The organism is Arcicella rosea (genome assembly GCF_040543805.1).
In the GTDB taxonomy this organism is placed as follows: Bacteria; Bacteroidota; Bacteroidia; order Cytophagales; family Spirosomataceae; genus Arcicella; species Arcicella rosea.
Window position 1 is genome coordinate 1 of the sequence record NZ_JBEUMS010000025.1, and the last position, 57440, is coordinate 57440.

The window sequence follows — 57440 nt, forward strand, 5'->3', positions numbered from 1 at the left end:
CCCACCTTAAGAGCCTGAGCGGTTAGATAATGTACAGATATGTAAAAGTAAAGGCATAGCAATGCCCTTACGCAGGTTTTTGCGTTCATGGGTTTAGTTTTTAGATGAATGTATTAAAACATTAAAACAATAGCGTGAAAGCTACCTTATACAGGTGCTTTGATGATGTTCTTGTAGCGCTGTTTAGGGCATGCGCCGACATCAAGGCTGAACATAGCCTTAACATGATTGGGATAAAAAAAGAAATGTTTCATAACTCGCACCTATTTTACGAGTCTCTTGCAGAAGGCTATAAAAGCAATGTAGCACAGGGAAAGCTACCGACCGCACAGCACGCTTCCGACGGCGACAAGGACGGTAAAACCCGTGTGCTACACTGCTAAAATTACGCAAAAGTAGTCACACAGGCATCAAATCTACCGTCTCGCCTTATCAAATTGTCGGAATTTGCTGTCGAGACTCTTTAGTTTAATGCCAAAAAAATAATGAAATAGCTATTAGCTATAACTTATTCAAATATAAAATATATTTTCCAAAAAAGTAAATATATGATAATTATTAGCGTAAATATTTTCATCCTTTTACTGGATGAAAGAAAAAAATACTGAATATTCCGAAAAAATAGCCAATAAATTACGAAGGCTTATGGAAATCATAGATTTGGAAGTTCCGGGTTTTGCAGAATTTTTAGATAAATCTCCCTCACATTTATATGGTATTTTGAATGGCTCTAGATTTCTAAGTGAGTCCTTTGCCAGAGAAATAGGTGATAAATTAGGGTTTGACGGAATGAAAATATTTAACCTAAATTCAAATATTCCCAATTATGTTAATAAATCGGAAGCTCTTATAAGATTCAAAAATGACAACAAAAAGAACGTTGAATATTTTTTAAGTGCTAAATCTAAACGAAGCATTGATTCATTTATTAATGAAGTTTTACTGAATTCAGGTCTTTTTAATGACCGCTATAAATACTTAAAAGAGATTACGAATTATTGTAGAGAAGAATTGAATAGGGAATTTCAGCAAGATGAACTCTCAAAAGGACTCAGATATGCTGTTTCTAAAGGTGTCCTAAAATCAATGAAAAGACCTATTGTATTAAATGATGGAAGTTTAGGGAGTAGGATGGTGGATGTGTATTTTAGATAACGGTATTAATGTGATTTTAACTATAAGATAGGGGTGGGTATAACTTGAGAAAAATACTCAAAGCAATCTAGTTATAAATATAATTTTTTGAAAATAAGTCACTTATGATTTATTAAAAGCCAATAATAGCTTTGTTTATAACAATTACTTATTTTTAGAAAAAACGCTGACATGTGGATATTTACGAGTTAGCTACAAGGCTTCCAGACGCAACAGACTTTCACATCATAACATAAAATGAAAATGACTTATAAAATTTTGTCGCCTGACAAATGCGATTCACAACAACTCAAAAAATTCTATGACATAGTTGTCGAAGGTGGTCAAGTATTGGTTGATGGGCTTGAAAATAGAATTAAAGGGGCTGAGCTCCTTTCATTTTGCGAAAGTGAAAGTGAAGTAGTTGGTGTGGCTTCAATCAAAAAACCTGACAATGCTTACAAAAAGAACATTTTTAGACAGGCGAATGTTGAGGAGCTTTCAGGTAGCTACAATTTTGAAATTGGCTATGCAGTAACAAAAGAAACACATCGCAGAAAAGGAATTAGTGAACAGTTAATTAAATCACTTATGGAGAACAGCAATTCAAAATCCTTTTATGCAACAACAAAGAATGACGGAATGCGACACTTATTGGAAAAAATTGGATTTACTAAACTTGGTAACAACTACTTAAATAGCGACAACGAAACTTTAACCCTTTATCACATCAACACAAAATGGCATTAGATTATCAATCCATTTTACTAACATCTTTTTTAGCACTGACTTCTGCAATTATCGGTGGTTTCATTTCATATTATTTTACATCCAAATCAAAAAAATTAGAGGCTGTTTTGAAGTTTAGAGAAGAAAAATATTCTAATTTACTTATACTTCTTCAAGGTTTTGTTGGTAATACAACCAGCTCTGAAATGAAGAAGAAATTTTTTGAAGAGCAATATAAATCGTGGATATATGGTTCAGACGAAGTCGTAACAGCACTTAACAACTTGGTTGACTTAGTAATCAAGTCGCAGGGGAAAGACCCCAACACAGAAGAAGGGAGAAAAGCTGTTGGCAATATCGTTTTGGCTATGAGGAAAGACCTTCTTGGTAAGACAACTCTTTCTTACAACGATTTTCGCTACACAGACGTTCTAAAATAAATAACCACAAATACAACCGAGTAATTGCCCAGCAGCCAATAACATCGCCTTCGTGGTGGCTGCAAGCCATGCGATGAAGGCGATATTGAACTCAAGCTCTGGTAGCGGTCGCCTTCGGTGGTTTCTTTTATGGAGTTACCGTTCGATTTAAAGATTTTGGAAGAGCAGGTTTTTGCCTGCTTTTTTGTTTTTTTAAGTCTTCAGATGTTACTATTTTGTCATATTAAAAATAGTTTGTAATTTATACAAAGATAGAACTTTGAGAAGCCAAAAGCTACCAGAATTAGTTTAACATCTGTTTGGCAATATGGTGGCTGAAGAGCTTATTTGAAACATTTGTACAAGGTTCAATAAGAAGAATTCTATAGAATTTTTGTACTAACAATACGCCAAGCCGTAAACCCGTTGGCAGTCATTGTAAAAGCGACACCAAGGCACGAAAAATTAAAACAAAAAAGACAAGTAAAATGCTAGAACTAAGGGCAATAAACCAATTATATAATAAACAGTTTTTTATTCCTCATTATCAAAGAGGCTACCGATGGACAGAAACACAGGTAAAGCAACTTCTTGAAGATATTGATTCTTTTATACCAAAAGAAATAGCTGGACGTCCTTCTGAAAAAACGTTTTATTGCTTACAACCTATAGCTATAAAAAAGTTAAGCGAGGAAGATAAGCATAAGCATAACTTAATTGGAGAATGGTATGAAGTAATTGATGGACAACAACGATTAACAAGCATATTTTTAATACTTCAATACATTAATCAAAAATGGCGAGGAGAAGATAAATTAGAGCAGTTTACATTAAATTATGAAACTAGAAAAGGAAGCGCAACATTTCTCAACTCACTAAAGGTAAACAAAGATGATACTGTAACAGAGAATAAAGAATATATTGATTACTACTACTTTTCTAAAGCTCTTCAAACAATTCATCAGTGGAGATTGAATTATGAAAGTGAAAAGTGCAAAAAATTAAATACGGCTCTTTTTCAATCTACGTTTGAAGAGTTTTCAAAAGTTATTTGGTATGAAGTTGCAGAACAAGATGGACGTAGATTATTTGAAAGATTAAATCTTGGAAAGATTCCGCTAACTAATGCTGAACTAGTTAAAGCATTATTCCTATCATCAGAAAGTTTTAAAGATTTATCTGTCGAAGAAAAGAGAATAAAACAATTTGAGATTGCACATCTATGGGACGAAATAGAGCATAAACTGAATGAAAATGACTTAAAGTTTTGGTCATTTATTACTAATAAAAAACGAGAAACTTTTGAGACAAAAATTGAACTTATCCTTGATATGATAACCCAAAAGGATGAGTCTATAAATGACAATTACCATACATTTACAGAACTTGTAAAGAAACAAGCCAAAGATAAAAATGGACTATCTAAAGTATGGGATGAAATAGAACATTTCTACAACACGTTAATTCAATGGTATTCTAATAAGGACTATTATCATAGAATAGGTTATTTAATTGCTTCGAAGCATTTTGGAATATATCGTGGAGTAAATCTAAATGATTTGGTAACAATAGCGATGACTGAAAGCAAGGATGATTTTGGTTTACGGATTAACAAACACATACGGGAGTCAGTAAATATAGAACCTTCTGAATTGAGATATGAAAGTCACCCTAATCAAATATTCAACATATTGCTTCTTTTTAATGTTCAAACCTACATAAAATCTAATTCAATAAGTGAATTTTATCCTTTTAAGCAACATAAAGACAATCATTGGAGTTTAGAACATATTCACGCCAGAAAATCTGAAAACTTTGATAAAACAAAGAAAGAAGCGTGGCTAAAATGGTTATCTATACACAAACAACTGTTAGAAGAATTTGACAAACCAGAAGCAAAGGTACTTATTGAAAAAATAAATAAGTACAATAATGACCGAATCACTTGGGAACGATTTTCAGGCTTATTCATACAAATAAATGATTTTTTTACCGAAGAGGCGCAAAGTATGGATCAAGAAAGTGAGGGTTTAATGAACTTGGCTTTATTAAGCCAACCCGATAATGCGGCTTTGAACAATTCTGTTTTTGAGATAAAACGCAGGGAAATAATCCGATTAGACAAAGACGGATATTTTATTCCAATTTGTACCAAAAGAGTTTTCATGAAATACTATAATGAAAATAGTATTTCGGGTCAGAACTTTTTTTGGTCGTCAGAAGACCGTAAAAACTACTTTGAAATTTTAAAGGAAGTGCTTGCCGATTATTTGCCAGAAGTAACAGAAATAAACGAAACTGAAGATTATGAGTAATCTATTAACCCTTTTGCAAGATTACAAAATTGTAATTCCGCCAATTCAAAGAGATTATGCACAAGGCAGAAACTCTGGAAAAATTCCTACAATAAGAGAAAGATTTATTGATAGTATTTTCAGTGTATTGGCAGACGATAATTTGCCAGTTTTAGAACTAGATTTTATTTACGGCTACACTGAGAATGATACTATTGAAAACAATGCATCAAAAGTATTTAAACCTTTAGATGGACAACAAAGATTAACGACCCTTTTTTTAATTCACTGGTTTGTGGCTAATAAAGAAGGTAAGACAAATGATGCTAAGGCATATCTAAGTAATTTTACATACGCAACAAGACAGACATCTCGTAGTTTTTGTGAAAAACTTATTGACTTTGAAATTGATTTCCGTAATACCAAAAATGTTGATGAACAAATTATAAATCAGCCTTGGTTTTATTCAAATTGGGAAAATGATCCAACAATTCAATCAATGCTTGTAGTATTGAAAGTTATTCATGAAAAATTCATAGAGCTAAACAATATTTGGAATAAACTTTCCAGTGATAATCCAAAAATAACTTTTCAGCTACTTTCAATGAATGACTTAGGGCTTCCTGATGATTTATACATTAAAATGAATGCGAGAGGAAAACCGTTAACAGATTTTGAACATTTCAAATCAAGCTTTTCAGAAATACTTGACGAAACTAATTCAAAGTGTTTTAATGAAAAAATAGATGGAGAATGGGCTGATTTATTTTGGGGTATCTTTAAATATAAAAATAATGATGATGTCGCAAAACTTGTAGATGCTGGTTTTTTGAACTTTTTCTGGTACATCACAGAAATAATCATTAAGCAAAAAGAGATATCGTTTGCAAATGATTTTTGGCTAAATAAAATCAAGACAGTTTATCACAGCCAAGATGAAAACGTAAAATTTTTGTTTGATAGCCTTGACCTTTTTCTTGGAATAAGTAAACAAAATAAAAATCCATTTGAAAAAATATTTTACGTTGAAGACAGCGAATTTGACACCTCAAAAACTAGACTATTTTTTAAAAATGCTAATACAAATCTTTTTCACAAATGCGTTGAATCATATTCACAAGGCAACAACTTTGTGATTAGGGAACAATTACTACTATATGCATTTATTAAAATAAAACTCAACAATTATAATGTTCCTGATAATTTCTACAGAATAACACGAAACCTTCTTGAAAATGCTTCTGACAGAGAGATTAGAAATGAAAATTTAAAGAATCTATATTTAGCGATTGATACTTTAATTAATGGAGAAAGACAACCAGAAAAGCTATTGTTTACTAAAAGACAACTTGCAGAAGAATCTTCAAAAGAAACTTTGTTGGCAACAAATTCAGAACTTAAAGAAATCATTTATAAACTAGAAGACCATACTCTTTTAAGGGGTACGATTGGTATTTTTTCAATTAATGAAACTATTGGAGAATTAGGCAGGGTCTTTTTAAATGTTTTTAATCCTGATTGTAATTACTTTGATATAAGTAAAAGTATGTTAACGTTTGGATTCTATCCTCAAAAAGATGGAGGACGTTACCGTTTTGGAAATAAAAACAATTCCGTTTGGCGTGAAATACTAACTCAAAGTGAGAATAGGTCAGGCTTTGAAAGAACCAAAAACATTTTACGCAATTATCTAAATTTTAAGAAAAGTAATCAATATGTAAGTGATGTTGATATTGCAAATAATTATTTAGCAGAAGTTAAAACTCAAAAAGATTTTTCTTATTACTTCATAAAATATAATTCTTTCATATTTTGGAATAATAATCAAACCGAAGGTTTTTATTGGTGGCAAAATTTTAGTGAAAAACCTTATGAATGCATAATGTTATTTAAAACAAATTTTAGAGGTAGAAGTTGGAATCCTTTTTTACTTGAAGTAAGCAATAAAGTAACGGAATGTTCAATTGAGCATTATAATTCTTCATTACAGTTTACAAAGGACAACTTAATTCTTCTCATAAATCACAATAACACCGGTTTTAAGTTTACGTGCCCAACAGAGGACAATTATTCAACTGAATTTTTAAATCAATTAATAAGAAGCGGGAAACTTAATCAAGATGGTTGCCTCTTAATTGAACAAGACGACAATGGTATTGACAAAGTAGATAGGATAGAAAAAAGTGTTGAGTTTTTAAATGGTTTCAATTCTTTGTTAAAAACATAAAAACTGGATAAAAAAACTATTGGGAAAGTGAAGAACAAAACAATAAGGAAGAAACAACGAACCGTCAAGATCGGTTTTTGCAAAATGGTGGGTGAGGTGATTATAAAACTAGTCGTAGGTTGTTTCCTACGACTCAAAATGTTAAAGAGCGTCCCGCTCGTACAATGTATCAGGGATAAATATTCCTTTTGCCTTGCAACATTTTAATATATTTAATAAGCCCTTTCTGGAGTGAGGCTCTTCCTTGTTTTAGGTCTTAGGAAACTCTAAGACTAGTTTGGGAATAAGACAAAAAGTACGACAAAACTTTCGCATATTAGCTAGTTATGTGCCATTTTAAAAGAAGACACATTTGACACGAAACAACAAAATATTAAGAATTATTCTGCTGACCATATTCGGGACTTGGTTTACATACAAGTTATTTAAATCAGCCGAAGACGATTTTATTTTTGACGGTTTTGTTTTTCCCTTTGTAGGGATCTTTGGACTTTCAATTTTTATTTGGGCAGTTCGTAAAGACCAAAAAGAGTTTTACACTTCAAGAAATTGGACAAGTTATTTGCCTACCACTATTGGACTTTTATTTATTATGGCAAACATTACTTTATTCTATCATCAAGACAGTAGAAAAAATTCACCGACCTTAATAAGTGGATTTTATGACGGAGGTTTTAATGGATTTTCTGTGGACTTTAAGACGAACGGAAATTACGTAATGGCAAACGGAAGTGGACTTGGACAGAGTTATTTTTATGGCACTTATTCAATAAAAGACAGCGTTATTACACTCGACAAATCCAACATTGACAACTGTATCAAGACGAACAAGCTTGTAATTAGAACAGAAAATTATTATCCTAAAGACAGTACTGACCTAATAAAATCAAAGGCAAACTACATTACACAAGTGGACAGAAACGGAAATGAAATTGATAGAGAATTTCGCTTTCGTGTGACAGAGGACAATAGAAACAAAGAAACCAAATAAAAGAAAAAACGGCATATAATAACTAAGCTTTCGTGGTGGCTGCAAGCCAAACCATGAAGGAATGAGGGACGCTTAGTCTTGAATTTAACCTGAGCTGTAGGCTTTTGTGGTTTCTTTTATGTAGTTATCGTTCGATTTGAAGATATTGGAAGAGCAGGTTTTGTCTGCTTTTTTTGTTTTTTGTGGCTTCAGATGTTTCTATTTTGTCCTCTTAAAAATAGTTTGTAATTTATTACAAAGGAATTCTATATAATAGCTTTTAGTTATTAACTTCAACTTCAGTTTTTCAATCGGCTTCAGTTGCTGGGCTTACATAGCAACAATCCCAGCTCTGCGGCATGCCTTGAACGTTGGTGCTCAGGCTATGACAACACTTTAAAATATGTACGACCAAGATAAAGTAGACGAATTTGTTTCCCGTTCTGAAGACCTTGTAAATAGAATTGACAAGAACAAAGCTTTCATAATTATTTCTATAAGAAATCGATAAATGTAATCAGACTTAATTGGGTGGATTTGGCAGTAAGTTCATATTTAGGTTGGAGCAGAGCTGAGAAGTGGCAAATAACTGGGCGACCGTTAAGCTTAGTTCCATTCATTAGACTGAATTATGTTTTGCACGATAGTTGGCGAAAGACTAAATTAATTATTATGAATGCTAAAAATCCAACCAAAACTGATTGACAATCCAAAATAGTGGTCTTTTAAAGCTAATTAGAAAACAGAACCACTACGTTAATTATATCTGTTAATATACTTTCCATAAAGTAATAGAATAAATATTCCCCAACTCTCTGTACATACTTTTAATCGCTCAACCCATTTTGATATTATTTTCATATTCATTACCAATTGATAATTTTCTTCTTCTCCTATTGGCTCAGGAAAAATATAATCCTTAATATTTAACAATGCTTTAAAATATTCCTGCTCTTCCTCACTATCAAGGTAACTATTTTCGTCGAATGGAAACATATTTATCCATTCGACTAATGAATTTAATACTGTTTGAAAAGATTCCTGTAGTTCTAAACCTATTTTTTGTATGTATTGCTGTAATTTCTCTTGGTCTGATTCAGTAAGTTCAATCTCATCAAATAACCTCAAATCGTAGAAGTGGTCAGCCAAAAAAAGTATTTTACCATAGGCTACTGTAGCTTTAGTTATATCACTAAACTCCGGATATAGATTTGACCAGCACTCAATATTGAGATTTCCAATAACTTCTTGGTCTATTGATTGTGGTATGGAATTAACTAACGATAATTCTTCAAACAACGTATCTTTTATATTGTATAGTCCTACTTTATTCCATTGATTGTTTAAGCTTCTTTTCTGAATGGTCTGAATGAAATAAAAACTCGAAAACAAGAACTGTAACATTAAATATTTTAAACTGATATATTCCGGATTATCTATTGACTGTTGTACAACTTGATATGCTTCTTTATAACCTATAAATGCCCAAAAAGGACTTTCTCCATTAATTAAAATAACTGGCTTATCATTCGTTGTTTTATCATTAATATATTTGATTGAATAAGGATTTGATTTTGAAGCCTGTTTAAAGTCCTTGATTATTTTGTTTTCAAAATCTGATTTAAGCTTAAAAATCCGTTTTGATGAACGTTCTCCCTTGCTATTATTATTCAAAAAATCTTTCCAAATTAAAGCTGTAGAAAATAAGCTATTCGTTTTAATTTTTGAATAATGTTCATTATCAATATTCCCTAAAATATTTTTGTACTGAATGTTATAGACTTGAAGCCTTTCTATAGCATTATAAAGATTGATTTGAGATAAACGTTCAGTATTATCATCGTGTAGATGTGCTTTATCAGTTTTTGATTTAGCCTTTGAATATAAAGTGCCAGCAGACTGTTGTATAAAATTTTCTATACTTCCTTTAAAATCAGACAAACTTTTAAATAGCTCTTTATACTTTGATTTTAACTTACTATTTACCAATTCCTTACCCTTCATTTGTTTAATGGTATACTCTTTATTACCAAAGACACCTAATGGATCTGTAATAGATTTTGGCTCTTTGATGCTTTCTAATCTCTCAAAAAGAACATTCTGCATAATCGGAACTACAGGCATATAGTTCACGCTACCTTTAAACAATTTCTCAAACGAGGTATTAAACTCGTTGATTTTATCTTTGATGATTACTTCCCAATGGTTTAGCTGACTTCTGTAATCATTCCAATCTTCAGGTCTTATTGGGTATTCATATAATTTGATAATTGTGGAATTGATATTTACCCATTCCTCCAAAGGCATATTTTCAACAGGCATTGTTTTATGTGTTGCATCAATATCTATTGCAAGTGTTTGTAAGCGATGACCATATCCCTGAGAATTAAACTGTTTTTTATCAGGAAGAGCGGTTCTAATAACATCTAAAACACCTACAATGAAATCATTTGTCGACCTATCGACATCATTTTCTAAAATATCAATGATATAATGTACATTTACTTCGTTGTCATCTACAGATAAATGGATAATATCAAATTCTTTTTTTATTTGCTCTATGAAAATATTAACATACTTTTTTCTTATAGCATCCAGTTCTACCGAATAAGAATACATACCTAACATCAATTTAGATAAGCTTTTGCTATCCATTATCTTGAATGCAGCTACAAACTTACTTTCTTCAAATAGTTGCAATTGTTCTTTTTGATTGGGTATGTTTTTAAGCCAAAACAGGGCTTCTCCAAAAGATTTCCACCCAAATACAGTTGAAGGTCCTTCTTCTGGAAAGTCAAGTTTATTGATGAGTTCAGTTGCTAAATTGAAAACATTTTGATTAGGTAATAATCTCCGATTGATGTCATTTATTTTCTCTCTCCGTTCATCATCAACTTTGAGTATATCAAGCATTCCATTTCGGTCATAATTGCTGCTAAACATAAAACTCATCAATACAATCCATGCATCTCCAAAATTTCCCCTACACTCATCTATAATTTTACGATTATTCTCGACATATTCCTTAATCCCCAACCATATAAAAGATTTTAAGATTGAAGCATATACAGACCAATTTCTTACAATAGTTTTACTGTTCAAATCAGCGATATATTGATTAGGCTTCAGTATTCCAAGATGAAACATTTGTAATAAGAACAAGTATAAATCTTTTTCGTCTATTAGAGGAATACACTCATATGCATACTCTTCCTTGTAAATTGTAAATTCATCAAAAAGTATTTCAACTAACTTCTGTGAACGAATTATATGTAACCCCTGAATGTATTTCCCATTCAATGATTTCTTGACTAAATACTCATTTTCTAACTTTTCTATTATAAATTGATAATCAATATTAGAATCCAATTTAGATACATCAATCTTAGCACCTAAAGAATCAGCAAGGCTCACAATTCTTAAAAACTCAATCTGGGGATTACGACCTTGATGCCCTTCGTTACGCAATTGCTGAATCTGTTGTTTCAGCTTATTTTGTAACGAGCTTCCCTGAGTAATGGAGTACACAAATTCTAACAGTGGGGCATCATCACCAATTTGAATCCAAGCCTGTTCAAAGTCTGTAAAATGTGTAATTTTATTTCGTTCGTTTAATTTAGTGTAAATGATTTCGGCTTCTTCTTTAGATAAGGATAAGTCTATTTCTTTATGCTCAAATTCTACCCCGATTGCCGATGCCCTGTACCAATCTTCATTCCTTATGGCTACTAAAAACCTAATATGATTTAAATGTGCAGATTCTTTTATTATCTGAAGCCAATCTGTTGAATTGGGATTTACATTGATTACAAATACTGTTGGAACTTCCAGTTTCTTACTTATGGAAGCAATAGCTTGAATTGACTGTTGAGTTGTAATGGGATCTTGTTGAATATTCAATTCGTAAGAAAGCCAATCATTGACATAATTATGGACATAGCTATATAATAAAGCTGTCTTTCCTTGACCAGACGCTCCCTTCAATATGATAGTGTTATACTCTTTTAAATCATCATTTATAATTTCGATATATTTTTCTCTATTGACATCAAGACCTAATAAAATGTGTTCATACCTCGTTAAAGTCGCATTGTAGAATTCTTTTTCTAAAAGTGCTTGATTGGCATTCTCTGTAGAAACCTTATGCAATGGTTTTAATACTACACCATATTGATTATGAACAGCAATTCTCTTCGCTATATATTTTGCAAAATCCTGAATCTTGCTATAAAAATCTTTAGTTGTAATAGGATGTTGTTTTTCTGCAATAAACTGTAACCAATTCAACAGAAATCCTATTGTGGGAATAGGGTCAACTTCAGGGAAATTATTTTTAATTAGTTTTTCAATTTCTTCAGCAATCTCTTCCTCGCTAATCTCTATAAATTGAGCTTTACTTTTTACTAATTTCCATTCATCTGCTGTTATCTTATATTTCTTTAGCGTTGTTTTCTCTTTTTCGGAAATGGTATCTTTATGATTTCTCCATTTTTTTAATTCCTGACTTACTTCACCATAAGAAACCAATATTGGAAGTGCGTCTGAATATTTAGCTAAAAACCTCTTAATGAATGAAGTTTTTTGGTCGGATAGAATATCAGATAATGTAATTGGTTTTCCTAAATTCTTTAACTGTATGGCGTATAAAAGTTGACCACTACCATCCAATACATCTAAATCTTCTTCTCCTTCTAATCTAAATACAAGGTCTTTTGACAAGGAGGATAAGATGTAATGTAATGAATATAAAAATTGGGTTCTGTAACCACGTAAGGCTGCTATTGCTGACATTAGAAATTCTTAATTGAAATATTGTTAAGCTATAAATTTACGAATATAGTTTTGCTCCCAATTAAAAAAGTAAGACAGGGTAACATCATTTACGGAAAATGAGTTTTATTATTATTCCGAAGGAACACAAAACTGATTTATCGGAATGAAATGATGTAAAAAGATAAACTATTAAGATTAGTTTGCTCAAACTAGTCGTAGGTTGTTTTCTACGCCCTAAAATGCTAAATAGCGTCCCCCTCGTACAATGTATCATGGATAAATATTCCTTTTGCCTTTAAACATTTTAATATATTCAATAAGCCCTTTCGATCGTTACGCTCTTCTTTGTTTTAGGTCTTAGGAAATCCTAATAAGACTAGTTTGGGTTTGATACGTCAGGATTTAAAAAAGGGATGATTTTAGAACGGAAATAGTGCTAGGTTATAGCCAAGATTAAGGGTCTTTACATAGACAAACGATTCAGAATTTCATGTTGGTTGATGGAATGGAAATAACTTAATGAAACCTACAGCAAACAAATGAGGTTAATTGTTACTACTAATAACTAGAGTAGAAAAGTGTTGCCTAAAACGGGGCTATTTCGATTGAACTTTGTGTTAACCAGAAGATTTATGTTTCTATCTCCACGACTTTGCCAAGCTGTAAACAGGACTAGTTAGCCATTTTGTTTTTGAAGAACCGTATTCTTATAGCCCATCATACAGTATAAGGTATTCGGTGTTGAAAAAACAAATATAATTGTTTGATTTTTAACAACTTATAGATTATTAAAAATTAAAATAGGTTTGTTTGTAGTAATCATTTATTTTAGATAAAAATGTAAACATTCATTGTTTGCAAATTGGTGGTCATGCTAAAGGACAGTACCTGCAAAAAAATTAGAACGACATAATGAATATACCAACAAGACATTTATCAGTAAGAGTTCCTTGGCATGATGTAGGTTGGAATAGGAAGGTTTGCTGCAATCCAAGGGAAAATGGTTCTTGCATGTTTTTACCCCGAATTAACGAAAGTAAAAACCCAGACAATGAAGAGGAATAGCAGAAAAGTGGTTGCATGAATTAATTACCACAGTGTATTGGCGAAAAAGTAAGTTTTATGTCGGCACATAATATTTACAAAAAGGCAAATCATCCGTACAGCCAAAACGAAAACAATAATAATTTTTACGGTCACTATAAAGAAACAACATATTGTTACCCTGGTTACAGTTTTTCTGTTATTCCATATAATTGGATGCTAAAAAATGCTCAAAACAATTCTTCTGAAAAAGCAACTGCATTACAAATTCCATACGAAGTAGAAAAAGAACCAAAGCTAAGCTTTGAAAATTCGTGGGTTCAACAAATAGACAATCAAAAATCCTTATTGGGCACCTTTATAAACCCAATTAAACCTGGAAGTTCGCTTGTATTTGTTTATGCGAAAAATGTTCCCTTTATTGACACCACATCACGAATTTTGATTGGCGTTGGACATATTTCAAAAATCGGAAATCTTACGGAATACGAGTATGACAAAGCTCTTCCGAAAAGTTTTCGTAGTACATTATGGGAAAGACCAGTTCATCATACAATAAGGGAAGATTTTAAAAATGGTTTCTTATTACCTTATCAAGAATTCTTTAAAATATCAGAGAATGACGACTCCATTCATATTCCTGATTAATTGCCCTTGCACCAACTTTTGAAGAGTTTTCTTTCGGTTCAGAATGGGGTAGCAATGATTCAGCAATAGAATCACTACTCATTCTACATGAAAAACTAAAAAAGTTCGGAGAGGTCTTGCCTAATAAAAACTATGAACAACAATTAAAATGGATTGATGCCGAACTTTCAAGACTTTGGAAAATGAGAGGCCCTTTTCCTTGTCTTGGTGCTGTTTTGTCGGGTCTAAAAATATCAGAAGGCAACTTGATTGCTTGGGAATTAGATAAGCTAATCAGAGATGACATAAAAGAGGAAGTAACGAAAAATCCATGGGACTTTGTTGAGCTATTATTTAATGGTGATGCATCTTTTTTATCAAAGAATTTTAAAATAAGCATTAGCGACACACAAAAAGCAACATAGACAAGTTTGAATAAAGAAGAAAAAGAATTTCTTCAATTATTAAGCAGAATGAATGTGAATAATGACCAAGTTAATTCTGTAATTGATTTAAAAGAGAAAGTACAAAAAGAAATTCTAAAAAATCCATACATTCTTTATGAATCAACCCGCTTAGATGCAGTCCAAGTTCCGGTTTCAATTATTGATAAGGCAATTTTTGCAGACTCAAAAATTCTTGAGAATTTTCCTTTACCCGAATTAACTCAAATATCAACTTCATTAGATAAAAACAGAATTAGGCCATACGGTATTCAGTTAATGGAATAAGAAGCAATTAATGGAAATACATTGCTCACAGATAGTCAGCTTGTCACCAAATTAGAAGAACTTCCTATACAACCGCTTTGCACCCTCAATTAGAAACTTGATTGCAATAGAAGGTTTCTTAAAAGAGGAAATTGTTAGACACACATTAGACGAAGAAGAAGAAATATACTATTTCAAACTAAAAAGATTTGATTCAATAAAAAACAATATAAAAAACTTTATTTAAAAAAGAATTAACAGAAGTATTACACCACCCATTGAACAAAATTGGTTACAGCTTATTGAAAATGAGTTTGGTGAAATTGATATAGCAAAACCAACTTGGTATCAAGAAAGAGATAAAAATGCAAGAAATGAAAAGGCAAATGCGTTGAACGTTCTATCCAACAATAGAGTTTCTGTTTTAATTGGTCCCGCTGGTACAGGAAAAACAAAGTTGTTAAACATTTTTTGCGAGCAATCATTTATCAAAACGGGAAGCATTCTAAGACTTGCACCAACAGGAAAAGCAAGAGTAAATATGGGTAAAAATGCTAAAACTCTTGCTACATTCTTGTACAAATTGAAAAGATATAACCCTGATACGCAACAATACTTTATAAATCCTAATGCTGAGCAGGTAAAATATGATACTGTTATTGTTGATGAATCTTCTATGATAACTGAAGAACAATTAGCGGCTTTAATTGATAGCTCCACTGGGGCCACAAAATAAGATTTTTGACTATCAATTAGGACATTTTTCTTGATTCTGAGCAAAAAGAAGGTGTATACAATCTAATACAGATTAGTATACACCTTCTTTTTTTCGTGTACACCTACCGTACCGAAAAGCTGCACCTGTAATTGTTTAATCATCCTAAGTAGAGTTCGGGAGCAGTGAATTAATACTTCTCTGCATCAAATTCTATGTTATCATTTCAAATCCTAAATCACGAGATGCTAAGACGCTCGTACTCTGTTTTATTTTTCTTACGTAAATCGAAAGCTGATGATTCTTCCGCTACTATTTATGCACGCCTTACTTACAATCAAGTTCCCATTACCTTATGCTCTATGAATATCAAAATCAGAATAAAAGACTTTGATACTAAACGACAATTATCAAATGATACAACTGTTAATAATAAATTAACCAATTTTAAAGCAGATGTCAATAGGCTAATCGAGCAACTCTCTGCTGAAAGTACAACGGCTAATTCTATTAAGGACATTATTACAGGTAAAACTAAAGTCCATTACAGCTTATTGGAAATTTTAGATATGTTCATGAAAGGCCATGAAAAAATCTTCAAGCACAACACTTACCGTGACTGGAGAGCAAAACGAGGGAAAATCGAAAAATATCTCACTAAAGAATTAAAAGATAAAAACATTGAGGCAAGATTGTTTAATATAATTGCCTTTTCAAAATTCAAAAATTGGTTGATTGCAAACGAGAACAACACAGTTAATTCAGCAAATAAATACGGAACTAAAATAAGAAAGGCTTTATCCTGGGCCGTAATGAATGGCTATATAACTTCAAGCCCATTGGCAGAATGTAAAATCCCAGTTCATTATCAGGAAAAATTAACTCATTTAGAATGGATATAGGTTGAAAAACTCAGAGCCTATAAATTTGAAAGCAAACTAAAAAAAGCAGTTGATATGTATATCTTTAGCTGTTGTACTGGTATTCGCTATGCAGATATGATTGCTTTGAAAGATGATTGTATTGAAAAAGATAGCGAATTTGGACTAGTAATAACCAATAAAAGACAAAAAGTATCTTCTATTTATTCAACTCCACTTTGGGGATTTGCTTTAGAAATTTATCAAGAATTTGGGAATAGTCTGGAGAAAATACCCATACTTTCTAACCCAAAAGTAAATGATTACATCAAAATTGCCTTAGAAAAAATCAACTATCATAATGCACAACAAATAACCTTTCATACTGGTAGAAAGACGTTTGTTAACCATTGCCTAAATGATAGATTGATAGAACCACATATTGTGATGGAATTTACAGGTCATCAAGATATTAGAGAAGTAAAAAGGTATGGAAAAGTAAAAATGAAAACAGCTTTGAGGAAATTTTATCAATAGTTTGAAATTGATAACAACCTAATTTAGTGGTTAAAAACAAACAGGTATTAATACCCTATTTTAATATAAAAACGCTATTTGGCTTTAATAATAATATCAATACTCAGTAATTTTATTGTAAAACTTAAACTCGTAATACACAAATGAAAAAAAACAGTTATTGTATTTAGTTCTATTATTTCTTTATTTTTTGCCTCATGTTCTACTGTTAGCCATAATAGAGTTGGTCAAGGCATTAACAATATTGACCAAGCGGGAAATATCCAAAACTTGAAAAAAGAAGACATTGTCGTTTCAAATAATGTTGAAAGAGAAATGAAGTTTGAAAAACTTTGGTTTTTATTTTGCCCATTTGGAAGCAAAACCGAAAAAACAAGACGTGAAAGCGTATATTTAATGACTTGTAAAAAAATAAAATTGATGGAATTCTACAACCCAAATATGAGACTAAGAAAGTTGTAAATCCTCTTGTATTAATAACTGGTGTGACATATAAAACGACTGTTATAGGGAAAAGTTATACTATTAAAATGGATAAGTAATTAATTAAAAATACGGAGTAATGCTGTCAAACTCCGTATTTTTAATTACCAATAAAGGATTATTATATTTATTAGAAGCCAGTATCTTTTGCCTATAGTACATTTACATAATTAGGTTTATTTGACACTTGATTTTTTTAATTATTTGCATATATTTGATATAGTAATTAATTAAAATTCACCTGTTTAAATAAATTAAAATGACTAAAGGCACAAATTCAACCATTAATCCTTATATTCAAATTCTATGTGGTATTTTAGCTATAGGAGTAGCGTTATATGGCGCCTTTCTCCTTCAGGTTAAAAACAATCTCCAATTGTTTTTAATAGCCATTTTGTTCATTTTTGGTATTACTAGCTTATCTCCATTATGGGGAGGAAGTATTAATATAAATTATAAATATCTAAGTGCAAAGAGAGCATACGCACTTTTTATTATTCTAATAGGCTGGTCGTTTAAATTACTTACACCCATCCCTACTGAATCTAGTCTAAAAATACAAATTATCGATTTACAAGGAAAATCCATTCTAGCTCATGAAAAGCAGGTAATAAAAATAAGAATAGGAAAGAATAGTAAAGCCTATGATTTGGATAGTGATAGTGAAATCCTGCTCCCGCTCAGCACTAATATTGATAGTGTGCAAATTGAAATTTTAACCAATGACTGGCAGTTGGAAAAACTTGGAAAAAGTGCTTTCTTCAAGATACCGTCTTCTGAAATCTTGACATTGCGATTAGAACCTGCTCCAAATCGTTGTTGTATTAAAGGAACAGTTCATTTTGAATTTGATACACAAAACACTTTATCAAACATCATTGTACAAGCAGCAGGTGTCAAGACTCAAACAGATTCTCAAGGAAATTATCATTTGGAACTTCCTAAGAATAACCAATTAGATGACCTAAAAATTCAAGCCTTTAACGACACTTATAGTGGGAGTATTATATGTAACACTGCTACACCTTGCGATATCTTATTGAGAAAGAGAAATAAATAATATCTCTATGAAAACACATCTATTTTTAACAATCTTCTTAATGATTACTTGGGCTCAAATTGCTTTGGGACAAGAAAAAAGCCTTTTATTAACGACTCATCTAAATACTAAAACAGGCAAAGCAATTGAAGGGGTTAGTATAAGTGTCGATAATAAAGGTAATTGTATCACGCTTAGTGATGGGAAATGTCTTTACCCAAATTTAAAAAGCTCCCATAATAAAACTGCGGGAATGACTGTTAATATTAATGCTTCATTGGCAAACTATTTTCCCATCAATAACCTCGATTTCAAAAGCTACAAACTCTCGCACCAAAAAAAAGATACAGTATTCGTAATAATGTCTTTGAAAGAAGAAAAAGAAAAATATGCTTTAGCTTATTTTGAAATAGAAATAGGAATTATTATTCGAAAAAGATTTGAACAGAAAGAGAAAAACTATATGCCCAAATTAATGGATTAGTAACTAAAATAAAGGAAGCAGAAGGTAAGAATTACATCGCTTATCAAAAACTACAAAAAGATTTAGAAAAGGCTAATAACCTTTTGGAATTAGTCAATAAAGATAAACTAAATGAAGAAACGATTGCTCAAAGATTGGCTACTACTTTGAGCATACTTGACTCAGAGGAGATACCTGATTACATTTCGAGTGCTTACAGTTTTTTCAAGCAGGGAAATGTAGAACAAGCTGACAAAGTATTAAATGAAAATCAAATAGATAATCAGGTAAAACAAGCTAAGCTCAAAATACAATTAGCCAAGATTTTAGATGAATCAGGGCATAAACAGTTAAATGCAGCGATAGCTACTTATATATTTAAAGCTCAGCTAAAACAAAATTTATATCAATTTAAACAAGCAGAGGAATTATTTGAAAAAGCTTATCAAGCAGATACTAATAATGTAAATACAATTTTTGAATATGCTCGTTTTTTAGCTGAACAAAATAGAGCCCAACGGCCTGCTATATTATACGAAAGAGCATTGCAAATTTATGAAGACTCAGCCAAGGATAATCCAGAGAAGTTCTTAAGGAGTTATATCGTAATCTCAAACCACTTAGGGGTTTTTTACAATATAAATAATATAAAGGATAAGGCCATAAGTGCATATGAAAAAGCTTTAGAGATTAATGAAGAATTATCAAAAAAAAATCCAGAACAATTTCTGCCTGTACTAGTTATGACCTTAAATAATTTCGGGAATTTTTACACTGCTAATAACGTAAAGGATAAAGCTATAAATGCTTTTGAAAAAGCTTTGCGGATTCAGGAAGAATTAGCGAAGAAGAATCCCGAACAGTTCTTACCCATGCTAGCACTAACCTTAAATAATTTAGGAGTTTTTTACAATGATAATAATGTAAAGAATAGAGCCTTAAACTCTTATGAAAGAGCGTTGGGAATTTATGAAGAATTAGCTAAAAAAAATCCAAAACAATTCTTATCAATGCTAGCAATGACTTTAAGCAATCTAGGAGTTTTTTATAAAGATAATAATATAAATAATAAAGCTATAAATTCTTTACAAAGAGCTTTAAAAATTTATGAAGATTTAGCTAAAAAAAACCCTGAAAAATTCTTACCTAACGTTGCTATAAATTTAGAGAATTTGGGACTTTCTTATCATAATAATATAAATAATAAAGCTATAAATTCTTTACAAAGAGCTTTAAAAATTTATGAAGATTTAGCAAAGAAGAATCCCGAACAATTCTTATCTAATATTGCGAATATCTTAAGTAATCTTGGTCTTTTTTACAGTGAAAATAATGAAAATGATAAAGCTATAAGTGCTTACCATCAATCTTTACAAATTTATGAAGAATTAGCCAAAAAAAATCCTGAGAAATTCTTACCAGTTCTTGCAAACATATTAAATAACTTGGGAATTTTTTACACCAAAAATAATAATATAAAGGATAAAGCTCTAAGTTATCTTGAAAAAGCGTTACAAATACATGAAGACTTAGTCAAGGAAAATCCAGAGAAATTCTTACCTAATCTTGCTATGACCTTAAACAATTTGGGCAGTTTTTGTAGTAGTAATAATATAAAAGATAAAGAATTAAGTTATTATGAAAGAGCATTAAAGATAATCGAAGACTTAGCCAAGAAAAATCCAGAACAGTTTTTACCTCAGCTATCCATGGTTTTAAATAATTTAGGGGATTTTTACGGTGATAATAATGAAAATAATAAAGAATTAAGTTATTATGAAAGAGCTTTACAGATACAAGAAGATTTAATTAAGAAAAACCCAGATCAGTTTTTACCAAGCCTTGTCGTTACGTTAAACAATCTTGGTATTTTTTATAGTGTTAATAATGTAATGGATAAAGCTATAAATGCTTTTGAAAGAGCTTTAAAAATTCATGAAGACTTAGCCAAAAAAAAACCAAATCAATTCTTACCAAACCTTGCTGGTACGCTAAACAATTTAGGGACTTTTTATAGCAATAACAATATAATAGAAAAAGCAATAAGGCATTATGAAAAAGCTTTGAAAATTTATGAAGGCTTAGCAAAAAAAAATTCAGAGCAATTTCTACCAGATATTGCTAGTACCTTAAACAATTTAGCAAGGGCATATAGTAATAATAATGTATATGATAAAACCATAAATTATTTCGAAAGATCTTTACTGATACAAGAAAACTTAGCTAAAAAAAATCCAGAGCAGTTCCTACCTGATCTCGCAAAGACTTTAAATAATTTGGGAACTTTTTACCGGGTTAACAATGTAAAAGATAAAGCTTTAAATTCTTTTCAAAGAGCTTTACAGATTTATGAAGACTTAGTCAAGAAAAACCCAGAAAAGTTCCTACCTGATCTCGCAAAGACTTTAAACAATTTGGGAACTTTTTACCGTAATAATAATATAATGGATAAAGCCCTAAGTTTTTATGAAAGAGCTCTACAGATTTATGAAGACTTAGCCAATAAAAACCCAGAAAAGTTCTTACCTGATAAAGCATTGACCTTAACTAATTTTGGAATTTTTTATAGTGTTAATAATATAAACGATAAAGCTATAAGTTTTTGTGAAACAGCTTTGCAGATTTATGAAGATTTAATCAAGAAAAATCCGCAGAAGTTTTTACCTGAGATTGCTGGTGTTTTAAACAATTTGGGGAGTCTTTACCGTGATAATAATACAAAAGATAAAGCAATAAGTGCTTATCAAAAAGCTTTACAGGTTTATGAAGCCTTAGCTGGTACAAATCCAGAACAGTTTTTACCCGATATTGCCTTGACCTTAAACAATTTGGGAGTTTTTTACAGTATTAATAATGAAAAGGATAAAGCTGTAAGTTTTTATGAAAGAGCTTTACAAATTTATGAAGATTTAGCCAAGAAAAATCCTCATCAGTTTTTATCTTATCTTGCACGAACACAATTTAATTATTCTCGTTTTTTATACATAAGCAAAAATCATCTTGAAAAGCTTGAAACTCTAGTGATAAAAATATTAGAAAACTATCAAATCATGGCTTCTACATTTAATGATGATACTTATTGGCAAAAAGCAAAAGAGATTTCTGATTTTTTTCCTGAATTAATCGAAAAAGATTCCATTTATACTCAGAAACTTTCCTTGCAAATAGCTATTATTGAGTTCTATAAAATATATCCTAATACAGAAGAATATGAAAAAGCTTCGAGTTATGGAAATGCTTCATGGTATGCTCTATTTTGTAAACAATTTAAATTAGCTGAAGATTATGCTCGTAATGGTTTACTTAGTGAAAACAGGATTTATAGCAATTTAGCCTTAGCATTGCTTTTACAAAATCGATGGGAGGATGCAAAAACTATATATCAAGAAAAATATTCTTTGATAGCAAACAATAATAAACCTTTAAAAGAGACTTTCTTAAATGATTTGTTAGAACTAGAAAAAGCAGGTATTTCACATCCTGATTTTGAAAAAGTTAGAAAATTATTGGATTAAATTATTGTACTTCGGTTTTAGGGAAAGGTTATAATATTATTAAAATTCGTAAGTAAATTCGTCACTATTTTTATAAAAAACTATTTACACGACAAATTAATCCATTATTGTTTTCTTAACCTTATTGTATAAAACTCCAAGCACTTTGAATTTGAAGTGATTAGGCCAAATTAAAATTGAGTTTGATGTTAATTATTTTACTATCTCTGTCATTTTGACATTTTTTACTTAGGGAACCGTAAACCCTGTCCTTCCAATGACATTGCAATAATCTTTATATACATAATATGCCTGCCAATATGTGACATTATAACTCGGCATATTTAGATTGGACTCAAAGTTGACTATATTTTATAGTAATACTTTATAATAACAAATCCAATCTTTATGACAGTAGCTGAGAAAATAATTAAACCTACAAAACCTAGCATTTTGAGGGCAATATTCCTTTATACTGGCCAAGGAGAATCAACCCTTTTGGTAATTCCTACTGGTTCAACAGTTAACGATTATGAATATGTTTTAATTGATTCCGATAAAGATAATGAAGAAAATGAAATAGATATTGTAGCTCTATTCAAGGATCTTTTCAAAACAAGTGGCGAACTTAGTAAGTTTATTAATACTCATCCACATAATGATCATGTAGGTGGTATCAAGGAGATTTATGATGAAATCGGTTTTAAAGAGGTTTGGCATTCTAATCACAAGGCAGGTGGTGTACATAAAAAGAAATATGAAGATTTTATATCTGTAGTTAAAGCAGTCGGGAAAAACAATGAATACTTTCTTCTAGGCACTAATGACTTAAATAAAATCAGAACTTCTGAAGACAATGAGATTATTAAAAAACTTGGTCTAATAGACTATCAAGTACTATCACCTGCCCAGTATCTATGTGAAGATATCGAAGAGGGTACTGCTGATGAACGTGATAGAAGAATTCATGAGCAATGTGGTGTAATAAAGTTTACTTATGGTAAAGATGCTAAAAGTATCTTGATTACTGGAGACTCTGACAAAGAAGCATGGAAAGAACATATAACCGACTATCATAAGGAAAGCCTACCTTCTTACTTACTCAGTGCTAGTCATCACGGCTCAAGAACGTTTTTCAAGGAAAACAAGGAGGATGAGGATATATACGAAAAACACATAGAAGAAATTAAACCTATTTATTTGGTTATCAGTGCACCCAAACAAAAAGAAAGCCCGCATGGACATCCACATGATGATGCTATGGAATTATATAAAAAACATGTAGACGAAGACAATATTTTACATCTGGGTGCAAAACTTGAATCTGTCATTGTCGATATTGATGCTGAAGGAAATATAGAATTGAAAATAGATAAGGAACTCGTTCAAGAATATGGAAAAGCTAATGATAAGGATGATAGTAATAAAAAAAATGAATCCTATCAAGATATTTATATAGGCTCACAAACTTCCAGACTAGACAATAAACCCATGGGATAATGTTACAATGGTTCAAAAATCATCCAGACTTCCTTCGTCAAGAAAGTACTGCTTTATCAAATGATAGCAATTATAAGGAACTGACTCAACATCGGGATAACTTGTTTATCTCGCACGGTAACATCATTGTGCGAATTAATGGCATTCATCGATTTCCAATATTGATTATTTATACAAATGCTACCCCTTACCACCTCCCAATGGTTTTTCCTCTAGAAAACAATCTTTCTGAGCAACAAGTCAAGGAGTTAGCAACCCTAAACTTAATTGATGCAATTAAAAAGAGTAGGCCTCTTATTAAGTTTTATTATAATTTGCGCCACCAGAATAGCTCAGGTGAATTATGTATATTAGAAAGAGACGAGCTTGATAGCACGGGAAGATTTTATGGAATTGCTACTATTCTTCAACGAGTAAGAGACTGGTGCGCTGGACATATTACAGGACAATATCCTCTTGACAGTGAAGAGGTAAACTTTGAAGTGCACTTTAATTTTATTAATAATGATACAAAGTTATTTTATGGAGAAAATTTTCTAGATGCATCTCTATTAGAAGGGGATTTTTACGCAACATTGTTTAAGGTTGTTCCTAAAGCCATCAACTTTAATGAAGATAAGTATATATATTCTGGATGTTTTATTGATGGTATAGGTGAAAATCAACTAATTCAACCATTTCCAATTGATATCAGTCATCTCTATCTTCATGAAAAGATTAAAACTTCGTTTGATATCTATACTGAATCAACAATTGTTACTAAGTTGATTGAAGATCGACGATTACTAAAAGCACATTGGTTTCATATCTCGCAAGAACCACTTCCTTTTGAAAAACTATCAGACCTTATATTTATTATTGGCAACGGAGATTATGAAGTAGGTCTCAAAAGGGTAACTACCCGATGTGTAGATAGTTTTAAATCTCTAGCTGATTTCTTCTATATTGCAATACGTTTTCCTAACAGGAAAGGTCTATTTGAATTTCAACTATTTAAAATTCGTAAAAAAGAATCCTTAGTTCTTTTTCAGGGTGGAGCAGAAAACGATGTTATAAAAAAGATGCAGTTTATTCTGGATTGCTATGAGAAAGTAGAAGCTGTTGAATCGGACAAACTGACACCAGAGACATTTCATCAACGCAATAGCAAAAGAGCTGATTATATGATACTTAAAGATGCCTTTGTGAATATCCTTGGTGTTGGAGCAATAGGAAGTGAAATCGCCGATTGTACTGCTAAAGCTGGTGTAGGCAACATAGCATTATTTGATAATCAAACCATACAAGCTCACAATGCCGTCAGACATCTAGCTGGCATAGAATATATTGGTGCTCCAAAAGTTCATGCTGTTTTCCATATACTCCAAAACCACAACCCTTTTGTAATTATTAACCCATTGATTGGTAATCTGTACAATCTTAACGCTGTTGTAGATTTGCAAGACGATTCACTTTCTATCTGTTCAGTAGCAGATGACAATGTGGAAGGTTTTATCAACCAACAACTGGTCATGGCAGGCAAAACAGCTTTCTATGTTCGTGCTTTGCGCGGAGGTAAGACAGCTCGTGTTTTTCGAGTAATTCCTGGTAAAGATGCTTGTTTTCAATGCCTCCATCTTTACAGAAAAGATAGGGATAATTTTATCGACATCCCTGAAGATCCTGATTATCCTACCCTGAAAAATGAATGCAACAATCCTATAAGGCCTGCTAGTGCTGCAGACTTAAAATTTATCTCAGCAATGGTAACCCGTTTGGTGATTGAACATATACAAAATGGAGAATCTGAGAATAATCATTGGATATGGACAACGGATGAAATTACAGGTACACCATTAACGACTCCTAATCACTTATATTCACAACATATACCCCCGCATAAGAATTGCGTTTATTGTCACCACGAAACAAAGGTCAGTGTGACCATAGATCCTGAATGCATAGCGTTTATGCAATCGCTAATCAAAAATAATCCATCTATTGAGACGGGAGGAGTAATGGCAGGCAAAATTGATGATAAAGGTAATGTCTATGTGACTCATGTTTCGGAGCCTGGACCTAAAGCGATCATGACTTCTACAAAATTTGAGAAAGATGTTGAGTTTTGTCAGACTTTCTTAGATGAACGATATAAGCAATCGAGCCAGAATATCGTATATGTCGGAGAATGGCACTCACATCCCTCTGTCAATAATCAACCAAGCGGAACAGATATAAAGAGTTTATCCGAGATAGCAGTTGAAAAGAACTACTTGACTTCCTGTCCGGCAATGATAATCTTTTCAAATACAGGTAAGCCTTCTTGTACTTTGCATCCAGCAGGTAAACTTTATTATTTTACGGAATTGAATATTAATAATAACTAATCCAAATCTTCAATGTTTAAAAAAATATATTTTTATCGCGCTCGTTTGTTTCCAGCATTAATAACAGCAGTTCCAATGTTAATTTTTATCAATAAAATTATAGCTGTGGAGTTCGCTATACCATTGAAAAATATTTATGATATTTTACCCCTGATTACACATTTAGGATTATCAGCAGCAATCATTTTTTTACTAGTACAAATTAACCGATTCGTTGCAAAAGAAATTTTTCAGCGTTGGTATTTTAGAGATGAATTATATATGCCTACGACAAATAATTTACTGATGAATAATAATACATACTATCCTATTGCTATAAAAAATAAAATCAGAGACAAAATCCTTGCTAAGTTCCAAATTGAACTTTTAAGTGCTGATGAAGAACAGCAGAATTGTGACAATGCACGAAAACTAATAGTTACTGCCGTTTCACAAATAAGAAACGTACTTAGAGGAAATGAGATGCTTTTACAGCACAATATTGAATATGGTTTCTGGAGAAACCTCATTGGCGGTAGCCTTATTGCCTTATTTTTCTCTGCGATTATTATCTGGTATGGTTACAGTAATAATTTACCTGATCAAATTACCATTGGGCTCATTAGCTTTATTGTATTTCTGATCCCGATTATCCTGAGCAAAGTCATTATTCGCAATTATGGAAAATATTATGCAAAGATTCTCTACGAGGAATTTTTAAGTCTTCAATAAGATAAATTAAAATTCACTATTCCAATTAAGATTAAATTACATAGTTTAATCATAGCACAATCTACATTAAAAAATGTCAGGTATATAAGCAGATAAGGGTAAATTGAAAATGTATATAAGTAAAATATTTATCAACTATTAAGGTGTGGAATAATGTATTAATTCCCACTCCACACAAACTTGAACTAGAAACAACACTTAGTCCTTAATCAACTACTAAAGTTAGATTATTTTTCATACATGCAAGTATAATATTACAATACTGACTAAAACTAAAATTATTAAACTTAAAACCCAAACTCAGCACTAACCTGCTGTGTCATTTCTCGAACAGCTCTGTTAAGTAAATTCTTAATCTCCTCTGGAGTTGAACGATTTATTCTTGTCGGTGATTATAGACAACTTCCACCAATTGGGGCGGGACGTCCATTTGTTGATTGCATTGAATTTTTAAACCAAGAAAACAAAGGTATTGCCGAATTAAAACTTTTATTCCGTCAATTTGCACAAAATAATTTACCTGACAAAGAAACAGAGCGACTTGATGTAAGACTTGGTAAATGGTTTAGTGATGATGAAATCAAAAAACAAGAATTAGATATTTTCAAAGAAATTTCAGAAGGTGGAGATAAGGATTGGGAGAATATCAAGTTTATTGAATGGCATAATGTAAAACATCTTGAAGAAATTTTGATAGGTGTTACAAACCAAGAAATTTCAAACTTACTAAAATCTATTCCAAGCAAAGTTCTTCGTAATGAACAAGCTAATTTTGATGCTTCGTTAGGTTCTAACTACTACATGGAGAAAAGTAATTGGTCTGGTTTCGGAATTGAGTCGGCAAAAGAAATTGAAAATTGAGGTTCTTCCTGCAAATTTGCGAAAAATCCACTTTTCAAACTAGGGAGTTAGTTATATTATTTGCTTTCAATACTTTTCTTATATCTTTTTACGGATGAAATACTAATACCTGTGAGTTTTACGATTTCTGAAACAGACATATCTTTTTCTAAAGCAGTCTTAACCCTTTCGTAGTTCTGTTGATTAATACCAGTCGGTCTTCCAATATGCTTTCCCTTCGCTTTTGCCAACAATTGCCCAGCCCTTGTTTTTTCTAAGATAGTTTCACGGTCAAATTCAGCCAGAGATGCAAAAATGGATAATATGAGTTTTCCTGCGGGCGTGGTTGTGTCAATTCCAACATCAAGAGCTTTGAAATTTATTTTCTTTCTTGCAAAGTCATTAACTAAATTAATTAGATGGTCTCTGTTTCTTCCCAACCTAAAAAAGCGAGCGACAACAACGGTATCATCTTCTCTCAAAACAGCAAGCATTTCATCTAAGGCAAGTCGTTGAGTAGTTACTCCAGAAATCTTATCCTGAAAAATTCTATCACAGCCAAATTTTTCTAAGGCTTCAATTTGTGTATCAAGGTTTTGGTCGATTGTCGAAACACGTGCGTAGCCGAAAACTTTATTCATAAAGTATCAAAAAGTTAGTTTCACAAATATAAATGTTTGATTTTTATTGAACCTACTTTTTGGACTATATTTTTAAAAGAAATGTTAGAGTTATTCGATTAAAAATAGATGGTTCAGAAAGCTACAACTTTTTGGACTGTCTGTTTTAACTTAATTTATCAAATATGCCTGTAACATTTTTAAACAATCAAGAACGAAAGCATTACGAACAAATTCCCATAATAGGCGAAGTAGAAATGCGGCAGCATTTTTATTTGAATCAAACCGACAAGATATTTTTAGTTTCTTTCAATGGAGAATTAAACCGTATATCGGTAGGAGTGCAATTATGCTTGTTACGATATTTAGGATATGTCCCCAATAATTGGAATATTGAAGTTGGTGTAGCAATCATTGATTTTGTTGCTCAACAACTCTATAACAAGACACAATATAAATCTTTGATTGATTATGGGAAATAGGATAAGGTTCGGAGCAATCACTTGCAGGGAATTCTCAAACACTTAAATTTTCGTAAATGGCAGCCCTTGATGGATGAACTGATCTTTGAAAAATGGCTTGTCGAACAAGGAATGGAGCATGAGAACGAAAGATATTTATTAGCAATACTTTGTGAGAAACTGCATCGAGCGAAAATACTTCGCCCTTCCATTAGTACATTGGAAACTTTAGTGGCTGGAATCCGAGAACAATTAGAAGTAGAAACCTATCAACGCTTATCAAATCTGTTGAAAGAAGATTTCAGTAAGAAATTAGATAATTTATTGGACGTTGATGCTTCAAGAAGAATAACAAAGCATCGTTGGCTCTGCACAATGCCAAACTCAAATACTGCTAAAGAAATTAACTTTATGTTTGAAAAAGTTGATTTTTTAATTGATATGGGAGTAAAAACTTGGGATTTTGCATCACTTTCTGACAATAGAAGAAAGCGATTAGCCCATACGGTACGCACCACAAATAACACCGATTTAAAACGTTTCAAAAAGATAAGACTATATCCAATGTTGATTTGTTTTCTTGCGGAAAGTTTCTTAGACATTAGTGATCTAATTTTAGTGATGTATGCTGATTATTGGCAAAAAATGAGTAACAAAGCTAAAAAAGCATTAGATATATGTTTATTAGAAGATGTAAAATCACAACAAAAAGCCATAAAAATTGTAACCCAAACAAGCCAAATAGTAGTAGATGAAAGCATTGACGACCCACACTTACGCCCAAAAATTTATGAAAAAGTACCTAAAATGCAGATTCAAGATGCCTTGCAAATGCTTACAGAAAAACAGCAAAAAACGTATTCTCACCTGGCATTTTTGAGATATTCATACCCAACCATGAAGCAATTTACACCTAATTTGTTGGCAAAGTTTGATTTCAAAGTAGCTTTTACAAAAGATAATTTTGATTCAGCATTAACTTTGGTAAAAGACCTGCAAACAGGCAAGAAAAGAAAAATACCCCAAGATACCCCCATGAATTTTGTGAGTGCTAATTGGCAAAAAATTGTTCTTCAAGGTGGGATAGTTCATCAACAAAACTATGAACTTTGTGTACTTTCATTACTAAAAGATAGACTTCAATCGGGTGATGTCTACATAGATTTATCTCGCAAATTTGCCAATCTTGAAAGTCTTTTACTTGAGAAAAATTATTGGAAAATACATCAAGAGCGTATTTGCCAAGAGTTGAATTTGCCTAATTTAACTATAAAAATAGATGAAAAAGTAAAAGAATTGGCTGATTTATTGCCAAAATTGTCGGAAAAGTTGACTCAAGCTAACGATATTCGTATAGAAAATGACTTATTGGAAGTTTCGCCTTTGAGCGCTGATGACATATCACCATTGGCAAAAATGCTACAAGAACAAATTAATACAAGACTACCAAAGGTTTCGTTAGTGGAAATGATTCAGGAGGTAGATAGCTGGATAAACTATTCAAAAGAATTAGAAAACGCTTATTCGGCACGGAATCCACAACACCAAAACCTCAAATATGCAGCTTTGTTTGCTAATGCTTGTAATCTTTCATTGGCTGATTTGGCCGCATCGGCGGTCCGATCGTTCTTCTGATTTAGATTATCAGCAGCTTTGGTGGGTGGCTAATAATTATTTTGCTGATGAAAATCTCAAAAAAGCTAATAATTTACTTGTCAATTACCACAATAAACAATGGCTTAGTGGGTATTGGGGCGGTGGTACATTGTCATCTTCTGATGGACAACGATTTCCTACCAGTGGCAAAATTCGCAATGCCAAAACGCTACCGAAATATTTTGGTTATGGGCAAGGAGTACAAATTTATACCCATACAGCTGACCAGTTTTCTCAATTTGGTAGTCAAATTATTAGTGTCCACGAACGGGGATGCAACCTATGTCTTGAATGAAATTTTAGCGAATGAAACAGACTTGCAACTTGATGAACATACGACCGACACACATGGTTACTCTGATTTGAATTTTGCTCTCTTTGATTTAGTCGGAAAACATTTTCATCCCAGAATCAAAGACTTGAAAAGCCAAAGACTTTACAAAGTAGTTGGCAATGGAGTTCCTCAAATTACTTATCCAGCATTGAAATTCACTGGTACGGTTAATGTGGATTATCTCAAAAAACACAAAGACGAAATGACACGAGTAGCTGCTTCCTTAAGGATGGGTACTGTTACTGCTCCTACACTTATTGCTAAACTACAAGCCTATCCAAAGCAAAATAATCTGATGTATGTCCTACAATCTTATGGGCAGTTAGTCAAAACCACCTTTATCTGTAAATATTTACTGAGCCAACCTTTAAGAAAGAAAATTAATGCCCAACTCAACAAAGGTGAGCAACTGCATGGATTGCGAGTATATTTATGGTTTGGAGGGGATGGCTTCATTCGTAAAAGACAAGAACAGGAGCAACAAATAACGGCACGAAGCCTTAATTTACTGACTAATATTGTCATTGTTTGGAATACCGTTTATATCCAAGAAGTGCTAAAAAAACTCCAAAATGAAGGAATTCGGGTAGATGAGAATGATTTTGAGCATATTTCTCCTGCTCCTTTTGAACATAACAATCGCTTAAGGAAGTATGCTTTTGATGTAATTTTTGAAAAAGAAACAAATGGACTTAGACCATTACGAAAAAACAACTAATATTTTAGTTTGAAAGGTGGATTTTCCGCAGATTGCAGGAAGAACACTCAAATATTAAGTGTATTTTTAGGTAACATATGCTTTAATTATTTTTATGGATTCTCAGAATTCATCTTGACTTTTTGCTAGAATTGCTTAAAAGTAAAAAAAATGGTTGCTGATATTTGTTTTGCTAACCATACCAAAGCAACCTTTTTATGTACTACGTACTCAGCAAAGATATAATAGAATCAGAAATAATTTGTCATTTACCTGTAAGAAAACGAGGATTTAAGCCCCAAGCTCCGACTTGTGAAATCATTAACTGTATTCTTTACAAACTCAAGACTGGCATTCAATGGCATTTATTACCTGTCGATAGTTTATTCAGTACTCATGTTCTTCACTATAAAACTGTTTTTGGACATTATCGTCGTTGGTGTAAGGAAGGTATTTGGAAGAAATGTTGGATAGAACTTTTGAAAAAGTATAAGTCTTCTTTCGACCTTTCAATGGTAAATTTAGATGGAAGGCATGCCTCATGTATTCGTGGTGGCGAAGAAGTTGCTTATCAAGGCAGAAAGAAACGCAAAACAACCAATGATCTTTATTTGACTGATAAACAAGGACTTGTATTAGCTATGTCAACACCAGTTTCTGGAAATCACAATGATTTATTTAACATTGAGCAGACTTTTGAAGAACTTACCACGATGTTAGAGGATGCTACTATTTCAGTTGATGGACTATTTATGAATGCTGATGCTGGTTTCGACACAGAGAATTTACATCAATTATACCATCAAAAACAAATTATCGCCAATATTGTTCCTAACAAAAGAAACACTACTGACGATAATTGGTCTGGCATCATTGACGAAGAACTCTATATTCTATTGAAAGAACTAACGCATGAATAGATAGTTACAGGTCTTTGTTAAATCGATTCGATACATCACTATCAAGTTGGATGGGATTTAATTTTATCGCTTTTATTATCATCGCTATTAAGAAAATAAAAAAGTCAAGATGACTTCATTAATAGGAATCTCTCCAAACTTTCCAATACTAGCTGCTTGAGGTGATGTGGGAATCATATTATTATATTGTGCATGCGTTGAACAGAAGCATATCAATATAAAGCATAATATTAAGTTGATTTTTCTTATGTAATTCATTTTTAATATGTGTTTTAACTTATCTTGTAATCCTTATGGATAGTAAATCATTGCTCTCAATACCTAACTTAGTTGATGTGATATTGGCGAATACTATGACCTAGCAAAACTTTTGTTCAGTTAAAAACTGAATCTATTTTAGGTACAAGTGACGCTTCGCTTAACAATGAACCTGCAGGGGAAATATCTAATAACTTTTTTTCTGCATTCCTGTTTGGACTTTTTTCCCCTTTAATAAATCATATTTATAAACTACAAACGGATATGAGATATCGCTCCAAAAGCTTAGAGCTCCTGAGTTAGGATAATACCAATCAATATTACTAGGAGTTCCATTGTTGACAAAAAAAAGAATAGGGTCAACTATCATATTAGTTATCCTTTCTTCTCCTACAGTTGTATAGTCATACTTTATATCTTGAACTAAGCTATAATTAGAGTTATCAAACTTGTACCGATACTCATGTGTTAATAAAGGACTTGTGAATACTGAAGATTGCATTAAGACAGGTATTTCTCTAATATGCGAAAATTCAAATAAAGTGGTAAATGCTTGAGGGCTTTGTTCAAGTATTAAACTAGGTTCATATTCATACTCATAGACAGTTTTTCCACCATCTGTATATTCAGTCATAGCAGGATACCAAACAGGCTCAACATAATTAAAATACTGATATTTTGAATAAGGACTAAGAGTTCTTCTTCGACAATATCCTCGATGGATATCTGCTCCTGCTAACAAATATTTCTCATCTATAAAAGTATCTATTGTTGGACTGTAATTAAGTTTGCCATATCCCGACTCATTTATTCCATATTTATAACTTTTGGTAATTGTTGTATTACTAGATGGGTCATAAGTCTTCATCGTTTTAATTCGTAGTCCAGCTCCATAATTAGGCTGCTCAATAAATTGATTGGGCTCATATTCAAATTCAGAAGACCCCCCTGTTGGATAAACTATTTTTTCAAGCATATTAGCTTTCATTGCATTAGCATCTATACTTCTGTCAGCATAGCCGACTTGTTGGGTTCCATTATGTATAACCATATTTGTTTTGGGAATTAAGGAGCCAATATTTCCTTTATTATTATAATATCCCCACCAATCTTGATTAAAAATAGCATTATCATCAAATCTTGTGGAATTATATGATAAACTATATTTTTCTGAAATATTACCACTAACATCTTTAATGGTTATATTTTCCAGTAGTGTGTTAGATGCGATGTAAGTGAAATTAATTTGCTTGACTAAATCCCCCCCCAATGCTGTTAGCTTTAAATCTTGAAGTTTTAATAAGCCACTAGTAGTATATACAAATTCTAATTTCCCATTTTCAAAATCCACACTTTTTAATGTATTTGACGTTCCTGATGAATAATAACTAGGTGCATAATTAGAAATAATATAGTTATTGGGGCTTACACCCAGTATAGAAACTATCTGATCATATACAGAACCACCAGAAGTTCCTGACACATTACATTTATCCAATATGCTCATACTTCCTAAGGATGTTGAACGCCCATCAGCAGCTGTTACATAGTGAAAGGTTATCTTATTTAGTCCTTTATAATTCTTAACTTCTTTTAAATTCCAACCAACCTCATCTCCATTTCCGGAACGTTCAATATATTCTACATTATTCGTAGTTTGATTATCTACTCCATATGAGTATATATTTCCTGATTCATCTCTAATTATAAACCCAACAATATTAGCATAAGGCAATGTCCCAGATACAATTGGACTAATATTAATCGGATCACCAGACAAAGAAATAGCTTTAAATTCATTGTTAACAACTTTTAACATGAAAGTGCCATTTTTTTCAGGAAGATGAAAAGTGAAAATATCAAATTGTCCATCATATTTTTCAGACATATTACCTCCATCTACATCTGAAGATGGTAGTGCTATTTTTACTAGATATTTAACATCATCATTTTGTGTTTGAATATTATTAGTTAGATAGTGTTCATCTTTTTTTCCAATAATTGTTCTCGTTATTTTTAAACCTGGAAATAAAGACCATCCATACCCAACAATCCCAGAAGGTTGATCCACCTTAATTCCTGAAGAATTATATTTTAAAAAAAAAGGTAATTTAACATCCTTATTATCAATAGATAAAAGAGGTATTGAAATATCAACAGTTCCTGTTGAACCATTTGCTGAATATCCTAAAAATCGTTGAAATTCCATTGAAATTGGAGTAGGTGGGATAATCTTGGGTAAATCAATGTTAGCACTAAGTTGTCCAAATCCAAAGTGGACAAAAAAGAAAGCAAGAAGTGATAAGACTATTTTTTTCATTATTATTTGTATAAATTAATTTTAATATTTTATTTTTTCCTATGCTTTTAGTTTATTATTGTAATACCTACTTGCTTATATCTAAAGTAATTGTTTCCCAATAGTTGGATTAAAAATTCACAATCTATCTATCAAAATAGATTGTAAAATAATAAAAATATCATCTAACTTATGTAGTAAAAATTATCTGTGAAACAACTTATATCGTTCCTCATTTGTAACTTCTAGTATATACTCTTTTGTGTTTGAACTTGTAGTCTAACCTACATACAGCAGAGTACATATATTTTTTCTTGAGCCAATACACTAATACAGCTTACTAAAAATGTGAATGAAAAAACTATCTTTTTCATATATAATATATTTTTTTGCTAAAAAATAAAATGTAACAAAGAACAATTCCAATAAAATAACATTAATAATGTTATAGGGATTTTAAAATTAATGTGTCTGCTTTTTAGACTGTTGCATAATGGGTAAACAACAGTATCTGAAATGATCATACACGCTAAAACACAATTTTATCTTTTAATCTAAATACTTTTATACAACAGATTTATAAACTTCATGGAGCAGAGGTGACTTTCTCCTATCCAACACTTTATAAAATGCTGTCGCATTTTGCCAATCATGAGATTGGCGAACGCTACGACGTAGTAAAACACTACGCCGAGCTGGGGCTTTATTCAATATTATCTTTCATACTGCTTTAATACTTTCCTTTCCATTTCTTCACTTCTCCATAATTCTATACGATAATAATCATTATCAGTATCATTGGCTAAATCAGGTTCTTTTACACTTGCCAAATTGGAAGAATAGACTCGAACTCTGTATTTGCCAGGAGCTATTTTTAAAGATAACTCTAAATGACTGTCAGGACAATTTAATATTTGTAATTCTCCGGATTGGATGTTGACCCCCCCCTCTACAATATGGTCATACTTACTATAATCTATATTTTCATTAGGTTTTTCTAATATTTCTATCTCGCCTTTGATATCATTTCCATAACTTTCTACTCCAACACCAATAATTCCATTTGTTAAGGCTAATCTTTCCTTAAAAGATATTTCATTCCAAAAATTGCTAGAAGCTGAACTTCCTTTACCCTCATTACTCCCGTCCTCAATAAAAAACTGATGATAATCAGTATAAAATCTAAAATTATAAATTTTCATTATTCTTGTTTTTACAGGATTGTAGCCAATAACCATTATTAAAACTACAAACCAAGTTATATTTTTCATTTGTTTGTATTGTTAATTTATGATTATGGTAAAGCCATAGCTGCCGGAATAGAAGCCCCTCCAGTTTCTGGTGCCAATATAATTGCACCTCCCCATTTCACAAATTCCCACAATAAAACACCAGCTACAACTCCTGTTCCGACTGCAGTCGGAACTTTCTGTGGCACCAGTGCTTTTAAACCTTCAGGCTCTCTATCTTTTGGTACAGGGATTACCATAAAGGCTTCTCCTTGCTTCATTGTCCTATATAAAGCTCCTAAGCTTCCTCCTTGAGAGTAATTTTCTGCAGCAGGAACATAAGCAACATCAGCATCTTTCCCTCCTTCAAAAGTAGAGGCATAAGGATATTCATCTTTGTGCATTCCCGATTTTGTTGGAAGTGCTCCAGTAGATTCTTTCCTTCTTTGGAATTGCCGAGACTTATCGGAATCATAATGAAGTATATCAGGTTTTCCCTTTCTAAAAGAGTTTAAAGTATGGCTGTAAATATTAGGCGTAGCACTTTCGTAAACAAAATGGATTTTATTCAAATTTAGACCTTCTGAAGATCTTGCCTGTTGTTGAATTGCTCCAAAAGCAATTTGAGCATCCTGTCCAGTAAACCTCACCCCCCCTGTAATATTTATAATATCTTTTCCATCGGGATCAATGTATTTTATAGGATTGTTTATGGTATAATTGTAAGGAGCCCAACTTCTATACTTCTCCGCCATTGGGTCGACCCCCATCCATCTCCCCAATTCAGGCTGATACATTCTAGCCCCATAATCCAACCAATTAGTACCATTTTGTAACTCCTTACCATTGTAAAGATATTTATTTTTGCTGAGGTCTGTACTTACCGCTACTCCAAAAGCTGTATAATCATTGGTTTGTACTTGTGTTGCATTGGCATCATCTACCACTACCGCTCTTACATTCCCTAAATGGTCTTTTAAACTGTAAAAGTAATTATACTTGCCTACAGTACTGCCCGGTACATAATTAGGGTTTTCAATAATATAACCCTCTGAGGTTGCCATGCGGTATAATTTACCGCCTACATATTCACCTGCACCTAAGTATGCCTTCCAACTTGTTCCGTTGTACTGGGCTAATTTCGCTCCACTGCCATCATATAAATAACTTTGGGGGGCAATAGGATTTGTCCCAAACCCTGTTACCTTGCGTACTAAGTTAAGTACATTGTAGTTAATCCCAATGCCCTTGTCTGCATCATTGGTTAAATTACCATTGTTATCATAAACAAAATCATTACTTGAGTTACTATTTTTATATCCCACCGTACTATTGGTAGCATCACTCACCTTCAACAAGCGGTTAGTATTATCAGGCGTATTATCTTCAACATATTTATAAGTTAAATCATCTACTAAGGTATTATTAATATTCCTTTTCAAGGTCTTGATATTACCATTCACATCATAAGTCAATACCTCACTTTGGTTACCTGTCGAGCTTGTCAAACGGTTTAAACCATCATAAGTAAAATCACTGGTATTAGTACTAACATTATCATTCCAAATAGATCTACTAATGTTACCATTATATTGGTTATTAGGGTTATTCGAGGGATTATCAATATCAGGATTTGCAATAGTATATCTCAAGCTAAAGTCAAAATTCTTTACACCACCTTCCGTATGACTACTAGCATTAGGCTTCTTATAGCCAGTAATATTCTCTAGCCATCCTCGTAAATTATATTGATAAGTCAACACTTCAGTAAATGCCTTATCTGTTAATGTCGCTAAAGTGGCCGTTGGGAATTTACCTAGTTTTTTAGTCGTCAATCGCCCAATGCCATCATAAGACTGGCACTGCAATAATCGTGGAGCTTCTGTATAAGTTACCGCACCACTACCATTAAGCTCACTTAAAGTTTGACAAGTACTCTTCAAACGACCTACATGATCATAGCTATAAATTTCTAATGTTTTGATAGTTAATGACGATGAGACTTTCTGTTCAGTCGTACTTTCTTCTACTCTACCTGTATAATGTAACTTTAGATAGCTAGTCTCTGAAATAATATTTGTGCCATCATAGCTTTCTTTAAAAGAGAGGACAACTCTACCACGGCTGTCATAATAAATCGAACTCTTTAATACTAACGTTTCAGTTGTTTCTATACTACCATCGGTTTTTAATATTCGTCTGCTACTTCCTGTTAAAAGTCCTTTTTTTACGTTTAAATCTACATTGCTATAAGGAGTATTATTTACCTCTGTAGGGCGAACACCATCATAATGATTTATAACCAACCACTGTTCAATATTATTAATCTTAACTCCAGTCTCTTTTATTCGGTTAAGGTTATCATAACTATAGTAAGTAACTGTTCCATTCGCATCGGTTTGAGTTGCTAATAAATCGGTATCGGTATAAGTCATACTTACCCAACCAGTATCAGGTACTTTTTTCTTGACTACTCTACCTTGATTATCATAGCAATAGATAAAGCCTAACTGATTTAATGCCGTCACTAATTTATCAGCTGATTCAGCACTATTTAATAGCAGACTTAATTTAGGGGGAAATACCCCTCTGAGTTGACCATAAATATCATAAACATAATAGGTATCTAAGGTATTGCTACCATCATAGCTACGCTTTAATATCACTTTCCCTGAGCGGTCTTTATATTCTCTTATTCGATTACCACCTGTTCCAGTCGTATTATTTTCATCCAATGTCTCGGTAACCAGTAATGTATTAGCTTCATAAAAAACACCCTTGGTAAAGCCCCCAGCATTAGTGGTAGCAGGAGTACTACTTGCCCCAAAGCTACCACCTGTTCCATCTATGTTACTTACCTTAAAAATTATTACATCATTAGCAACATTGGCAAAAGTCTTTACTTTAACAGTTCTATCACTAAATGAAGTTGGAGAAGAATCAAATTCCCAAGCACTACCTGCTCCAGCTTGTTTAACAACTCGGTTTAACGGAGAATTCTCATAAACACTCTCTGAAAAAGGACGAATATCTCCACCATAAAATGAGGTAGCATTATTACTGAAGTTTGTATCTAAATCACCTGTTCCAGATGCCTTGGGATAAGGCAAATAACTTTTGGATGGTCTTCCATAAGCATCGTATTCCGTTGCTGTAATAATATCTTGTCCAGTAGCTCCTTGTCCAGGTAAAACTGTTTGAATAGGACGACCTAGACCATCAAAATAAGTAATCTTATGTTGTACTTGGCTAGGATCACTATAGTCGACTGTTCCAGACTTCTGAAAACTACTTTCTCGAACAAAGTTTTTGTCCTTGGCATTTGCTGTGGTTTGTGATTTTGCTTGAAAGAAAAATCCTAGAAAACTGATAAGGAACAGCGGTAAACGCTTGAATGTACGATAAAAATATTGTTGATAGAACATGAACATTGATGCTTTTAGAATATTTTTAGAAAGTTTATTGCTAGTATCATTTATTAGGATTGGATAGTCCTAATAAATGATACATAACTTAAAATACAGAAGGCTATAAGTTGAGTGGAACGATAACCCTTCCTTATTGCTTGACGACTTTACTGACTAACTGCTTATTCTTTAATTGTAATTGAATAATATAAGTCCCAGAAGCCTGTTGTTGTAAATCAAGGTCAATGCTGTTTGTTCCTGCATCTGCATCCTTGTCATAGATACTAATCGTACGACCCTGTGTATCTATCACAGATAAGCGTACTGCTTGGGCTTCTCGTAGATGAAAGCTTGCCTTTACATTCCCTTCCGTTGGGTTTGGCGAAACGACCAATACATCCTCTTTTACCTCTTCTTGTTTTTCAAAAACATCATTACCTACAGATACTCTTGCAGCACACGGATTACCATTACCCATTATACATCCCCATATTGTTTTACTCGCATCGGTGCAGTTTTTAACTCTTGCCCAAAAACCAACACAACTATTAATAGTACTACGACTAAAGATAAAACCTGAACCATTATCAAAATTAGAAGTTTGGAAGTTAGTGCCATCAGTTGAAAATTCTGCTACCTGTCCAGAAGAAAGCCCAGAAACTCTGAGGGTGAAAGTTGCTGTACCATTACAGGTGGAAACACTATTTGAAGTTGACCAAGTTATAGTAGGACATGGAACATTAGAAACAATCACAGAACCTGATTGGCTTACACTACAGCCTGCATTTGTACAGGTTGCAGTATATGTTCCAGCACTATTTACTACTTTTGTTAAGCCTGTACCACCACCAGACCAATTAACTGTGCCACTGCAACCACTCGCTGTCAAAGTAGAATTTTGACCTGAACTTATTGTTGTTGGACTGGCTGTAAGTGTTGGTACAGGCGAGGTACAGGTTGCTGTACAAGTTGCCTGAGTGAATATCCACAATCTAAAATCAGAAAAACCATGTTCACTTCTCCCCCACAACTGTAAATGAGGCAAACTACCACTTCCTGCCATATCCCAAGTATAGCTTGTAGGCGATGAAACTTGATAAGAACCAGCTGTATTAACTAAATTCCAAAGATTATAACCTGTTGTTCCTGATGTCACCAAAGTACCATCATTATAATTATCAACCTTTAAATATTGTTGATTTGACTGTGATACAAATTGATATGAACTTCCAGAAGAAACAGCTTTCCAAATCTGGGTACTCTGATTATTAGCTACTTGCTGTTGGATTGTCCCATCTCCCATCAACTGCATGTAATTATTAGTCTGTTTACTCTTAATCGTATAACAATTACCATTACTTACTACATTTACTCCGCCAGAAACACCAGCTGCTTGGTTTACAGTAACAGTTTGTGTTAAACCACCACCACCAGTTACTGTTATTGTGCCTGTTCTACTAGAACCACTGTTAGCTGTTGCAGTTAAAGTAAGTGTTACATTATTACTTCCAGATGTAGGACTAACACTTAACCAACCTTCATTACTACTCGCTGTCCAAGATACATTCGAATTTACACTCACTGTTGTACTACCACTGGAAGCTCCTGCACTCCAGCTATTAGGAGAAACTGTCAAACTTGGAGGAACTGTTACACTACAGGTTGCTTGAGTAAATATCCATAATCTAAAATCAGAAAAACCATGGTCACTTCTCCCCCACAACTGTAAATGAGGTAAACTACCACCTCCTGCCATATCCCAAGTATAGCTTGTAGGCGATGAAACTTGATAAGAACCAGCTGTATTAACTAAATTCCAAAGATTATAACCCGTTGTTCCTGATGTCACCAAAGTACCATCATTATAATTATCAACCTTTAAATATTGTTGATTTGACTGTGATACAAACTGATATGAACTCCCAGAAGAAACAGCTTTCCAAATCTGCGTACTCTGGTTATTAGCTACTTGCTGTTGGATTGTCCCATCTCCCATCAACTGCATGTAATTATTAGTCTGTTTACTCTTAATCGTATAACAATTACCATTACTTACTACATTTACTCCGCCAGAAACACCAGCTGCTTGGTTTACAGTAACAGTTTGTGTTAAACCACCACCACCAGTTACTGTTATTGTGCCTGTTCTACTAGAACCACTGTTAGCTGTTGCAGTTAAAGTAAGTGTTACATTATTACTTCCAGATGTAGGACTAACACTTAACCAACCTTCATTACTACTCGCTGTCCAAGATACATTCGAATTTACACTCACTGTTGTACTACCACTAGAAGCACTTGGACTCCAGGTTGGTGATGATAAACTTAGGGTTGGTGGGACTGTATTCTGGTAAAAATAAAATATTGGATTGCCTTCTGTGTCATTAAAAGTGCTACTCGACCAACCCGTTGGTACATAACCACTAGGTAAGGGATTAGCTAAACCCCACCAATCTGAATCATTCACGTTAATACAAGACTGATATTGCTCTACATTACTATTCTTGACAAAACCACTCCAAGTCCAATAATTCTTCCCTCTAGGTACATATCGTATAACACCAGTACCACTTACTGATTTAGTACATAATATATAATAGTTGTCAAAATGCTTGATTACTACATCTGCATCTCCTTGCTTGCCAACAACTACTTCATCTACTGGACAAACACTTGCTGTTGTGCCAGACTGGGTAACAGTAACAGTTTTAGTCAATCCTTCTCCACTTACAGTAATAGTTCCTGTTCTACTAGTTCCACTGTTTGCTATTGCTGTTAAGGTAAGCGTACCATTATTGGTGCCAGCACCTGGACTTACTGTTAACCAACTAGCATTACTACTTGCTGTCCAAGATATATTGGAGCTTACAATTACACTAAATGTTGATGCATCCTTGCTAGGATTCCAGTTAGATTGATTTAAATCTAAATTGGTTCCACAGCTTCGACAATCAGCTGTTGTTACAGTAAAAGATTCAAGAGGGTTTTCAATATCCTGATCAGCATAGTGGTAAGAGTATTCTTTTAATGCACCTACATGATCACTCACACTTTTTAAGCGATTAAAGCTGTCATAGGTGTAATTAGACGTATTCTTATTTATATCTTTTACTGACTTTAGACCCACTAATGGATAATAGTCATATTGAGTCTCTTGATCAGCATTATTCTTATGATACTCAACAAGATTAGCTTTTCCGCTACTAGTATAATAGCTATATTTATTTGTTAGACCATCCTTAGCTTTGTATTCTGTTAAGTTCCCTTGTCCATCATACTTTAAAAACGTTACTATCGGTTGAAAAACTCCACTTCCAATTTTTCTCTCTATTTTAGTAGGTACTACTAACCCTGAAGGATTAGTTTCTGCATTTAGTGTATCGGTATAGGTAGTCAGAGTCGTAAATAATGTTTCCGTCTTACTATTATCTAAAACACCATTATCATACCACTCAAGGCTCACAACCTCTTCTATTACCTTTGAAACCATGTTGTGTTCCACCATCCTAGTATGTATAGTACTGTTAGAACTAGGATAGTTAAAAGCATATTTATAACTAGTTGAATTCCAACTACCATCACTATTCTGTGTTCTTGTCTTTTTTACCTGAAAATATTTATTTTCATATTCAGTAATTGTGGTTTGCTCGAACTGAGCAAGGGACTCTTTAGAAAAAATTGTTAAGAAAAGACTTAACACCAAGTAGAAGTACTTTAATTTCATGGAGATTATAATTTTGTAGCAAGAAAATTCTCTTCACAAAACTAACTTAATAAACCAGGGAAGTAAATAACACAAAAGCATTATTTGTATACTACATTTAGAGTATAACGTTATTTAATATACGTGAAACTCCTAATATAACTATTCATCATAGGCAAAGAAAATCTGTACAAGCTTATTGTTAATTCCTAATTACTTTTGTCAAACTATCTAATTTTTTTCCCTTTTGCTTATAAGAGTAAACTTTCCCTCATATAAAAATGCTAATTTTCAAATGCTGAATTATTCGACATATATTGCTATTATTAAACATTTTATTTCAAAAAATTAATATTAATGCCTATTCATCGAATAGATTAAGTGATGGCAATAAACACTCCATATTTAAGGGTATCAACCATTGACCAAGACCTTGAAAAAACAAAGCTCAAATTTTACTTTTAGCTAATAACAAAAATTTGGGTAAAGTTGAATTCGTTGAAGAGAAAGTGTCGGGAAGAGTAAATTGGAGGGAAAGAAAAATAGGAGAAATTATCAACCAACTTTCTCAAGGAGATACAGTATTACTAAGTGAGTTTTCTCGTTTGGGAATGATTATGCTTGAGTGTATGTAGATTATTGCTATTGTGACTCAAAAAGGCATTAAAATGTACATCGTAAAGGTGAATCGCAATGGTTTTTGCAATGGTAGCAGAAATTGAAAGAGACTTGATAAGCATAAAGTTGAAATGAAGCTTTGCTCAAAAATGGTTCAACTAAAAAATTAATTGCTAAACGCTACGGAACATCTGAATCTAATTTATTTTATTCAAAAAATTAATTAGATTCAGGCAAAATATCCTACTAGAAAAGCCTAAACACTTCTAAATCGTATATAATCATGTGCAAAGGATGTAAGTCTTCGCTTATTCTTAATCCCTAATTTTAGGGATATATTGCTCTTATGCTTTCGGACTGTGAAAACGCTGATATGAAGTTTATTAGCAATTTCAAATTCTGACTTAGCTTCTAACAATAAAGTCCAAATATCTATCTCTCTATCTGTAAGTAAATTTATTTCTTCATCTTTTCTAAACATATCCCCTGAAATATTCTCATAAAGCTGATTAATTGAATTATTTTGATATGTGACTTCCTTTCTCATGAATATAAGTTGCAGATAAAGTATGAACTCATTTTTACTTACTCCATGATAAATAACACTAGTAATTTTTAACAATGATTTGTCAGGAAAATTACGAATAACAAGATAATTTCTTGCGTAAAGTATTACTCTTGTAGCTAGGTTATTACTTTTAAGAAAATCAGATAAAATATTTTCAACACTAGCGAAAGTAATTGGATCGGTTAGTAAAAAATCTGGTTTATAATTTAATAAATCACTTAAAAGTACTTTCCCTTTACTTGAAAAGTGGGATACATCAAAAAAAACATTTGATTCATATTTAAACGATGCTATAAACTCAGCCGTGAGTTTATCTTCTAGTGCTATTATTAAATTAGGAGAAGAATTAACATTATTCATTATTTGAATAGAATTATTAAATGGAAATATAAGGTTTTAGTGCAAAAATTAATACATAAAAACAAAGATATAGAATATCGTTTTGAGCATCCTTAAAAAAGTAAAATATTTTATAGATAAATTTAAACTTAATAGCCATTAGTTCAAAACAATATAAAAGTGCCTGCACGCCTATTTATATATACATAATCTCCATCTTCACTATCGAACATAGTGAAGATGGACAAAAATGACGATTATCACTTTTTAAACTAATTTGATAATAAGATTACGGTTAGTATCCAAAAACACCTTCTTTATTACAAAAACATGCGGAAAATAATCTTTCATCAAACTGATTGATAAATTATCTCTAACTTCCTTATTACATTCAAAAGCAGAATATTTAAAGAGTAAAAAATAACGTTTTTTGTGTACAGTGCAAAACGTTATTTTTTCTTTTTTTTTGTGTACAAGCGTTTACAAGGCCGTACACACTCATGTTTACATTTGTACACATTTGTTTAACAGACAGTTAAGCCTATTTCTCGTGCTATTGAAAAAAAAAAACTATATGTAAAATACCTGTATAAATTTGAGCATACTGCTAAATAACCTAAGATTAGACATATCTCTCTACAACAACACATAATATTGTATAAAACCTTATTCTTATATGGAGAACTCTAAAACATTTATCAAGCCTTACGTATCAAACCCAACTCCTCGGCCTGTCCCAAAGAAATATATGCTTTGTATGTTTCAGTAATTTCAGAAGAATCTTGATTTAGTGATTGCCAAACCGAAACTAAATCGTTTTCTATCAAAAAATCTCCTTTGATTTCAACTAAAATTTGGTCTAGTTTGGCTTTCTTTACTTTCTCTCGTATTTGTTTTACTAAACCTTTTCTCTCCACTATTTCAGGCGATACCTCTATGACATTATTTTCTAGTCCCTTTGCAATATTATCAATCATCTTTGCAGTAATAACTTTTCCAGATGATTGATTTTTTTCTAATGCTTTTTCCCACACTTCACTTCTAAATTCTTCTGGAACTTTACTCAAAGCGGCAGCATGAGATTCTTTTGTAGGAACAATAATTGACACTTGACTATCTTGCTCATTTTTGTCGGAAATTTCCGACAAAGTATTTACGACAGCTGCTGCATCCATTAATTCATAGGCTCTTTGTCTTTTTAGATTCCATCTATCTCGGCAATAGCCTTCAAATGTTGTGAATTTATCTCTGTATAATTTATTATTTCTAATTTCAAAAAGAGCATTTCCAACCTCAACAAAGGTATTTAAACCTTTCTCTATAACCGACTCACACAATGACAATCTATCTAGTTCAATTATGTTCAAAGCTGAAAGAGTTGTCGTTTCTTCTACCTGCGGGACAATATCTGTTAACAGTGATTCGCTATGCAAATCTCTTAATAAATCATTACTAAAGCTTTTCTTTGCCATTTTTATGCTCAATTAAACTACTAAAATTTCTACCTCTTTTATTTTCACAGAAAGCTTCCCTCCTATTGATTGAGTACTTCTTCACAAAGTACCATATAATCACTCGCTCCTCTTGATTCAGGTGCATATTCGAAGATACTTTGGGCAAATGCTGTACATTCCATCAAAGATACATCTTGACGAATGTTAGATTTATAAAGTTTAATGTCGGAATTTTCCGACAATTTTGTGTAAATCATCTGACTGAATTTTGTTCGCATATCAAATTTATTCAACAGAATTCCACCTAATTGAATATTTGGGTTCATTCGCTTTCTGATTTTAGCACATAATTGCAAAATTTCATCTAAACCAACATAAGCAAAGTTTTCTCCTTGAATGGGTACAATAAAATAATCACTTGCCACAAGTGCATTTACTGTCAAAGAACCCAAACTTGGTGGACAGTCAATCAAAACGTAATCATAATCTTTTCCTTCAAGTTGTTCTTGTAAAAAATAACCAGAGTCTGGTTCCATATTAATTCTATACTCAAAACTCAAAAGTAATCTACTCGATGGTAAAATATCCATCTTATCTTTTTTAATCAAGGTTTGTTCAAACGTTGACTCTCCTACTAGTAATTCCCCTATGTGATTAGCGTTATTCTTGACTCCTAAGGCAATACTAAGGTTGCATTGTGCATCTAGGTCAATCAAGAGCACCTTGAAGCCTTTATGAGCCAAAGCTGCCCCTAAATTCAGCGTGGTGGTGGTCTTCCCTGTTCCGCCTTTATTATTGGTAATTGAAAATACTTTCATATAATTTTTATACTAGTCTTTATTTAATTAAATACTCCTCACCATTTACAAGTTCTAATCTAAACCCTTCTACCAATAAAGTAGCCACATAAGTATCAAAATCTTCTGCTGGTGCTACTCCCCTTTTTAACATTGCCATAAATCCTTCTTCCTGCTCTTTTACCTTTAATTTAACAACTGGCTGGCTGGTTTCTTTACTTTTTGTTGAAATTGGTTGCTTATATATTTTATCATTTTTCTGGCTAATATATGTTTCCATTAAATGTTGTTTAGTAATGGCAGAGTAAATAGCACCTGAAAGCGACTTAATACTTCCTTTAGATTTTTTATCTTTTAATTCTTTAATAACATAATAAATGTAATCTTCATCTATTTTTCCACTATTGAGCATTTCGCTAATTTCTTGCATAGAATTTAGACTCACACCAATTTCAGATAGCAAACTCTGAAGATGATTCGGTAAATTCAACTCTTCTTCCATTGGTAACGAAAGTTGCCTGTTGATGACAAACTCCACTTGTTTTACCGATCGCCCTTCCTTGATTTCGTTAAAAGAAAAAGCCATATCTGTTTGGGTTAACTCACGCTGCGAAACCAGTAATACCCATTTTTTAAAATCATAAAAATTAGGATACTGTCCTTCAATGCCCATCATTGTTTTCAAATCATCAACCTTTAAGCTAAAGGTATTTGAATTATAAGAAAATGACTTCAGTAACCAGTAAATTCGATATGAATAATAACTACGCAATTGAAGAAGTACTTTGATTTCTGCAACAGTAAAGTTTCCTTTCAATTGTAAAAGATAGGGCTTTACAAAGCTATTTAACTGAGCAACAATAAAACCAGAGCCATCTTTATAACGACAAGTAGCCATCAGCGGGTCACTGATAATTTCACGTTTGCCATTATGGTCAACAGTCTCAACTGTAATAACTTTACTTGATAGTTTAATGACAGCTTCTTTAACATCTTGATATGCTTTTCCTCCATCAACATTGGAGGAAACTTCTGAAATAGGAATTCTGCATAAAGAAAAATCTGTGTCGCCTTTATTGATGCGACCTAATAAAGCAATGAATAGGCGAGTTTCCATCAACGACATATTGAATCTGGCTTTTACTAACTCATTGTGTTGCGCAACTGTTATATCTGATTCTAGAATTGTAGGTTTCTTTTGCTGTCTCATAGGTTCAAAAATAATATTTTATTACGAGAAAACACAAATCTACTCGCAATAAAATATTATATATTTTATTGACGGGGTTTTCCTCGTAGTTCATACGAATACAATCACTAGAAATACCAAAAACAATCATCTATGACCTTTGAAAATTAAGCATTTAAAAACTGACGGGGTTTTCCTCGTAGTTGACGGGGTTTTCCTCGTAGTTGACGGGGTTTTCCTCGTAATTGACGGGGTTTTTCTCGTAGTTAGACGGGGTTTTTCTCGTAGTTAACGGGGTTTTTCTCGTAGTTAGACGGGGTTTTTCTCGTAGTTAGAGTTCACAATATACTGAATTACAATAACTTACGAGTAAAAATTTATACAATAGTATAATAGTATTAATAATAGTATAACTACTAATATTAGTTAGGTTTTTATTTTTTTTAAATGTAAATAATTAAAATAAATGCTGACGGGGTTTTTCTCGTAGTTAGATTTTGGACAGCTTTATAAAATGAGCCAAATAGGAGGGAGTAAATACAAAGATAAGTTACTATGTAAAATAGAATACAATTTACATAGTAACTTCAAACATTGTGATTATTGATAAATAAACTTTTACCTTTTGATGTGGTAAAATACTTTTGATGTTTACTTGTTGGCTTGTCAGGTTGTGTTCGTTCAATAAGTCCTTTACTTATCATTGGTTCCAAGTATTGATGAAAATTCTTCGATTGTTTACTTAGGGAAATATGTTGTAGAATTTCTACCTTCGATTTCGCTATAACACAATATTTCAATACCTCTAGCATTCGTATCAATACTGATTTTTTGATAGTTTGCTCTGGCATAAATAACTCATTATCTAGCCTTTGAAGAGTATATTCTTGAACTTCCTTTTTCTGAACATCTTGGTTACTTTTCTGAACATCTTGGTTACTTTCTGGCTTATCTTGGTTACTTTGGACTGTTGTTAAAGGAATAAAATCTGGATGAACAGGAATAGTAACGATAAAAAAACGTCTATCTACTCCATCTGTATCAAAGTAAGCAGGTTGTGAACCATTGTTTTCAAGTGCCTTTCTAATAGTTGGAATCCCTGTACCTTTACCTTCTGTTAGTCGAAGTTCTTTTAAGTATTCGCCAATACGCCTATTTCTGTAGCGTCTTGCACGAATAACGCCATTATTAAGATCATCTTTACGAATAGATGGGTCAGTGCCTCCATAACTAATAATTTCAAGGCAGTCAGGAAGAATTCGTATTTCTATGGGTTCTCTAATCTCATAATTTTTATGATAAACAGCATTAGCTAAAGCTTCTTCTATCGCAGCAAATGGATAATTATGAAAAGATTTTGCGATGGCTTCTCCCTTTATCTTTACCGTTTTTGATTTGATAACCTGATTTTTGATGTAATTTGATACATCAACTAATTGCTGTTGAATAGGCCCATCAAAATTCTTTTCAATGAAGCTTTCACCCGCTAAACCATTAGGGAATTCAGTAAGATTAATAGTAGTAGCTGGAAAGAATTTCTCAGGATGCGGATTAAACATCATTAAAGCTACATTTTTTGGCAACACGTACTCGTCTGATCCTTCAACCAAATTCATTTGACGACATAGTTCTAAATGTGAAATCCTAAACGATTCTTCGTAAAGCCGACTATTAATACCGTTGAGGTGCTGTTGTATCAAAATAGAGGAAATATCAGCGATACTTGCTCTGTGGTTTACTCTATCGTCAAAAGGAATGTTAGCTGTTAAATTGATTAGCTCTCTGCGTTCATCAGTATTGGCTTGCACTGTACTTGAAAACCGACGAATGAAAAAAGCGTATTCTTTTTGATTACTAAGTACATCTTTGGGTACTTCATAAGGACGATTACTACCAGCATTCACCCAAATTAGTAATACATGTTTTCCATCAATTTCTTCAAGTGATAATTTAGGGAAATAGGCAGGACGAATTAAATTACAAAAACCAAGCATTTGCTTTTGCACTTTGTCGAAGTCCTCTGTTGGAAAACCATAAACTGGACGCTTGGGCATACCGTTTTCTTCTTCGATACCTACAACAATATATCCACTTCCTAAATTTTCAAAATCATTAGCAAATGCTCCAACAGTTCGCATGATAGCAGTTGGATTCCAACTTTTTTTAAATTCTAATCGTTCTGATTCTACTGTTTTACCTTGTAGAATGGTGGATATATTTAAGGGTATCGACATGTTTTAATATTTTTTAGCAGTATCGGAAAAATACAAAATATTATGTACTAATATACAGCCGTCTAAGCTTAACATAACTGTAAAGTTAGAACATATATTCTACATAAAAAAAATGAATGTTTAGTCAGAAAATACCTAAGACATCAAAGAATAACATTTGGAAGGAACAATCAGTAAGTAGGAGGGAGAAGAGTTTTAATGAAGTAAGAATAGCGTAAATACTGAGAGAATATAGTTGGTGGTATGTGTAAACCTTGTAGCTACTAAGCTAGAAAAAAGGGCTTGGATAGTTGTTTAATTAACAGCTAATTTAACTGCTTTATCCCCTAAAATTGAGATGATTATATGATATTTATACGAATTCGAGCAAAAAGATTCATAATGTAAAATTTATGTCAAATTAGTATAAGATTAGTGTAAAAAAGATAGTTAATATAAAATTAATGAATAATTAGTATAAAATTAGTATAAGATTAAGGAATTGAGATAGGAGTATTGATTTAGTAAAGGGTTAAATACTTTTTTACTACTTGAGTAGTGAAGCAAGATGGAGATTATGTATACATAAACTACCGTGCAAGCACTTTTTGAGGAAGGAATAATTTTACACATCAACCTAAAATATCAAAACCAATGGAAGTAAAGAAGCCATAACAATCAGGACGATTTAGATTAGAAGACGCCTTAGCAGGTGTTATTCCAGCTAGGTTCACCTAGACATAATTTGAAGAGATTAAACAAAAAGAAAAGGCTTAAAAATATCAAGAGTAGCCTACATTCGTTAGATTATACTCAAGTGGAAGGTTCAAAGTGTATTTACCGAAGAAGAGCAAAACGCTAAAAAACAATTGATAGGTATTGCTAATAACCTCAATCAACTTTTAAAACTTTCGCATATTCATAGCATAGAGAAAATGATAAAGCAAGTAAATCTACCGCTAGGGAATATTGTTAAAATATTAGATAAGTACAATCATGGGGTTCGACTAAAAAATATCCGGTGCTTCTAAAATTGAAGCACCGGATATTACATTTATCTAGCATTCTGAGTAATACCGCCCAGATTAATCACATTGTCAGGGATAGGCCATGTATATAAATGCTCTTGCTCAGGGGATAATTCATATCTTTTATTACCGAGTACTCTAACAATCGTTTTTGCATAAGCAGCTTCTGTTCTTAACCTTCTTAGGTCACTCCATCTTACTCCTCTAAATATTAGACTCTTACGTCTTTCATTTAAAATTTCCGTCAGGATATTTTTAGTGTTCTCCATCGTTTTAGCTTGATAAGCCCCTTTTTGATAGCGATGAATTAGTAAGTTATTAAGACCTTTCAGCGCATCATCATGATTCCCCAATCGCTCATTACATTCTGCTCTAATGAGATAAACCTCATCAAGGGCAGGAAAAGGATTGTAGGTGGCATAACCATTGTAGGTACCTTTAAAAACATGGTATCCATTTGATGCTGAAAAATAAGTAGCAACTCTTAAATCTCCAGCTTTGTAGGAGCGTAATAATGTTGTATCTATTTTCAGGAAAGAAGCAAATGTCTGCGTCCTAATCATGGCATCAAGCAAAGGTTGCTCAGTATTTCCACGAGCATACAGGGGAAAAGGGAAATTTAAATTACTATTTACCTCACTATAGGATATTAATACATCCGAGATAGCTAAACACTTTTCCGCCTGCTCTTTGGCCAGTGCATATTCTTTCATTTGCAAATAAGTTCTAGCCAGTAGCGCATACACCGCTTGCTTAGAAGGACGAGTTTTCTCCTCAGGAATGGCAGGAAGCAAGGATACAGATTCAGTAAGATCCTGTACAATTTGTCTGTAAGTATCTTCAATACTCGCTCTTACATTGAGCTGATTGATGTCGGAAGACAATCTAATCGGAATTCCCATTTTTTGATTAGCTGTCTCCTTTTGATAATCGTCACAGAAAATCTGAGCCAATTGGAAAAACTGCCATGCCCTCCAAAACAAGGCAGTTCCCTTTATCCTGTTCCATTGCACCTCATTTTTGTGATTTCGTTCAAGCTTAGTAATGCTTTCCAACACAACATTGGCATAGAGAATTTTCTGATAGGCATTATTCCATCCAGGACACTGCTGCCCTTCGTAGATGTCTTTAGCCCATACATAGCCATTTTTTTGATAAGGGTTGGTCAGTGAATTCCAATCTGTTTCATTCAAATAATAATCATCCGTCCCAATTTCACCCATGATTAATACAGCATTAGCATTGAGCAAAGTAGTATTGTCCATTAAAGCATCTAAGTCTTTTAAGGTAGTCGGCACAGCCAGCTTACGATTAGGTTCAATTTCTAGGAAATCCCCATAGCAGGAAGTCATCAAGAGACAGCATACAGAATAGCCTAGACCATATAGGATTGAATATATCTTTTTCATGTTGTTAAGTTGTTATTTTTTTTAAGCTTTCAAGTTTTAAATGTCAATTTTAAATCCCAAAGAATAAGTTCTGACTTGAGGATAATCTGAGGTCGGGAAATCAGGGTCTAAGCCTTGTTTATTGGCACGCCACAGTATCCCAACATTATTGAGATACATGAAAACCGATACATTGCTTAGTCCCAATTTAGTAGCAGAGAGCTTGTAACTAAGATTAATGTCTTTTAACCTTAGATGCGCTCCGTTTTCAATCAGCCTTTCATTACTTAAATAAATATTATCACGAGTAGTATTGGCAGTAAGCGTAACTGCTGGAACAGCAGTCTGTAATTCATCCCCAGGAGATTTCCATCTTGCTTCATAATCCCGATGCCCCCCGCCATAATTAATCAGATTGGAATAGTTGATACTACTTCTTCTAAACTGATAGCCAGTTTTATAAACCACATTAACACTAGCACTCAATCCTTTCCAAGTAACAATATTTCGGATACTGCCAAAAAATACCGGCACAGTAACCCCCATTTCCTTGAGATTTGCTTGCTGTAATGAAGCCCAGTAAGCCGCATAGTTTTCACTCAGCGCACCATCAACACCCGCTTTATTATCATACACCTGCATAGCACCAGTGGTAGGATTTAGCCCATACCAAGGCAACGCATAGAGTATATCCACAGATTTACCCTGAGAGGCAGGCGCACGCCCAGCGTTGGAGGCAGGAAGAAAAGAAAGCAAAGTAGGCGCTTCCGCTGCATTGTATTTGGTTACCTTGTTTTGTGTCCATGAAGCCATTAGTACCGTTGACCATTTAAACTTACCCGTAGTAATAGCCCCATTGATTTCAATATCTGCACCTTTGGTGAGCAGATTGGCATAATTGATTCGGTTGTCAATGGTATATAAACCAGAAGCAGATTGGAAAATACCCGTCGTAGGATCCAGAAAATCATAACCTATCAGGTCTATCCCAGCTTTTTCATAATACTCCAGACTTCCTCTTATCCTGTTATGAAAGAAAGAAAAATCAGTAGCCATGTTCCAGACCACTACTTTTTCCCAGCGTAAATTAGGATTGCCGGTAGTGGTTATACGTGCATAAGGATAATTAGTAATGACACCAGATGAAAGAGAAATATTGGGAAGCGCACTTACCTGCTTATTGATATTTCCATTGACCCCATACGTAGCCCTTAATTTTAATAAGTCAATTTGCTCAACATTTGGCATCCACTCCTCTTTTACATTCCAAAGAAAACCCACTGACCAGAGGGGAACACCCTTTTGGTTAGTGGCTACGCCAAAAATATTCGAAGCATCCCAGCGACCACTGAGAGAAAGCGTATACTTCTTATCGTAAGTATAAGCCAGATTAGCAAAGTAAGAGAGATAACGGTCAGTCAAATACCCAATATCGTTGACAGGAGAAGGTATTCTTCCCGAGGAAATAGGGCGTAATTGATAACTCGTCTCATAATTGAGATAAGGAGCACTGGTGAGTATTTGGTCATCATAACCATATAGCAAGTACCCTGGTCCAGATTGAGAGCGGTCTTGTCTGACTTCTGCCCCCGCCAAGGCATCCAATTGGTGCAGATGGTGCAGAGGCTGAAAGAAGCCACTATAATTGAGCTGTACTCTTCCATAATGACTATTGCCACTGGTTTGATTCCCCGATAAAATTCCACCTACAGGAATTACACTAGTGCCATTCGCTTGGGTAAATCGGTTCACAAGATCTCTGACGTAATAGGTTTGTGGAGCGTAATATTGGCGTGATGCTCCTTGAGCAAGACGAAACTGATATTTTACTTCCAAGGCTAGATCTGGAATCAGTGCATAACGAATACCTGCATTGATCCTTGTTTCATTATTTTTGGAAGTTTTATCAGAAAGAGCAAGTTCATCAAGGGGATTGTATTGCCAGTTAAGTAATCCTTGAGATTCCGCAGCAGCGATATAAGTCTGGCGGTATTTATAAGGAATATAAGTCGGCATTCCAGAATCATCTCTAAGACTTGTATAAGACTGAATGGCACCACCCTCCCGAGGAATAAGGTCAGTTCTCTCCAGTCCGTTATTGCTAAAATGCTGGAGGGCATAATACAGACCAGTAAAGAGTTCTAGTTTTTGACTTAACTTGTAGGTAAACTGATTATTGAGGGTTATTCTGGAAGAACTAAACCCGACGTTCCCAGAAAGATTTTTGTCAAAGCCAAGAGAAGTAATATATTTCAGGCTATTATTCCCCCCTGAAATATTGAGCGCATATTGCTGATTCAGACTCTTTTGATAAAGATTGGAGAGCATCTCTTTCCTGATGTCCTTCGTGGCTAGTATTTTCAATTGCCGCTCCATTTCTTCAGCTGAAAGCTTTCCTTCTTGTCTAGCAATCTGTATCTCAATCGCCTCAGGCAGTAATGTCCAGTTATTTTGCTGAAAACCACCCTGTTGAAATCGCAATCGCTGAAAATCAATCAATTCCTGTGAAGCCAAGAAGTTAGGATTATAGAATAGATTTGGCTTTTCCCCAACAGTGAAATTAGACTGAAGGCTAATGGAAGTTTTTTGATTGTATTTGCCTTGTTTAGTATTAATTACGATAACCCCATTTCCTGCCCGAACACCCCAAATGGATGCCGCAGCGGCATCTTTCAGGATTGTAATATCCGCTATATCATTCGGATTGATACTATTAATGTCTCCCTCATAGGGAAAGTTATCTACCACGATTAACGGTGCAGTGTCGGAGAAGATGCTACTCACCCCTCTGATTCTAAGCTCTGAGGTGGTTCCTTTGGGTGTTACAGTGCTTCTGTAGAACTGAAGAGCAGGCGTAACCCCCTCTAAGCGACTGATGATGTCGGGGCTTACGCTCCTGTTAATTAGCTCATTGCTAAGGTGGGTGAAAGAACCAGTGGCACGCTCCCGACTGATTTTAGCATATCCCGTAGAAACGACCACTTCATCAAGGGCAAAGGATTCCCTGTTCATCAATAGACTGGCAGGTAATGAATGGCTATTGTCAACAAGAAGGACTATGGTACTAAAACCGATACTTGAAATGACAAGGGTATCAGCTGGGTACTTACTCAGTATCTCAAAAGAACCGTTGGCATCCGTGATGGTACCAGTAGCAGCCCTCAACAGCCTGACAGAGGCTCCTTGTATCGGGCGTGAATCTGTAGCATCCAGTACCCTGCTTTTTAATCGTTGGGCATAAAGCATGGCGCAATTTCCCATTAATAACATGAACATTAAGAAGAGTTTTTTCATTAGCTTGAAGATTAAGGGATAAGGATTAGATGAATGAATTAAAGGTTTGCATATTTCACGATGATGACGGGTATTTCCTGCTGCTGTAATACCAAATCGAGCCCAATCTTATTAAGCTCCTGTTTGATAGCTTGGATGGTCAAGTTTGCTTTGTTTAGCCGAATGGATACATTTTGTTTAGCGGTAGTCTTATCAATGATAGGATATGGCTGTTGTGCCAGTACAGCGATGATGTAATTAGAGAGTTGTTCAATGGGTTGGTTCTCCATCACAAAGTAGTTCTCAGCCTTTAAGTTAGAAGAGACAGGATTAGAAAAGCCAACAACAGATGATGGACTATCTCGATTGATAATCGCATAACAAGGCAATTTCTTTTTTCCCAAGACGGCGATGATTCCCTTTTCAAGCTTGAAATAGCGGTTGATATCTTGTTCCATCAACTCATAGAGTGCTTCTCTTGAAATATTCAGGGAAGAGTCAATGGCTAGTTCGTAAGAGTAGGAATGTTCTTTTAGCCATTGATAGTAGGTTAGGTCATTTTCATAAATACCTGTTTTCTGCCTATGTGTGCCAATCAATTCTTCTTTGAGTGAATCACTTATCTCCCAAACGATTCTATTAAATCTACCAGCATAAGGTATATCGAGTCTGTACATTTCATAAATAAGGCTACGGAATGGTACATTATAAGCCCGAATATTAGTAGCACTTCTGGTGATTCCTCCGATATTGACGTTGATACGTTTGGAGAGTAGAGACCGTATTCGGGTATCCTTTAGACTACCACCATTTCCATCCAGAAAGAGGGGAATATCACGGTTAAAACTGACAGGAGGAGTGATTTGTGAGAGTACAAAAGCCTCTCCGTTTAATGCACGGTGTAGGTTATAGGTATTGGTATATTCTAAGGCAGCAGACGCTCCGAAAAACACGCCATTTCTAATCCATATTTGATGAGGGATACCTGTATGGGGAAAATACCTTTTTAGTAAAGTGTCTTCCACTACAGTAGGGAGGCTCCAGCCCCTTTTAC

Annotated in this window: 39 protein-coding genes and 2 pseudogenes; 27 read left to right on the forward strand and 14 right to left on the reverse strand. The window is 33.2% G+C overall.

What is annotated here, in order from left to right; translation table 11 throughout:
- Nucleotides 1–588: 588 nt before the first annotated feature.
- From ABID42_RS23010 to ABID42_RS23035, 6 genes are all read left to right on the forward strand, one after another.
- Nucleotides 589–1155, forward strand: coding sequence for a hypothetical protein (locus ABID42_RS23010; protein ID WP_367285654.1), 567 nt, complete (start codon nt 589–591; stop codon nt 1153–1155).
- 243 nt (nt 1156–1398) lie between these two features.
- Nucleotides 1399–1884, forward strand: a complete 486-nt coding sequence (locus ABID42_RS23015) for a GNAT family N-acetyltransferase (protein WP_367285655.1) — start codon at nt 1399–1401, stop codon at nt 1882–1884.
- Nucleotides 1875–2303 carry a hypothetical protein gene (locus tag ABID42_RS23020; protein WP_367285656.1) on the forward strand — a complete coding sequence of 143 codons (429 nt, stop codon included), beginning with the start codon at nt 1875–1877 and terminating at the stop codon, nt 2301–2303. Before ABID42_RS23015 ends, ABID42_RS23020 begins: the two co-directional genes overlap by 10 nt.
- Nucleotides 2304–2770: 467 nt before the next feature.
- Nucleotides 2771–4597: a DUF262 domain-containing protein gene (locus tag ABID42_RS23025; protein ID WP_367285657.1), complete on the forward strand. Its 1827-nt coding sequence runs from the start codon at nt 2771–2773 to the stop codon at nt 4595–4597.
- The gene (locus ABID42_RS23030) at nt 4590–6803 is read left to right on the forward strand and encodes a DUF262 domain-containing protein (RefSeq protein ID WP_367285658.1); all 2214 of its coding nucleotides are present in this window, start codon (nt 4590–4592) and stop codon (nt 6801–6803) included. Before ABID42_RS23025 ends, ABID42_RS23030 begins: the two co-directional genes overlap by 8 nt.
- Nucleotides 6804–7155: 352 nt before the next feature.
- Nucleotides 7156–7794, forward strand: a complete 639-nt coding sequence (locus ABID42_RS23035) for a hypothetical protein (RefSeq protein ID WP_367285659.1) — start codon at nt 7156–7158, stop codon at nt 7792–7794.
- 735 nt (nt 7795–8529) lie between these two features.
- On the opposite strand, the gene ABID42_RS23040 is transcribed toward ABID42_RS23035, so the two are convergent.
- On the reverse strand, nt 8530–12564 hold the full coding sequence (locus ABID42_RS23040) for a hypothetical protein (protein WP_367285660.1): 4035 nt from the start codon (nt 12562–12564) through the stop codon (nt 8530–8532).
- Between the two features lie 894 nt (nt 12565–13458).
- Here ABID42_RS23040 and ABID42_RS23045 point away from each other — a divergent pair.
- The 15 genes from ABID42_RS23045 (at nt 13459) to ABID42_RS23115 (ending at nt 27956) form a co-directional block, all read left to right on the forward strand.
- On the forward strand, nt 13459–13611 hold the full coding sequence (locus ABID42_RS23045; protein ID WP_367285661.1) for a hypothetical protein: 153 nt from the start codon (nt 13459–13461) through the stop codon (nt 13609–13611).
- A gap of 57 nt (nt 13612–13668) precedes the next feature.
- Complete coding sequence (locus ABID42_RS23050; protein WP_367285662.1) at nt 13669–14238, forward strand: hypothetical protein; 570 nt, start codon at nt 13669–13671, stop codon at nt 14236–14238.
- A gap of 116 nt (nt 14239–14354) precedes the next feature.
- Entirely contained in the window at nt 14355–14642 is a 288-nt protein-coding gene (locus tag ABID42_RS23055) for a hypothetical protein (RefSeq protein WP_367285663.1), read from the forward strand.
- A 6-nt stretch (nt 14643–14648) separates the two neighbouring features.
- Entirely contained in the window at nt 14649–14948 is a 300-nt protein-coding gene (locus tag ABID42_RS23060) for a hypothetical protein (protein ID WP_367285664.1), read from the forward strand.
- Between the two features lie 370 nt (nt 14949–15318).
- On the forward strand, nt 15319–15663 hold the full coding sequence (locus tag ABID42_RS23065; RefSeq protein WP_367285665.1) for an AAA family ATPase: 345 nt from the start codon (nt 15319–15321) through the stop codon (nt 15661–15663).
- Nucleotides 15664–16004: 341 nt separating this feature from the next.
- Nucleotides 16005–16544 (forward strand): phage integrase SAM-like domain-containing protein, encoded by a 540-nt coding sequence (locus ABID42_RS23070; RefSeq protein ID WP_367285666.1) that lies wholly within the window; start codon nt 16005–16007, stop codon nt 16542–16544.
- Nucleotides 16545–16598: 54 nt separating this feature from the next.
- Nucleotides 16599–17039: a tyrosine-type recombinase/integrase gene (locus ABID42_RS23075; RefSeq protein WP_367285667.1), complete on the forward strand. Its 441-nt coding sequence runs from the start codon at nt 16599–16601 to the stop codon at nt 17037–17039.
- 270 nt (nt 17040–17309) lie between these two features.
- The gene (locus tag ABID42_RS23080) at nt 17310–17501 is read left to right on the forward strand and encodes a hypothetical protein (RefSeq protein WP_367285668.1); all 192 of its coding nucleotides are present in this window, start codon (nt 17310–17312) and stop codon (nt 17499–17501) included.
- Nucleotides 17502–17781: 280 nt separating this feature from the next.
- Nucleotides 17782–18582, forward strand: a complete 801-nt coding sequence (locus tag ABID42_RS23085) for a hypothetical protein (RefSeq protein ID WP_367285669.1) — start codon at nt 17782–17784, stop codon at nt 18580–18582.
- Between the two features lie 7 nt (nt 18583–18589).
- Complete coding sequence (locus ABID42_RS23090) at nt 18590–19045, forward strand: hypothetical protein (protein WP_367285670.1); 456 nt, start codon at nt 18590–18592, stop codon at nt 19043–19045.
- Between the two features lie 83 nt (nt 19046–19128).
- On the forward strand, nt 19129–22539 hold the full coding sequence (locus ABID42_RS23095) for a tetratricopeptide repeat protein (protein ID WP_367285671.1): 3411 nt from the start codon (nt 19129–19131) through the stop codon (nt 22537–22539).
- Nucleotides 22540–22926: 387 nt separating this feature from the next.
- Nucleotides 22927–24018: a ComEC/Rec2 family competence protein gene (locus tag ABID42_RS23100; RefSeq protein ID WP_367285672.1), complete on the forward strand. Its 1092-nt coding sequence runs from the start codon at nt 22927–22929 to the stop codon at nt 24016–24018.
- Nucleotides 24018–26384, forward strand: coding sequence for a ThiF family adenylyltransferase (locus ABID42_RS23105; protein ID WP_367285673.1), 2367 nt, complete (start codon nt 24018–24020; stop codon nt 26382–26384). Before ABID42_RS23100 ends, ABID42_RS23105 begins: the two co-directional genes overlap by 1 nt.
- Nucleotides 26385–26396: 12 nt before the next feature.
- Nucleotides 26397–27095, forward strand: coding sequence for a hypothetical protein (locus ABID42_RS23110; RefSeq protein ID WP_367285674.1), 699 nt, complete (start codon nt 26397–26399; stop codon nt 27093–27095).
- Nucleotides 27096–27785: 690 nt separating this feature from the next.
- On the forward strand, nt 27786–27956 hold the full coding sequence (locus ABID42_RS23115) for a hypothetical protein (RefSeq protein ID WP_367285675.1): 171 nt from the start codon (nt 27786–27788) through the stop codon (nt 27954–27956).
- A gap of 56 nt (nt 27957–28012) precedes the next feature.
- On the opposite strand, the gene ABID42_RS23120 is transcribed toward ABID42_RS23115, so the two are convergent.
- Entirely contained in the window at nt 28013–28576 is a 564-nt protein-coding gene (locus tag ABID42_RS23120; protein WP_367285676.1) for a recombinase family protein, read from the reverse strand.
- A 164-nt stretch (nt 28577–28740) separates the two neighbouring features.
- On the opposite strand from ABID42_RS23120, the pseudogene ABID42_RS23125 reads away from it, so the two are divergent.
- From ABID42_RS23125 to ABID42_RS23140, 4 genes and pseudogenes are all read left to right on the forward strand, one after another.
- A pseudogene (locus ABID42_RS23125) lies at nt 28741–30651 on the forward strand (DUF4158 domain-containing protein).
- 25 nt (nt 30652–30676) lie between these two features.
- A complete protein-coding gene (locus ABID42_RS23130) occupies nt 30677–30967 on the forward strand; it encodes a Tn3 family transposase (RefSeq protein WP_367285677.1) in 291 nt (96 codons plus the stop codon).
- Complete coding sequence (locus tag ABID42_RS23135; RefSeq protein WP_367285678.1) at nt 30960–31724, forward strand: Tn3 family transposase; 765 nt, start codon at nt 30960–30962, stop codon at nt 31722–31724. Before ABID42_RS23130 ends, ABID42_RS23135 begins: the two co-directional genes overlap by 8 nt.
- A gap of 197 nt (nt 31725–31921) precedes the next feature.
- Nucleotides 31922–32736 (forward strand): annotated as a pseudogene (locus ABID42_RS23140) (transposase).
- Between the two features lie 332 nt (nt 32737–33068).
- Here the strand turns inward: ABID42_RS23140 and ABID42_RS23145 are convergent.
- From ABID42_RS23145 to ABID42_RS23160, 4 genes are all read right to left on the reverse strand, one after another.
- A complete protein-coding gene (locus tag ABID42_RS23145) occupies nt 33069–35201 on the reverse strand; it encodes a hypothetical protein (protein ID WP_367285679.1) in 2133 nt (710 codons plus the stop codon).
- Nucleotides 35202–35893: 692 nt separating this feature from the next.
- The gene (locus tag ABID42_RS23150) at nt 35894–36451 is read right to left on the reverse strand and encodes a hypothetical protein (protein ID WP_367285680.1); all 558 of its coding nucleotides are present in this window, start codon (nt 36449–36451) and stop codon (nt 35894–35896) included.
- Between the two features lie 23 nt (nt 36452–36474).
- Entirely contained in the window at nt 36475–39834 is a 3360-nt protein-coding gene (locus ABID42_RS23155) for a DUF6443 domain-containing protein (protein WP_367285681.1), read from the reverse strand.
- A 133-nt stretch (nt 39835–39967) separates the two neighbouring features.
- Complete coding sequence (locus tag ABID42_RS23160; protein WP_367285682.1) at nt 39968–43540, reverse strand: BACON domain-containing protein; 3573 nt, start codon at nt 43538–43540, stop codon at nt 39968–39970.
- A 458-nt stretch (nt 43541–43998) separates the two neighbouring features.
- Here ABID42_RS23160 and ABID42_RS23165 point away from each other — a divergent pair, with 458 nt between their 5' ends.
- The gene (locus tag ABID42_RS23165) at nt 43999–44154 is read left to right on the forward strand and encodes a recombinase family protein (protein WP_367285683.1); all 156 of its coding nucleotides are present in this window, start codon (nt 43999–44001) and stop codon (nt 44152–44154) included.
- 239 nt (nt 44155–44393) lie between these two features.
- On the opposite strand, the gene ABID42_RS23170 is transcribed toward ABID42_RS23165, so the two are convergent.
- The 5 genes from ABID42_RS23170 to ABID42_RS23190 all read right to left on the reverse strand — a co-directional run bounded on the left by ABID42_RS23170 (nt 44394) and on the right by ABID42_RS23190 (nt 50718).
- Complete coding sequence (locus ABID42_RS23170; RefSeq protein ID WP_367285684.1) at nt 44394–45065, reverse strand: helix-turn-helix transcriptional regulator; 672 nt, start codon at nt 45063–45065, stop codon at nt 44394–44396.
- A 677-nt stretch (nt 45066–45742) separates the two neighbouring features.
- Nucleotides 45743–46516, reverse strand: a complete 774-nt coding sequence (locus ABID42_RS23175) for a hypothetical protein (RefSeq protein WP_367285685.1) — start codon at nt 46514–46516, stop codon at nt 45743–45745.
- Between the two features lie 62 nt (nt 46517–46578).
- Complete coding sequence (locus tag ABID42_RS23180; RefSeq protein WP_309922182.1) at nt 46579–47316, reverse strand: ParA family protein; 738 nt, start codon at nt 47314–47316, stop codon at nt 46579–46581.
- Nucleotides 47317–47335: 19 nt separating this feature from the next.
- The gene (locus ABID42_RS23185) at nt 47336–48505 is read right to left on the reverse strand and encodes a replication initiation protein (RefSeq protein ID WP_367285686.1); all 1170 of its coding nucleotides are present in this window, start codon (nt 48503–48505) and stop codon (nt 47336–47338) included.
- Between the two features lie 566 nt (nt 48506–49071).
- Nucleotides 49072–50718: an RNA-binding domain-containing protein gene (locus tag ABID42_RS23190; RefSeq protein ID WP_367285687.1), complete on the reverse strand. Its 1647-nt coding sequence runs from the start codon at nt 50716–50718 to the stop codon at nt 49072–49074.
- Between the two features lie 848 nt (nt 50719–51566).
- Between ABID42_RS23190 and ABID42_RS23195 the strand changes: the two genes are divergently transcribed.
- Complete coding sequence (locus tag ABID42_RS23195; protein WP_367285688.1) at nt 51567–51728, forward strand: hypothetical protein; 162 nt, start codon at nt 51567–51569, stop codon at nt 51726–51728.
- Between the two features lie 23 nt (nt 51729–51751).
- Here the strand turns inward: ABID42_RS23195 and ABID42_RS23200 are convergent, their stop codons facing one another.
- From ABID42_RS23200 to ABID42_RS23210, 3 genes are all read right to left on the reverse strand, one after another.
- Nucleotides 51752–53134: a RagB/SusD family nutrient uptake outer membrane protein gene (locus tag ABID42_RS23200; protein WP_367285689.1), complete on the reverse strand. Its 1383-nt coding sequence runs from the start codon at nt 53132–53134 to the stop codon at nt 51752–51754.
- Between the two features lie 36 nt (nt 53135–53170).
- Nucleotides 53171–56407, reverse strand: a complete 3237-nt coding sequence (locus ABID42_RS23205; RefSeq protein WP_367285690.1) for a SusC/RagA family TonB-linked outer membrane protein — start codon at nt 56405–56407, stop codon at nt 53171–53173.
- Between the two features lie 38 nt (nt 56408–56445).
- Nucleotides 56446–57440, reverse strand: a 995-nt coding sequence (locus ABID42_RS23210) for a hypothetical protein (RefSeq protein ID WP_367285691.1), incomplete at its 5' end; no start/stop codon positions are given.

What these genes read in the sequence shown, in the direction of transcription:
- ABID42_RS23010 (WP_367285654.1), top strand. Translation starts at nt 589, where the DNA reads ATGAAAGAAAAAAATACTGAATATTCCGAAAAAATAGCCAATAAATTA.
- ABID42_RS23015 (WP_367285655.1), top strand. Translation starts at nt 1,399, where the DNA reads ATGACTTATAAAATTTTGTCGCCTGACAAATGCGATTCACAACAACTC.
- ABID42_RS23020 (WP_367285656.1), top strand. Translation starts at nt 1,875, where the DNA reads ATGGCATTAGATTATCAATCCATTTTACTAACATCTTTTTTAGCACTG.
- ABID42_RS23025 (WP_367285657.1), top strand. Translation starts at nt 2,771, where the DNA reads ATGCTAGAACTAAGGGCAATAAACCAATTATATAATAAACAGTTTTTT.
- ABID42_RS23030 (WP_367285658.1), top strand. Translation starts at nt 4,590, where the DNA reads ATGAGTAATCTATTAACCCTTTTGCAAGATTACAAAATTGTAATTCCG.
- ABID42_RS23040 (WP_367285660.1), bottom strand. Translation starts at nt 12,564, where the DNA reads ATGTCAGCAATAGCAGCCTTACGTGGTTACAGAACCCAATTTTTATAT.
- ABID42_RS23045 (WP_367285661.1), top strand. Translation starts at nt 13,459, where the DNA reads ATGAATATACCAACAAGACATTTATCAGTAAGAGTTCCTTGGCATGAT.
- ABID42_RS23050 (WP_367285662.1), top strand. Translation starts at nt 13,669, where the DNA reads ATGTCGGCACATAATATTTACAAAAAGGCAAATCATCCGTACAGCCAA.
- ABID42_RS23070 (WP_367285666.1), top strand. Translation starts at nt 16,005, where the DNA reads ATGAATATCAAAATCAGAATAAAAGACTTTGATACTAAACGACAATTA.
- ABID42_RS23075 (WP_367285667.1), top strand. Translation starts at nt 16,599, where the DNA reads ATGTATATCTTTAGCTGTTGTACTGGTATTCGCTATGCAGATATGATT.
- ABID42_RS23085 (WP_367285669.1), top strand. Translation starts at nt 17,782, where the DNA reads ATGACTAAAGGCACAAATTCAACCATTAATCCTTATATTCAAATTCTA.
- ABID42_RS23090 (WP_367285670.1), top strand. Translation starts at nt 18,590, where the DNA reads ATGAAAACACATCTATTTTTAACAATCTTCTTAATGATTACTTGGGCT.
- ABID42_RS23100 (WP_367285672.1), top strand. Translation starts at nt 22,927, where the DNA reads ATGACAGTAGCTGAGAAAATAATTAAACCTACAAAACCTAGCATTTTG.
- ABID42_RS23105 (WP_367285673.1), top strand. Translation starts at nt 24,018, where the DNA reads ATGTTACAATGGTTCAAAAATCATCCAGACTTCCTTCGTCAAGAAAGT.
- ABID42_RS23110 (WP_367285674.1), top strand. Translation starts at nt 26,397, where the DNA reads ATGTTTAAAAAAATATATTTTTATCGCGCTCGTTTGTTTCCAGCATTA.
- ABID42_RS23120 (WP_367285676.1), bottom strand. Translation starts at nt 28,576, where the DNA reads ATGAATAAAGTTTTCGGCTACGCACGTGTTTCGACAATCGACCAAAAC.
- ABID42_RS23145 (WP_367285679.1), bottom strand. Translation starts at nt 35,201, where the DNA reads ATGAAAAAAATAGTCTTATCACTTCTTGCTTTCTTTTTTGTCCACTTT.
- ABID42_RS23150 (WP_367285680.1), bottom strand. Translation starts at nt 36,451, where the DNA reads ATGAAAAATATAACTTGGTTTGTAGTTTTAATAATGGTTATTGGCTAC.
- ABID42_RS23155 (WP_367285681.1), bottom strand. Translation starts at nt 39,834, where the DNA reads ATGTTCTATCAACAATATTTTTATCGTACATTCAAGCGTTTACCGCTG.
- ABID42_RS23160 (WP_367285682.1), bottom strand. Translation starts at nt 43,540, where the DNA reads ATGAAATTAAAGTACTTCTACTTGGTGTTAAGTCTTTTCTTAACAATT.
- ABID42_RS23170 (WP_367285684.1), bottom strand. Translation starts at nt 45,065, where the DNA reads ATGAATAATGTTAATTCTTCTCCTAATTTAATAATAGCACTAGAAGAT.
- ABID42_RS23175 (WP_367285685.1), bottom strand. Translation starts at nt 46,516, where the DNA reads ATGGCAAAGAAAAGCTTTAGTAATGATTTATTAAGAGATTTGCATAGC.
- ABID42_RS23180 (WP_309922182.1), bottom strand. Translation starts at nt 47,316, where the DNA reads ATGAAAGTATTTTCAATTACCAATAATAAAGGCGGAACAGGGAAGACC.
- ABID42_RS23185 (WP_367285686.1), bottom strand. Translation starts at nt 48,505, where the DNA reads ATGAGACAGCAAAAGAAACCTACAATTCTAGAATCAGATATAACAGTT.
- ABID42_RS23190 (WP_367285687.1), bottom strand. Translation starts at nt 50,718, where the DNA reads ATGTCGATACCCTTAAATATATCCACCATTCTACAAGGTAAAACAGTA.
- ABID42_RS23200 (WP_367285689.1), bottom strand. Translation starts at nt 53,134, where the DNA reads ATGAAAAAGATATATTCAATCCTATATGGTCTAGGCTATTCTGTATGC.
- ABID42_RS23205 (WP_367285690.1), bottom strand. Translation starts at nt 56,407, where the DNA reads ATGAAAAAACTCTTCTTAATGTTCATGTTATTAATGGGAAATTGCGCC.